General features: G+C 58.2%; 43 protein-coding genes (1 of these 43 only partly in view). 22 read left to right on the top strand and 21 right to left on the bottom strand.

What is annotated here, in order from left to right; all coding sequences use genetic code 11:
- Nucleotides 1-116: 116 nt before the first annotated feature.
- Complete coding sequence (locus tag HFP51_RS10145; RefSeq protein WP_176875617.1) at nucleotides 117-395, top strand: hypothetical protein; 279 nt, start codon at nucleotides 117-119, stop codon at nucleotides 393-395.
- Between the two features lie 61 nt (nucleotides 396-456).
- Here HFP51_RS10145 and HFP51_RS10140 read toward each other — a convergent pair whose 3' ends face one another.
- Genes HFP51_RS10140 through HFP51_RS10130 form a run of 3 tightly spaced genes read right to left on the bottom strand, consistent with a single transcriptional unit; the run spans nucleotide 457 to nucleotide 3,488 of the window.
- Entirely contained in the window at nucleotides 457-801 is a 345-nt protein-coding gene (locus HFP51_RS10140; protein WP_176875616.1) for a hypothetical protein, read from the bottom strand.
- The gene (locus HFP51_RS10135) at nucleotides 791-2,641 is read right to left on the bottom strand and encodes a carbamoyltransferase N-terminal domain-containing protein (protein WP_176875615.1); all 1,851 of its coding nucleotides are present in this window, start codon (nucleotides 2,639-2,641) and stop codon (nucleotides 791-793) included. Before HFP51_RS10135 ends, HFP51_RS10140 begins: the two co-directional genes overlap by 11 nt.
- On the bottom strand, nucleotides 2,634-3,488 hold the full coding sequence (locus HFP51_RS10130; RefSeq protein WP_176875614.1) for a hypothetical protein: 855 nt from the start codon (nucleotides 3,486-3,488) through the stop codon (nucleotides 2,634-2,636). Before HFP51_RS10130 ends, HFP51_RS10135 begins: the two co-directional genes overlap by 8 nt.
- A 186-nt stretch (nucleotides 3,489-3,674) precedes the next feature.
- Here HFP51_RS10130 and HFP51_RS10125 point away from each other — a divergent pair, with 186 nt between their 5' ends.
- Nucleotides 3,675-4,535: a sulfotransferase gene (locus HFP51_RS10125; protein ID WP_176875613.1), complete on the top strand. Its 861-nt coding sequence runs from the start codon at nucleotides 3,675-3,677 to the stop codon at nucleotides 4,533-4,535.
- Nucleotides 4,536-4,724: 189 nt separating this feature from the next.
- Nucleotides 4,725-5,648: a hypothetical protein gene (locus HFP51_RS10120; protein ID WP_176875612.1), complete on the top strand. Its 924-nt coding sequence runs from the start codon at nucleotides 4,725-4,727 to the stop codon at nucleotides 5,646-5,648.
- A 498-nt stretch (nucleotides 5,649-6,146) separates the two neighbouring features.
- Here HFP51_RS10120 and HFP51_RS10115 read toward each other — a convergent pair whose 3' ends face one another.
- The 6 genes from HFP51_RS10115 to HFP51_RS10090 are packed head-to-tail and all read right to left on the bottom strand — an operon-like array spanning nucleotide 6,147 to nucleotide 16,407.
- Complete coding sequence (locus HFP51_RS10115) at nucleotides 6,147-6,959, bottom strand: peptidylprolyl isomerase (RefSeq protein WP_176875611.1); 813 nt, start codon at nucleotides 6,957-6,959, stop codon at nucleotides 6,147-6,149.
- A complete protein-coding gene (gene narI, locus HFP51_RS10110; protein WP_218135296.1) occupies nucleotides 6,956-7,654 on the bottom strand; it encodes a respiratory nitrate reductase subunit gamma in 699 nt (232 codons plus the stop codon). Before narI ends, HFP51_RS10115 begins: the two co-directional genes overlap by 4 nt.
- Nucleotides 7,651-8,370, bottom strand: coding sequence for a nitrate reductase molybdenum cofactor assembly chaperone (narJ, locus tag HFP51_RS10105; RefSeq protein WP_176875610.1), 720 nt, complete (start codon nucleotides 8,368-8,370; stop codon nucleotides 7,651-7,653). Before narJ ends, narI begins: the two co-directional genes overlap by 4 nt.
- The gene (gene narH, locus HFP51_RS10100) at nucleotides 8,370-9,896 is read right to left on the bottom strand and encodes a nitrate reductase subunit beta (RefSeq protein ID WP_176875609.1); all 1,527 of its coding nucleotides are present in this window, start codon (nucleotides 9,894-9,896) and stop codon (nucleotides 8,370-8,372) included. The genes narJ and narH overlap by 1 nt, the downstream gene beginning before the upstream one ends.
- Nucleotides 9,893-13,639 carry a nitrate reductase subunit alpha gene (locus HFP51_RS10095; protein ID WP_176875608.1) on the bottom strand — a complete coding sequence of 1,249 codons (3,747 nt, stop codon included), beginning with the start codon at nucleotides 13,637-13,639 and terminating at the stop codon, nucleotides 9,893-9,895. Before HFP51_RS10095 ends, narH begins: the two co-directional genes overlap by 4 nt.
- Nucleotides 13,640-13,653: 14 nt before the next feature.
- The gene (locus tag HFP51_RS10090; protein WP_176875607.1) at nucleotides 13,654-16,407 is read right to left on the bottom strand and encodes an MFS transporter; all 2,754 of its coding nucleotides are present in this window, start codon (nucleotides 16,405-16,407) and stop codon (nucleotides 13,654-13,656) included.
- A 244-nt stretch (nucleotides 16,408-16,651) separates the two neighbouring features.
- Here HFP51_RS10090 and HFP51_RS10085 point away from each other — a divergent pair, with 244 nt between their 5' ends.
- On the top strand, nucleotides 16,652-17,386 hold the full coding sequence (locus HFP51_RS10085; protein ID WP_176875606.1) for a cyclic nucleotide-binding domain-containing protein: 735 nt from the start codon (nucleotides 16,652-16,654) through the stop codon (nucleotides 17,384-17,386).
- Between the two features lie 51 nt (nucleotides 17,387-17,437).
- Here HFP51_RS10085 and HFP51_RS10080 read toward each other — a convergent pair whose 3' ends face one another.
- Entirely contained in the window at nucleotides 17,438-18,661 is a 1,224-nt protein-coding gene (locus HFP51_RS10080; protein ID WP_176875605.1) for an alginate export family protein, read from the bottom strand.
- A 169-nt stretch (nucleotides 18,662-18,830) separates the two neighbouring features.
- Here HFP51_RS10080 and HFP51_RS10075 point away from each other — a divergent pair, with 169 nt between their 5' ends.
- The 6 genes from HFP51_RS10075 (at nucleotide 18,831) to HFP51_RS10050 (ending at nucleotide 24,248) form a co-directional block, all read left to right on the top strand.
- Nucleotides 18,831-19,436, top strand: a complete 606-nt coding sequence (locus tag HFP51_RS10075; RefSeq protein WP_176875604.1) for a molybdenum cofactor guanylyltransferase — start codon at nucleotides 18,831-18,833, stop codon at nucleotides 19,434-19,436.
- 340 nt (nucleotides 19,437-19,776) lie between these two features.
- The gene (locus HFP51_RS10070) at nucleotides 19,777-21,207 is read left to right on the top strand and encodes a glutamate-cysteine ligase family protein (protein WP_176875603.1); all 1,431 of its coding nucleotides are present in this window, start codon (nucleotides 19,777-19,779) and stop codon (nucleotides 21,205-21,207) included.
- On the top strand, nucleotides 21,195-22,214 hold the full coding sequence (locus HFP51_RS10065; protein ID WP_176875602.1) for a M14 family metallopeptidase: 1,020 nt from the start codon (nucleotides 21,195-21,197) through the stop codon (nucleotides 22,212-22,214). The genes HFP51_RS10070 and HFP51_RS10065 overlap by 13 nt, the downstream gene beginning before the upstream one ends.
- Before the next feature lie 118 nt (nucleotides 22,215-22,332).
- On the top strand, nucleotides 22,333-22,572 hold the full coding sequence (locus HFP51_RS10060) for a YdcH family protein (protein WP_176875601.1): 240 nt from the start codon (nucleotides 22,333-22,335) through the stop codon (nucleotides 22,570-22,572).
- A 73-nt stretch (nucleotides 22,573-22,645) separates the two neighbouring features.
- Complete coding sequence (locus HFP51_RS10055) at nucleotides 22,646-23,596, top strand: rhodanese-related sulfurtransferase (RefSeq protein WP_176875600.1); 951 nt, start codon at nucleotides 22,646-22,648, stop codon at nucleotides 23,594-23,596.
- A complete protein-coding gene (locus HFP51_RS10050) occupies nucleotides 23,589-24,248 on the top strand; it encodes a glutathione S-transferase (RefSeq protein WP_176876639.1) in 660 nt (219 codons plus the stop codon). The genes HFP51_RS10055 and HFP51_RS10050 overlap by 8 nt, the downstream gene beginning before the upstream one ends.
- A gap of 5 nt (nucleotides 24,249-24,253) precedes the next feature.
- On the opposite strand, the gene HFP51_RS10045 is transcribed toward HFP51_RS10050, so the two are convergent.
- A complete protein-coding gene (locus tag HFP51_RS10045; protein ID WP_176875599.1) occupies nucleotides 24,254-24,811 on the bottom strand; it encodes a PilZ domain-containing protein in 558 nt (185 codons plus the stop codon).
- Nucleotides 24,812-25,176: 365 nt separating this feature from the next.
- On the opposite strand from HFP51_RS10045, the gene HFP51_RS10040 reads away from it, so the two are divergent.
- From HFP51_RS10040 to HFP51_RS10010, 7 genes are all read left to right on the top strand, one after another.
- Nucleotides 25,177-26,358: a CaiB/BaiF CoA-transferase family protein gene (locus tag HFP51_RS10040; RefSeq protein WP_176875598.1), complete on the top strand. Its 1,182-nt coding sequence runs from the start codon at nucleotides 25,177-25,179 to the stop codon at nucleotides 26,356-26,358.
- Entirely contained in the window at nucleotides 26,355-26,981 is a 627-nt protein-coding gene (gene maiA / locus HFP51_RS10035; RefSeq protein ID WP_176875597.1) for a maleylacetoacetate isomerase, read from the top strand. The genes HFP51_RS10040 and maiA overlap by 4 nt, the downstream gene beginning before the upstream one ends.
- 34 nt (nucleotides 26,982-27,015) lie before the next feature.
- Nucleotides 27,016-29,070, top strand: a complete 2,055-nt coding sequence (locus HFP51_RS10030; RefSeq protein ID WP_176875596.1) for a TonB-dependent receptor — start codon at nucleotides 27,016-27,018, stop codon at nucleotides 29,068-29,070.
- An 84-nt stretch (nucleotides 29,071-29,154) separates the two neighbouring features.
- Complete coding sequence (locus tag HFP51_RS10025) at nucleotides 29,155-30,693, top strand: acyl-CoA synthetase (protein WP_176875595.1); 1,539 nt, start codon at nucleotides 29,155-29,157, stop codon at nucleotides 30,691-30,693.
- Nucleotides 30,693-31,259: a GNAT family N-acetyltransferase gene (locus HFP51_RS10020; RefSeq protein WP_176875594.1), complete on the top strand. Its 567-nt coding sequence runs from the start codon at nucleotides 30,693-30,695 to the stop codon at nucleotides 31,257-31,259. The genes HFP51_RS10025 and HFP51_RS10020 overlap by 1 nt, the downstream gene beginning before the upstream one ends.
- A gap of 11 nt (nucleotides 31,260-31,270) precedes the next feature.
- A complete protein-coding gene (locus tag HFP51_RS10015; RefSeq protein ID WP_176875593.1) occupies nucleotides 31,271-32,578 on the top strand; it encodes a cytochrome P450 in 1,308 nt (435 codons plus the stop codon).
- The gene (locus HFP51_RS10010; protein ID WP_176875592.1) at nucleotides 32,579-34,276 is read left to right on the top strand and encodes an AMP-binding protein; all 1,698 of its coding nucleotides are present in this window, start codon (nucleotides 32,579-32,581) and stop codon (nucleotides 34,274-34,276) included.
- A gap of 91 nt (nucleotides 34,277-34,367) precedes the next feature.
- Here the strand turns inward: HFP51_RS10010 and HFP51_RS10005 are convergent, their stop codons facing one another.
- Both HFP51_RS10005 and HFP51_RS10000 read right to left on the bottom strand, forming a co-directional pair.
- Nucleotides 34,368-35,153, bottom strand: a complete 786-nt coding sequence (locus tag HFP51_RS10005; protein ID WP_176875591.1) for an SDR family NAD(P)-dependent oxidoreductase — start codon at nucleotides 35,151-35,153, stop codon at nucleotides 34,368-34,370.
- Between the two features lie 135 nt (nucleotides 35,154-35,288).
- On the bottom strand, nucleotides 35,289-36,461 hold the full coding sequence (locus tag HFP51_RS10000; protein WP_176875590.1) for an acetyl-CoA C-acetyltransferase: 1,173 nt from the start codon (nucleotides 36,459-36,461) through the stop codon (nucleotides 35,289-35,291).
- Nucleotides 36,462-36,624: 163 nt separating this feature from the next.
- Between HFP51_RS10000 and HFP51_RS09995 the strand changes: the two genes are divergently transcribed.
- From HFP51_RS09995 to HFP51_RS09980, 4 genes are all read left to right on the top strand, one after another.
- Nucleotides 36,625-37,767, top strand: a complete 1,143-nt coding sequence (locus tag HFP51_RS09995) for an acyl-CoA dehydrogenase family protein (protein WP_176875589.1) — start codon at nucleotides 36,625-36,627, stop codon at nucleotides 37,765-37,767.
- Nucleotide 37,768: 1 nt separating this feature from the next.
- Nucleotides 37,769-39,379 carry a choline dehydrogenase gene (locus tag HFP51_RS09990; RefSeq protein ID WP_176875588.1) on the top strand — a complete coding sequence of 537 codons (1,611 nt, stop codon included), beginning with the start codon at nucleotides 37,769-37,771 and terminating at the stop codon, nucleotides 39,377-39,379.
- Between the two features lie 301 nt (nucleotides 39,380-39,680).
- On the top strand, nucleotides 39,681-42,674 hold the full coding sequence (locus HFP51_RS09985; protein ID WP_255454632.1) for a TonB-dependent receptor: 2,994 nt from the start codon (nucleotides 39,681-39,683) through the stop codon (nucleotides 42,672-42,674).
- 136 nt (nucleotides 42,675-42,810) lie between these two features.
- A complete protein-coding gene (locus tag HFP51_RS09980; protein ID WP_176875587.1) occupies nucleotides 42,811-43,983 on the top strand; it encodes a trans-acting enoyl reductase family protein in 1,173 nt (390 codons plus the stop codon).
- Between the two features lie 7 nt (nucleotides 43,984-43,990).
- On the opposite strand, the gene HFP51_RS09975 is transcribed toward HFP51_RS09980, so the two are convergent.
- Both HFP51_RS09975 and HFP51_RS09970 read right to left on the bottom strand, forming a co-directional pair.
- Nucleotides 43,991-45,079: a CaiB/BaiF CoA-transferase family protein gene (locus tag HFP51_RS09975; protein ID WP_176875586.1), complete on the bottom strand. Its 1,089-nt coding sequence runs from the start codon at nucleotides 45,077-45,079 to the stop codon at nucleotides 43,991-43,993.
- Between the two features lie 33 nt (nucleotides 45,080-45,112).
- A complete protein-coding gene (locus HFP51_RS09970) occupies nucleotides 45,113-46,342 on the bottom strand; it encodes an NAD(P)/FAD-dependent oxidoreductase (RefSeq protein WP_176875585.1) in 1,230 nt (409 codons plus the stop codon).
- A gap of 130 nt (nucleotides 46,343-46,472) precedes the next feature.
- Here HFP51_RS09970 and HFP51_RS09965 point away from each other — a divergent pair, with 130 nt between their 5' ends.
- Entirely contained in the window at nucleotides 46,473-47,618 is a 1,146-nt protein-coding gene (locus HFP51_RS09965; RefSeq protein WP_255454631.1) for a nitronate monooxygenase family protein, read from the top strand.
- Here the strand turns inward: HFP51_RS09965 and HFP51_RS09960 are convergent.
- From HFP51_RS09960 to HFP51_RS09935, 6 genes are all read right to left on the bottom strand, one after another.
- A complete protein-coding gene (locus HFP51_RS09960; protein WP_176875584.1) occupies nucleotides 47,615-49,270 on the bottom strand; it encodes a sulfatase in 1,656 nt (551 codons plus the stop codon). The genes HFP51_RS09965 and HFP51_RS09960 overlap by 4 nt on opposite strands.
- A 55-nt stretch (nucleotides 49,271-49,325) precedes the next feature.
- On the bottom strand, nucleotides 49,326-52,550 hold the full coding sequence (locus tag HFP51_RS09955; protein ID WP_176875583.1) for an efflux RND transporter permease subunit: 3,225 nt from the start codon (nucleotides 52,548-52,550) through the stop codon (nucleotides 49,326-49,328).
- On the bottom strand, nucleotides 52,547-53,905 hold the full coding sequence (locus HFP51_RS09950; protein WP_176875582.1) for an efflux RND transporter periplasmic adaptor subunit: 1,359 nt from the start codon (nucleotides 53,903-53,905) through the stop codon (nucleotides 52,547-52,549). The genes HFP51_RS09955 and HFP51_RS09950 overlap by 4 nt, the downstream gene beginning before the upstream one ends.
- Before the next feature lie 15 nt (nucleotides 53,906-53,920).
- A complete protein-coding gene (locus tag HFP51_RS09945; protein ID WP_176875581.1) occupies nucleotides 53,921-55,384 on the bottom strand; it encodes an efflux transporter outer membrane subunit in 1,464 nt (487 codons plus the stop codon).
- 146 nt (nucleotides 55,385-55,530) lie between these two features.
- Entirely contained in the window at nucleotides 55,531-57,417 is a 1,887-nt protein-coding gene (locus HFP51_RS09940) for a hydantoinase B/oxoprolinase family protein (protein WP_176875580.1), read from the bottom strand.
- A gap of 10 nt (nucleotides 57,418-57,427) precedes the next feature.
- Nucleotides 57,428-57,671: the 3' end of a hydantoinase/oxoprolinase family protein gene (locus HFP51_RS09935; RefSeq protein WP_176875579.1), read on the bottom strand. The gene runs 1,799 nt beyond the window's last position; only the last 244 of its 2,043 coding nucleotides appear in the window; its start codon lies off the right edge, out of view; the stop codon is at nucleotides 57,428-57,430.

The following is a 57,671-nucleotide window of genomic DNA, read 5'->3' as shown; positions in this document are numbered from 1 at the left end:
GCATAGAGCGTTGGGCCGACTATGAGCGGAAGTATGTTTTGCGCCAAGCGCCGAATCATACAACCTTTGAAGCGTCTAGTTTTTGGTTGTTCTTTGTCAGTGCTAGTTGGCACGCGATGGCACTTTACGACAAGGGCAGTTTCTGGATCGCGCAGGATGGTGGCTCGCGCATCCTTAGGTATGAGCTTCGCAGTTGGTATGTGTTTGTATCGTGCTTGGCGATTTCATCGATCATACTGAGCTTCGGGATAGGTGACCTGGTGCACGGGCAGTTCGAGGGCTTAAGCATTTTGGGCGCTGCCCTATTGTTCTTCGGGTTTATGTACGGCCTGAATGTCGCGTTTGCCAAAGTGAGGGTAGCTGCTGGAATCAAGCGAGCAGTGACCGAAGAATAGTCCGCTAACCACCCATAGCGGACGTCATATTTGTCGAGTCAGCATGCCTCAAGCCATGTCCCTAGACGACCGGATAGACAAAATCTGATAGCCGTTCTTTGCGCCCGCCCCCGGGCCGCAAGTCCGTTGCCGGATCTGAGAGCAGAGAGTTGATCTTATCAATCAAATTTGCCTGGTCTTGATCGCCATCAGCTCTTAGGCGCGCTGCGAGAGCCAACAAAATGCTGGCTTCCCCGCCCAGCAGTTGGTCAAGCGACATAGGCTCTTTGAAGAGTATTCCCGACGGCTGTTGGAAACAACTCTCAGATCCGGATATCGACGGCATTTGAGAAGATGTCTCTTTGCCTGCGAAATCTGCAGACAGATCTGCAAGCATTTCCATCAAATCTACAATATCAGTCGGCATGGAATCGTCTCCGCCGGAGTTGGCTTGTCAGTTGGGTATGTTGGTCAGAACGTCGAACTAGATAAGATCCAATAATCAGCATATCGATCTCTGTATCGAGAAAGCAGCTTACCGCATCGTCTGGCGAACATACGATCGGTTCACCGCGCACATTGAACGACGTGTTGAGCAGCATCGGACACTCAGTTAGCTCGTGAAACGCTTTGAGAATGCCGAAGGCCCGCGTACCGCTGTTTTCCGAAACAGTCTGCAAACGAGCACTGTGGTCGACATGAGTGACCGCGGTGAAGTCAGTTGAAACCGCTTCCTGCAACGCCGGCAAATCCCGTTCTCCGGAGGCCAACGTCTGGGCGAGGTCCGGTCCGGAAATAAACGGGTCGCGCAGCTTGGCTGTCAGCAACATATATGGGCTGTCGTTCGATTGTTCGAAATATTGCGATGCACAGTCGGCGAGCACCATCGGTGCAAATGGTCGCCAACCCTCGCGAAACTTGATCCGTTGGTTGATTTTGCTCAGCGTACCACCAGGCCGGGGATCGGCTAGTATGGATCGGTTGCCCAGTGCGCGGGGGCCAAATTCCATACGTCCGTCGAAATGACCGATAATGAAGCCTTCCGCAAGAGCCGCGGCAACGGTGCGGAAGAGGCCATCTTCGTCCGGATATTTTTGATAGATAAGCTCCTTGCGATCCAGTGCATCGACTATCTCCTGGTCATCATAGCATGGCCCGAGAAATGCGTTCTTCATTCGATCCTGAGCAACAACAGTGCGGACACCAGAGGTTTGATCATCGAGCATCCGCGCGACATCGAGTGCGCCGCCGAGCGCGCCTCCGGCATCGCCAGACGCCGGTTGAATCCACAAAGCGTCTAGATTGGCGACGTGGGATAGAATTTTGGCATTGGCTACGCAATTCAGAGCCACACCCCCGGCAAGGCACAATTGCCTCATGCGGGTCAGGGCCAGCGCAGTTTGCGCGAGTGTGGTCATGATGTCGTTGATCACGGACTGGATTGAAGCGGCTATGTCTCGGAAATGTTGAGTTACGGGCTCATCTGGGTGGCGCATTGGTTGGCCAAACAGGTTCTCAAACAGCGGATTGATGGCAGTGATACCGTTGTGAAAAGCAAAATATTCAAGGGCCAGTGCGAACGAACCGTCGGCTCTTATCTCAATTAGTTGATCGCGGATGCGATCTGCAAATATCGGATTTCCGAATGGCGCCAGACCCATCAGCTTATACTCGCCGGAATTTACCTTGAACCCGCAATACTGCGTGAATGCGCTATACAGCATGCCAAGCGAGTGCGGGAATTTCAGTTCGCGCACGGGCGTTATCTTGCCTTCCTTGCCCAACCATATGCTCGTGGTCGACCATTCTCCAACACCGTCGGCAACAAGAATGGCCGCCTCTGAAAATGGACTGGGAAGGAAGGCAGATGCTGCATGAGCACGATGGTGTGTGAGGAAGTGGATCTTCTCCGGGTCCTTGAGAATCCGTTGCAAACGTGCCGGAAGCGCCTCGTTAAGCGTCTCTAATGTGCGCAGGGCTTGAGGCCATACCAGCGCGCCGCGCGGCGCATTGTCGATGGTATTGTTGACTATACGCTGCATCTTAAGTTGCGGGTTCTCATAATATGCGACCGCATCAAGAGTTACCGGCTTCGGCCACTCCGCAAGGCAGTGTGCAATCGCCTTGTTCGGAAATCGCCAATCGTTCTTCCGACGGGAAAATCGCTCTTCCTGAACGGCGGCAACGATATCGTCGCCGCACACCAGCGCAGCGGCTGCATCATGGAAAAGCGCAGAAATGCCGAGGACCAAAGGGCGCTCAGACACTGGTGAGCCGTCCCGCAATCATCTGTCCAACGTGTGGTATCAAACGCTCAGCAAAAATTTGGTTCGATAGCGCGTTGGGGTGCGCGTCAAATGGTCGAAAACTATGATCTGCATCGTTCGGTGTCGACACATCCTTGCAGTTTGTGAATGCTGATAGAAGCTGATCATTAAACTCGGGATCAGTCTGGTCGAGAAGCGCGAACAGCGTGTGGACCCCAGCTCTATTGCCCACTTCTACAATTTCGGACAACACTGCTACTGTTGCCATGTCGATCATATGGGCGTTTGGCAAAAATGCATCAAAATCAGAGCGCGACAACGCTGGTTGCCAAATCGGTAGATAGTCTATCTCGAGCTCACTGGATCGGTTTTGACGGGCAATTGGCACATGTTCAATCCCTAGTTCCTGCCACTCGAGTGATTGCAGCATTCGCATCCTGGCCGGGTGCGGAATGTTACGGTAGCGATGATTGCTGATAATTCCAAAAATCGCCGCAGAGACGCGACCAGCCTCTAAATCGCGCCTGAACTGCAATAGGTTTTGAACCGAGGAATGTCCGCCGATCCCGCGGTTCATAACAGTAATCTCGGGGAACTCCGCCTGGACCAGTGATGCTAGCGTTTCGCTATCGCGCAAACCGGTACCATAGATAAAAGAACAGCCATAAAGGCCCAAAATTATTCCTGATGATTCAGATTGTCCGGATACAATGCGCCACCCATCATCTCCAATATGCTGAACCACATTATCGCGATAGGAAACTTCGACAGTTTCCCCCGGGGTCAAACTCCAGCCCAAAACTGGGTTTGGCCTAAATATCTGCCGAGGTTTGCGCGCAGACTTCATTTGCTGTCCCTTATTAAGAGGCTGTGTTCGCCGCGGACAATGGCGCTTTGGATGATGATCGCATAACTGGGTTAGGCGTCAACATGCAGAGTAGAAATTTTGATCGCCGCAACCAATGGTCCAATGGCACTTTCTGAGTGTACTAAGTATATCGAGCCTGTTGACGAACACTTGGAGAATTTGTCCATGATTGATCTCGAACGCTGCGCACCTGTCATAATTGGCGGCGTAGGCGGAAGCGGCACTCGACTTGTCGCGAGTCTCGTCGAGGGCTTGGGCGTTTTCCTTGGCGGAGATCTAAACGTCCAACGCGATAATCAGCTGTTTACCTACCTATTTGTCCGACCAGAAATCGTTGAAGCAGATAAAGCCGAATTTCGCGCGCGAGCTCGTATCCTGGCTCAGGCGATTGTCGGGCCACCCCTAGCTGATATGGATGATCGGAAGCTCATGTCGAGGCTGTCGCGTGAAACGTCGCCGCACGGTCCGATGGCCCAGAAAAAATGGATTCGTGCCCGGTATCAGGCATGGTTGGAAAATCTGTCCTCGGGCCGTGAGAAGATCGGCGGCCCTTGGGGTTGGAAGGAACCAAATAGCCATATCGTATTGACGGAACTGATCGATGCCATGCCGAATATGCGCTACATCCACGTCGCTAGAAACGGTTTGGACATGGCGTTCAGCAGCAACCACCAGCAGGTCCAAACTTGGGGAGAATATTTGCTGGATCGGCGTCCCGTCCTCGTTGATACGCGCGATACTCTCAAATACTGGTGCCGTGTCCACAAACGTACGCTCCTGAAGGCGACTGTTCTTAACGAGAGATTCTTGTTGCTCGACTATGATCGACTTTGCGGTTCGCCTCATCGTGAAATTTCGCGCTTGGGCGATTTCTTGAACGTCAAATGCACGTCAAACGAGATTGACGAACTGGCGGCCAATATTACTGCGCCAAAATCCATTGGCCGGTTCCGGCAGTTTGGCCTCGCCGATTTCGATGAGCAGGATGTGGCCTACGTCGCTAGCCAGGGGTTTGAAACTGCATGAAGCCTTAGCCGAGCCAACTGCTCCTAACTAATCGCTAGCTCCGGCTCATATGGCAGGGGATCGACTTCTGCGAGGGACAGTCGGCATTGCAGCTGATTACTACAATATTTGGGCCGCAATCCTGTGCGCTCTAGCGCCTCAATGTCGATACCAGCAAATCAATTTGCGTATCGAACAAATTTATCCTTAATGGGAAAAATGCGCCATCTCTTGCTTCATGTAGGCCACGGTAAGACTGGCTCAAGCTATCTCCAGTCGTCGCTTGCTTTGTCACAGGAAGGACTGGACGAAATTGGTCTCTGCTATCCGTTTCATCGCAGTTTTGATGCCGCTCGACGGGGATTTGTTACGAGCGGGAATCGAGAAATATTGTGGTCCGCAATCGAGACTAGCGATCCTGAAGCGCTATTCGGCCCCCATGACACTGCGCTGATCAGCGGCGAACAATTACATCGCGAGCTGTTACCCCGAAAGGATGCGTTTTTTGCGTTTGTGAACAACGCTCAGATCACCAAAGTCTCACTCCTTCTCTTCATTCGAGATCCTGTGGAAGACGCCTGTTCCGGCTATCAACAGGCCGTAAAACGCGGTGGCTACACAGGCACGATTGAGGACTTTTTTTCCCAGTATGAGCGGCCAAAGACTGTATCAGATTTCTTGGAAGCCTTTACGGATAAGCCAGCGACCGCAACGACGGTTCGGAATTATTCCCGATCGTCTGATGTTCTTGGCGACCTGGAAACGTTTCTCGGAAATGTGGCACTGACAATGCCTCCAATAGATCGAATCAATCGGCGTCTGACACCAGCGGAACTTGCGATTCAATCATCTTTCAACAAGCATTTAGGGCCGTCTGGCAATCTGGTTGCGGACAAGCTCTGCACGGAGTTGCCGGATGTCTGCGCGGAGGTCACTGCGCCAAGTGAAGATGTTCAACGGGCAATGCTGGATCGCAATCGGGACGTCATCATGGCCGTCAATCGCCGGATCGATGCCGATCAACACTACTCTTTCGATACCATCGAACCAGCATCCGATGAATCGCTATCTCTGACGTTGGAACAAATTCAAGTCATCGCCAAATCACTGGCTCCGAAGATCAGGATGCGCTGATTAGTCCGCGTATCGGTTGCCGGTTTGAACGTCCGCGTTCGGCCAACAGCGGACCATCGCGATTTTCATTTTGAATACAGATTTCGCCGAAGAGAGACTGGGCCCCAAATTCGGTCGATAGAATGCGACAAAATCGTCTCTGGTTTCCGGTCTCAATTTCGCGGCCGCCGAAACCCGCGGAATTCCGGGCCTCACAGGCCTGGTCGATACCAATTATGTTATTGATATAAAAGGGGAAAGATCGTGGTGCAGAACGCAGTCTAGAGCGAACAAGTCTCTGTCGGTATTTCCCTGATATGCGGGAATATACAGGGAAAATCCGCTTTCTGAGGAAATTTGACGGTAATTCTCGGCGTAGAATCCCACTTTTCAGACGCTTTAGCGAGTGAGTTCCCTAATCCATGTAACAGGGAATTTTAGAACGGTAACAGGGGACCTGCACCAGGGAACACGGAATGTCCGCATTGCGCCCATTGCGGACACGCCGCCGTTTCAGCGTCATTGCAGTAGCGGACTATCGGCTGCGGCCAATGCGACCCCATCGATCTCCGCCTTGCCGGCGAGGATGGCCACATATTGCGCCACGGCCCGGCGCCAGCTCGCTTCTTCGAGATAGTCCGCAATCTTCGTCCGCACTGCCTCGAACGGTAGAGTCTGCCCTGAGATTATGCGGCCAACCTTGAGAACATGCGCGCCGTATCGCGTCTTCACAGGCACCGGGCACAGCTGCCCTTCGTCCAGATTAAAAAGAAACGTATCGAACTCATCGACTGTCTGCCCATGGCTGAGTTGACCGAGATTGCCGCCCTGTTTAGCCGATGGGCATGCGGATCGGACTTCAGCAATAGCGGCAAATCGTTCGGGATGGTCCTGCAGTTCGGCAATACTGTTCTCGGCGGCGGACACGGCCTTCGCATAGCTCTTTTCATCGTCGGGACGCGCAGCGAACAAGATGTGCGATGCTTCAACAAGGTCCGGGCTTGTAAAACGTTGCTTGTGTTGCGCGTAATATCGACGGCACGTGGACCGGTCGGCCTCGGGTGTTTTGACCTCTTGCTCGAGCAGTGCCTCTATGCGCGCATCATCAGGCGCGAGGACACTGCCATTGTCATCGCTAAGCTCGCTAGCCGCGATGCCGAGCCGGTCTGCTTCGGCCAGCAGCAACGTCTTTATCGCCAGCGCCTCAGCTGCCGAATTCCATGCCTCGCCAGGATTTGATGCAGGATGGTTTTGTGCTTCGGCGGCAATCGCTTCCGCGGAAATGGCGACACCGTTGATGACTGGCGTCTGCGGTTGTTCTGCCGCGCTCATACCGTGGACCTCTTGCTGCGGACGATCTGATAACCGGGCCGCCAGATATAGCGGATCGGCGCCGACAACATGTGGACCAGCCGGGTGAACGGAAAGACCAGCAATATGGTGAGCCCGAGGAAGAGATGCGCTTTGAAGATCGGGTGCACGTCCATGACATAGGCCGCAGCGCCGGCTTCGAAGGTGAATATCCCTTGCGCCCAGGACATGAACTTCACCATCTCATGGCCGTCGAGATGGTCGAGCGAGATGAAGATGGTCGCCAGGCCAAGCACGAGTTGCAGCCATAAGAGGAACAGGATCGCGATGTCGCTGAAGCTGGAATTGCGGCGAATGCGTGGGTCAAACAGGCGGCGATGCAAGAGCATGGACGCGCCGATAAAGGCGAACACACCAGCCACTCCCCCGGCGATGATCGCGAGCAATTGTTTTGCGCCATGGCTAATGCCCATCGCGTCGAAAATCTGGATCGGCGTGAGAAGGCCGACAAAATGCCCGGCAAAGATGAGCAGCACGCCCAGGTGAAACAGAACCGAGCCGATCATCAGCTGGCGTCGGCGAAGGAGCTGGCTTGATCCAGACCGCCAACTATAAGGCTCGCGATCGTAACGGACGACCGATCCAATCGCGAGAACAGACAAGGCGATATAGGGGTAGATGCCAAAGACGAGACTGTTGAGAAATTGGGCCATCATGCTCGCTCCTCTGACGTGCCTGCGTCGGCAGGTGGGGCATCCATTTCAGCGGCGAGCCGATCGAGCATGCCGTCCACCTTGGGGCAGCCCTCATCCGGTGATCCGGGGCCAAAGGTCACGTTTTCCGCTTCCCACACCGCGTCCAGCGCCTCGAGATCATTGGGGTCGTCGTCAGGCTCCTCAAGCAACGCCTCGGTGGATTTCGGATCGGCCTCAACTATTGCGGCCAGCGCCATCAGCACTGCGGCATAATTGCTTTCACGGCGGGCAAGGCGTTCGCCAAGGGCCGCGATGACATGAGCTGGCTGGCTCAACAGATCGAGAGCTTCGTCCTGCGGCAGGGTCGACAGAAATTCGAGGAATAGCGGGATAAAGTCCGGCAGCTCCGTGCTGCCGATGGCGAGCCCGCGCTCTTCATACATAGCTTGCAGATCGACCATCGCCTGGCCGCGGTCACGGCTCTCGCCATGCACATGTTCGAATAGATGGAGCGACAGGGTTCGCGTACGATCGAACAGCAACACATAGCGTTCCTGAAGGTCGAGCAATTCGCCAGTGCGATACTCTTCGATCAAAGCGCGAAGCGGCGGCAAATGATCGTCGGGCACCAGGCCTTCGCCGGACAGGATGTCACTGAACTCACAGGATGCCGCCTGTATTTCCACCGTCGGATAGGCGAGCAGCAGTGAGAGGATTTTGAAGCTCTTTACTGTCATCAGAACATCTCCGACGGGGTTTGGATCCGCTTCTTCTTCGGCGTGCCGAACAGGTTGGGTTCGGAGGATCCGCCCGAACATCCGTTGCCAAATGAGAAACCGCAGGCGCCGCGTTCATCATAGGCGTCTTCAACCTCTTCCCGGTGCGTACTCGGGATGACGAAACGATCCTCATAATTGGCGATCGCCATGACATGGTACATGTCTTCGATCTGTTGTGCGGTCATGCCGACCTTGTCGGCGACCTCGGTGGCGATGATCCCGTCGACCGTCTTGGCCCGCATATAACTGCGCATGGCGAGCATCCGCTCCAGGCACTGCGCCACCGGCTCTTCCTTCCCGGCCGTCAGCAAGTTAGCGAGATATTTGAGCGGGATACGCAAGGAACGCACATCCGGCATGTCATCATTTATCGCAATCTGCCCAGCATTTGCCGCAGCGCTGATCGGCGACAAAGGCGGCACATACCAGACCATTGGCAGCGTCCGATATTCCGGGTGCAATGGGAAGGCGACCTTCCAGTCCATCGCCATTTTCCAAACCGGCGAGTTCTGCGCAGCCTCGAGCCACGCCTCCGGGACACCATCTTTGCGGGCCTGGGCGATCACTTCGGGGTCATTGGGATCGAGGAAGATATCGAGCTGTGCCTGATACAGGTCTTGCTCATCTTCTGCGGAAGCGGCTTCTTCAATCCGGTCCGCATCATAGAGCATCACACCGAGATAACGGATCCGCCCAACACAGGTTTCCGAGCACACGGTTGGTTGGCCAGCTTCGATCCGCGGATAGCAGAAAATGCATTTTTCGGATTTGCCGGTATTCCAGTTGTAATAGATCTTCTTGTACGGGCAGCCCGAAACGCACATCCGCCAGCCGCGGCACTTTTCCTGATCGATCAGGACAATGCCATCTTCTTCACGTTTGTAGATCGCGCCAGATGGGCACGCTGCGACACAGGTCGGGTTCAGGCAATGCTCGCACAGCCGCGGCAGGTACATCATGAAGGTATTTTCGAACTCGCCGTAAATTTCCTTTTGCACGCCCTCAAAATTGGAATCTTCCGAGCGTTTGGAAAACTCACCGCCGAGGATTTCTTCCCAGTTCGGGCCCCATTCGATCTTTTCCATCCGTCCCCCGGAGATAAGGGATCGCGGCCGCGCGGTCGGCATGGCCTTCATCTCCGGCGCATTTTGAAGATGCTCATAGTCAAAGGTGAAGGGCTCGTAATAATCGTCGATCTCTGGGAGATCGGGATTGGCGAAAATCTTGGCGAGCACCCGCCATTTACCACCCATGCGAGGCCGGAGGCGTCCCTTGCGCAGCCGTTCCCAGCCGCCATTCCAGCGTTTCTGGTTCTCCCAGTCCTTTGGATATCCAATGCCGGGTTTCGTCTCGACATTATTGAACCACGCATATTCCATGCCCTCGCGACTGGTCCAAACATTCTTACAGGTTACCGAACAGGTGTGGCAGCCGATGCATTTGTCGAGGTTGAGCACCTTGCCGATTTGCGCGCGGACTTTCATTCTGCTGCCTCCATATCCGGGGACAGCCTGTTTTCAGGTCCGTCGAGCCAATCGACATCCGTCATTTTGCGGACGATCACGAATTCATCGCGATTTGATCCGACCGTGCCGTAATAGTTGAAGCCCCAGCTTTGCTGGGCATAGCCGCCGATCATATGGGTGGGCTTGAGCACCGCGCGGGTCACGCTGTTATGGATGCCGCCGCGATTGCCGGTGATCTTCGACCCGGGCACATTCACGATCTTTTCCTGCGCGTGATACATGAAGAGCGTACCGTCCTTCATGCGCTGCGAAACGACCGCACGTGCGACCAGGGCGCCATTAGAGTTAAACGCCTCGACCCAGTCATTGTCGACGATACCGGCCTTGGCAGCATCGGTTTCAGACAGCCAGACAATCGGCCCGCCGCGTGACAGGGTCAGCATTAGGAGATTGTCGGTATAGGTGGAGTGGATGCCCCATTTCTGGTGCGGCGTGATGAAGTTCAACACCACATGATCCTGCCCCTCAGCCCGGTCGAGCATGGGTTTCACCGCCTTGGTGTCGATTGGCGGGCGATAGACGCAAAAGCCTTCGCCAAAGGCCCGCATCCATTTGTGATCTTGATAGAGTTGCTGCCGTCCCGATAAAGTCCGCCAGGGGATCAGCTCATGCACATTCGTATAGCCCGCATTGTAGCAGACCTTCTCGCTCTCCAGGCCTGACCAGGTTGGCGACGAGATGATCTTGCGGGGCTGCGCGACAACATCGCGGAAGCGAATCTTCTCATCTTCCTTGGGCAGCGCCAGATGCGCATGCTCGCGCCCGGTAAATTCCGAGAGAGCATTCCATGCTTTCACTGCGACTTCGCCATTGGTTTCCGGCGCCAGCATCAAGATCACTTCGGTCGCATCGATATCGCTTTCGATCCGCGCCATGCCCTTGGTTGGGCCGTCCTCGCTCACGGTGCCGTTCAATGCCTTGAGGTGGTCGACCTCTTCTCCGGTCTTCCAGGCTATGCCCTTCCCGCCATTGCCGATCTTTTCCATCAACGGACCAAGCGCTGTGAAGCGTTTATAAAGATTAGGATAATCCCGTTTGACGACCGCCACCTGTGGCATTGTCTTGCCGGGTATTGGCTCGATATCGCCTTTGCCCCAATCTGCTACATCCATCGGCTGGGCGATCTCGCCCGGCGTATCGTGCAGGATCGGCGTCAGCACCACATCCTCTTCTTCGCCCAGCACTTCGGGCGCGATTTCGGAGAATTTCTTGGCGATCTCCTTGTAGATTTCCCAATCCGATTTCGATTCCCAGACAGGATCGATCGCCGCAGACAGCGGATGGATGAAAGGATGCATGTCCGACGTGTTGAGGTCGTTCTTCTCATACCAAGTCGCGGTTGGCAGAACGATGTCCGAGTAGACACAGGTCGTCGACATACGGAAATCGAGTGTCACCAGCAGATCGAGTTTCCCCTCGGGGGCCTCTTCATGCCAGGCGACGTCTTCGGGCTTGGCATGACCCATTTCGCCCAGATCCTTGCCCTGCACGCCATGGCTCGTACCGAGCAGATGCTTGAGCAGATATTCATGCCCTTTGCCCGACGAACCAAGCAGGTTGGAGCGCCAGACAAACATGTTGCGCGGCCAGTTGGCCGGATCGTCCGGATCGTTGCAGCTAAGCTCCAGCTCTCCCGACTTTAAGCTGTCCGTGACATAGTCTTTGGGTTCCTTGCCTGCCTCACGCGCGGCCTTGGCTATGTCCAGCGGATTGGTCTTGAGCTGCGGCGCAGACGGCAGCCAACCCATGCGCTCTGCCCGGGCGTTATAATCGATCAGCGATCCGCTCCAATCGCCATCCGGTGCAGTCGGCGAGAGGATCTCATCAACGCCCAGCGTCTCATAACGCCATTGATCGGAATGGGCGTAGAAGAAGCTGGTTGAGTTCATCTGGCGCGGTGGACGGCTCCAATCGAGGCCAAATGCGAGCGGTTGCCAGCCGGTCTGTGGCCGTAGTTTTTCCTGGCCAACATAATGCGACCAGCCGCCGCCGGATTGGCCAATACAGCCACACATGATCAGGAGGTTGATGATCCCCCTGTAATTCATGTCCATATGATACCAGTGGTTGAGCCCGGCCCCGAGGATCACCATCGACTTGCCGTGCGTCTTTTCCGCATTGTCGGCAAACTCGCGCGCGACGGTGATGATGTGATCGGCGGGGACGCCGGTGATCTGCTCGGCCCATGCCGGCGTATACGGCTCATTCTCGTCGTAGCTCTTGGCGAGATTGTCACCGCCGAGCCCGCGGTCCAGGCCGTAATTCGCCATGAACAGATCGTAGACGGTGGCGACATAAGAATCGCCCTCTTCCAGCTGCAGCTTCATCACCGGGATCCGCCGCATCAGCGTATCGGGATGGTCAGTACCTTTGAAATAATCATGTTCGCGATTGCCGAAATAGGGAAAGGCGACGTCGAGCACATCGTCATAATCGCCATCCAGGATATTGGTCAGGCGAAGCTTGGTCTCTGCGCCGCCGCTCTCCCGTTCTTCAAGATTCCATTTGCCCTTTTCGCCCCAGCGGAAGCCGACCGACCCGTTGGGTGCAACCACATCGCCCGTCTTCTCGTCGATGGCGACGGTTTTCCATTCGGCATTTTCGGTCTCGCCAAGATCATCGCCGAACTCGCTGGCGCGCAACAAGCGTTCGGGGACGAACTGGCCGTCCTTTTTCACCAGGCGGACCAGCAAGGGCATGTCGGTATATTGCCGGGCATAGTGCTCGAAATATTCGGCCTGCCGGTCGAGATGATATTCGCGCAGGATCACATGGCCCATCGCCATGGCGAGCGCGGCGTCCGTACCCTGTTTGGGATGGAGCCAGATATCGGAGAATTTTGCGGCTTCGGAATAGTCCGGCGACACGACGACCGACTTGGTGCCCTTGTAGCGCGCTTCGGTGTAGAAATGGGCGTCCGGCGTGCGTGTTTGCGGGACGTTCGATCCCCACAGCATCAGGAAACCAGAATTATACCAGTCGGCGCTTTCCGGAACGTCGGTCTGTTCACCCCAGGTCATCGGGGATGCGGGCGGCAGATCGCAATACCAGTCGTAAAACGACATGCAGGTTCCGCCGAGCAGCGAGAGATAGCGCGATCCTGCCGCGTAGGAGACCATCGACATTGCCGGGATCGGTGAGAAACCGATCACCCGGTCCGGGCCATGTTCCTTTGCCGTATAGGCGTTGGCAGCGGCGACAATTTCGGTCACTTCGTCCCAGTCTGCCCGGACGAAACCGCCATGTCCGCGTATCTTGGTATAGGAATCCCGCTTCGCCTTGTCCTGGACGATCGATGCCCAGGCCGCGACAGGCTCCATCGTCTTGCGCGCTTCGCGCCACAATTTCACGAGGCGCGAGCGGACAAGTGGGTATTTGAGCCGATTTCCCGAATAGATGTACCAGCTATAGCTGGCACCGCGCGAACAACCGCGCGGTTCATGGTTGGGCAGATCGGGCCGTGTGCGCGGGTAATCGGTCTGCTGCGTTTCCCAGGTGACGATGCCGCCCTTGACGTAAACCTTCCAGGAACAGGATCCTGTGCAATTCACGCCGTGGGTCGAGCGCACGATCTTGTCGTGCTGCCAACGTTTCCGATAGCCGTCCTCCCAACGGCGATCCTCCCGGGTGGTGACCCCATGGCCATCCGAGAAGCGAGATTTGTCGCTAAAGAAGTTCAGGCGATCGAGTAGATGGCTCATGGCTGTTACTCCTCTTAAGCGGGTTGGGTTGTGGCTTCGGGCTCCGGTTGAACCGGTGTTTCCCGACCGCGTTCAATGTCGTGCAGCATCCCACCGCGGCGCGAATAGACGAACCAGGTGACCGCTGCGCAGGCGGCGTAGAAGATGAGGAAGCCCCAAAGCGCAGCTTCCGGTCCGCCGGTCGCTGCGATCGAGCTGCCATAGGATTTCGGGATGAAGAAGGCGCCATAGGCAGCGATCGCCGACGTAAAGCCGATGATCGCCGCGGACTCCTTCTCCGCATTGCGCAGCTGATCATTGGCGGGAAGGTTCGGCATCAAGCGACCGATTTCCTTGCGCATGATGATCGGGATCATCTGGAAGGTCGATGCATTGCCAACGCCGGTGGCGAAGAACAACAACATGAACATGGCGAAGAAGCCCCAGAACGCACCCGGCTGATCCTTGTTGCCGAGGAAATACAGGACCCCGCCGACCGCAATGATCATCACGAGGAACACCCAGAAAGTGACCCGTGCACCGCCCCATTTGTCAGACACCCAACCGGTGGCCGCACGCGATACAGCGCCGACCAATGGCCCGAGAAAGACATATTGTAGCGAGTTTGCTTCCGGGAAGGCGATGTTCGACAGCAGCGGGAAGCCAGCCGAATAGCCGATGAAGCTGCCAAAGGTTCCCGTGTACAGGAAGCACATGATCCAGTTGTGCCGGCGTTGAAAGATCACCGCCTGATCGGAGAAACTGGCTTTGGAGGACGCGATATCGTTCATGCCGAACCAGGCGAGCGCGGTGCTGATCAGGATGAACGGGATCCAGATGAAGCCCGCATTTTGAATCCACAACGGATCGCCGCCTGCCACAGGCTGCGGATCGCCCCCAACGGCACCAAACACGCTCATCGTAATGACGATTGGCACAACGAACTGCATTACCGAGACCCCGGCATTGCCGAGCCCAGCATTGAGCGCGAGCGCGTTGCCCTTCTGCCGTTTCGGGAAGAAGAAGCTGATATTGGCCATGGACGATGCGAAATTGCCGCCGCCAAGGCCGCAGAGCAGCGCGAGTGCCAAGAAGATGAAGTAAGGCGTTTCGGGGTTTTGCACCGCATAACCGATGCCGAACGCCGGGATGGTCAGCGACAAGGTCGAGAGCGTCGTCCACAGCCGGCCACCAAAGATCGGCACCATGAAGCTGTAGAAAATGCGCAAGGTCGCGCCGGACAGCCCCGGTAGCGCCGCCAACCAGAAGAGTTCGTCGGTGGAATAGTCGAAACCGATTGCCGGTAATTTTGCGACTACAACAGACCAGACCATCCAGACGGAGAAGGCAAGCAACAGGCAAGGGATTGAGATCCACAGATTGCGTTGCGCAATCTTCGCGCCTTTATCTTCCCAGAACTCGTCATCCTCGGGTCGCCAGTCAGATAGCGTTGCCGATTTCTGTTCGGGATGCGCCTTGGGCTCGTGAATGTCCTGCATTTCAGGGAATTCCGGCAGTTCGGACAATCGCTTGCCCATGGCCTTGCGTTCCATCTGGCGCACCGCGAAGTGCATCCAGAGCATGGCGATGGCGACCAACGCGAACAGCAGCATGAAGCAGCTCGTCCAGATACCGGTAAGGTCATTCATCGCACCAAAGGCAATCGGCAGCAGGAAGCCACCCAGACCGCCAATCATTCCGACAAGTCCGCCAACGGCGCCGACATGCTCGGGATAATAAACCGGGATATGTTTGTAGACTGCGGCCTTACCCAGCGACATGAAGAAGCCGAGCACGAAAATCGCGATGACGAACGGCACCAGCTCCATCGACGTCGAAAATTCGATCGGGCCTTCGATTCCGTGGATCACATAATCCGTCTCCGGATAGGAGAGCATGAACAGGCAGAGCAGTGATACGCCAAAGGTCGCGTACATGACTTTGCGGGCGCCGAATTTGTCGGACAGATGTCCGCCATAGGCGCGGAACAAGCTGGCCGGGATCGAATAGGCCGCGGCCAGCAGACCCGCGGTTTTGATATCAAGACCGTATACGTCAATCAGATAGTGCGGCAGCCACAGGGCGAGCGCCACAAACGCACCGAACACAAAGAAATAATAGAGCGCAAAACGCCACACCTGCTGGTTCTTGAGCGGTTCCAGCTGCATCAGCATTGAGCGCGGTTTTTCACCTGTCTGGCGGCGCGCCTTGCGCTCGGGATCGTCCTCGGTCGTGATCCAGAAGATGATCGCGGTTATGGCCAAGACACCGGCCCAGACCTGGGCAACCATGGTCCAACCAAATGCAACCAGGACCATCGGTGCAAGCAATTTGGTAACCGCTGCACCGACATTACCCGCGCCGAAGATTCCGAGCGCTGTGCCCTGTTTTTCGGTCGGGTAGAATTTCGAGACATAGGCAATGCCGACCGCGAAGCTGCCGCCGGCCAGTCCGACACCGAGCGCAGCCAGCAGCATCACGGGATAGCTGGTGGCATAGGAAAGGAGGAAAGTGGCCGCGGCAGCCGCCAGCATAGTGAGGGTGTAAACCAGGCGTCCGCCATATTGGTCGGTCCAGATGCCAAGGAAGATCCGCGACAGAGAGCCGGTCAGGATCGGCGTGCCCACAAGCAAACCGAATTCCGCTTCGCTGAGCCCCAGATCCTCTTTGATCTGGATGCCGATGATCGAGAAGATCGTCCAGACGGCAAAACAGATGGTAAAGGCACCCGTGCTCATGCCGAGCGCTCTATATTGCTGGCCCGGTCTCATTTCAGCGACGTCGTGCATGATCCACTCCCCTTGACCGCATGTGAGTCGCGGCGCGTCTCAATCGATGAGATGGGTTTGTTAGGGACCGGGCAAGCAGGTATTGATTTATATCAAATTCGGGTAATCTTGATTGCCATTCAGACATTTATGGGCAGTGTTTTTGACAATATTGCCGATCACGATGGACGATTTGCAATTCATCTATTGATAATTGTCAAATGATGATGGAGTCCGGACGGACACAAACAGAAGAAGCACATCGATGCGTCCAGAAGATATTCCCGTTGTCCGCAATCTCCCGTTGTTCGCCGGCATGGATGATCGGCGCTTTGACGCTCTGGTCGAAGCAGCATTGCTGCAGACCTTTCCACCCCAGGTCGATCTGATCCGCGAAGGCGATCCGGCCGATTTCCTCTATGTCCTGGTTGAAGGGGCGGTGGAGCTCTATGCGGGACATAATGGGCGCGAGACGACGATGGCGGTGATCGAGCCGACCTCGGCCTTCATCCTGGCCGCGGTCCTGAATGATGCAGTGTGCCTGATGTCAGCGCGCACCTTCCTGCCGTCGCGGCTGATGATGATTCCCAATCAGCATATCCAGCGATGCTTCGCCGAGGACCGTGCTTTTGCTGCTGCGACTGCAGCCGAACTCTCCAAAGCCTATCGCCAGCTGGTCAAGCAGCATAAGGAAATCAAGCTGCGCCTCGCTGCGGAACGGCTGGCCAACTACCTGCTCCGCCAGTCCCAGGCACGCGGCGACCCTACCCATTTCAAACTGCCGGCCGGCAAGGGAACGATAGCGGCCCTGCTCGGCATGACGCCCGAAAATCTCTCCCGCGCTTTTGGCTCACTCTCTGCCCATGGTGTCCGGGTGCGCGGGAGCAACATCCATATCGATGATGGCAAAAAGCTTGCCGACTATGCCAAGCCAACCCCGCTCATCGATGCTGTGGAAGAGGTTTACGACCGTCGCGGCGTAAAGAGCATCGGGCAATAGAGATTCGATGCCGGGCACGACGTTGGACGGTCGCACGGCATAGCATGCTGATCAGAAGCGTATTTGGGTCGTCAGCCAAAATTTGCGGGTATCGGTTGCGAAACTATCTGCGTCATAGTCAGCATATTTAAGCCCCACGGACCAGCCCGGCCGCAACGGAAATGCAAACAAGGCGTTCCACTCACTGCCATAATGCAAATCGCCGCGCGTCGATCGATAATCATGATAGGCGATGCGGAAGGTCGCATTGGTGAGAAAGCCAGATTGAAAGGGTCGGATAGTCGCATCCGCGTAAAGATCGCGTAGGCCATTCGGCGGCGTCCGCAAAAACTTGTCCGCCCAGCCATTGAATGCATGTAGCGTCGCGAGCGGGGTCTGCAGCGCGTCCACCCCGTTACTACCAAGCCGCTCATAGCCGAAGCGCAGCGCCACCGGACCGACCGTAAGACCAGGCTGTACGAGAAGATAAGACAGCGAGAAATCACGCGGATGGCCGGCATAGTCACTTTGCCGTGCATATTCAGCGGCATAGGTGAAGGATATGGCTTCGTTCGCTTGGCGCTGCCCGGTCAATCGCACTCCCCAGCTTTGCGAGGAATTGACGGGCGCGTCGGGAATATCGAGCAGATAGCCATAGGCGCTGAGCGTACCGAGCTCCGGCACGTCCACCGATCCACGGATCAGGTGGATGTCATTATCGCGCCAGATGCCCATCGGTGAATCCGGCCCGAATATCCGGTTGACCCGCCAGGCATAACCATAGGTGATACTGGTTGCAGCCGATGGTGTGACGGTGGCTGTTACCGCATCGAGGGTTTGATCATTCTGTCGCCATCCTACCGAGCCGATCCATCTCTGGTTATCGAGATTGACGACCTGTCGCCCGACCCGCGCATCGACGCGATCGGGACGGTGCCAGCGGACATAGGCCTGGTTGAGCAGCAAATCCTCCGGATCGGCAACAACGGGAAAGGCTAGCTGGCCGTTGACCGTGTCGTTGAAATCATCGGGCCCGAGATGGGCAATAGCCTCAGCTTCAATGAACGCGCTCAGCCCTTGCCATTCGCGGGTCCGCGCCCCGGCGCGGATGCGTAGTGTCGAGGCGGTCGCATCATCGGCGAATCCGTCCTGGTCGACCAGTTCGAGACGGTAGCGAATATCGACATAGGGATCGACGATCGGTTCGGCCTGCGCCGGCAGCGAGACAAAGGTGAAGCCGAACGCAAGGAGGGCAAACATCAAATGCGGAGAGTTGCGAAGGAGCGTGTCGAACATCTAAGGCCAGCCTTTCTGTCGCGATTGCTCTTGGATGACCCGGCCTTCGATTGTCTTGATATATATCAAATACGCAGTGCCTTGTGCCAACGATAAGATGCGGGTTACGGCACAGAATGATGGAGGTGGCGATGAGTTGGGCCAGCGATGAACTGTCCGGCGGGTAAAAATGCGCAGCAGTGACCGATCAATTCCGATCGTCATTCTCGCTGGGGGAGAAGGCCGCCGTATCGGCGGATGCAAGCCGCACCAAATGCTCGGCGGTCAGAGCTTGCTCGACAGGGCACTCGATTATGCGCGATCACTTTCGGACAGGGTCGTGGTGTCCGTTCGGGACGCCGAGAAGATCAGCGGTGTCGAAACAATTGCCGATCCGCCCGGCGTGGCGGGGCCGCTGGCCGGCTTGGTGGCAGGCCTGACCATGGTCCGCGACAGCGGTCTGCCAAGGCTCGCGACATTACCCTGTGACACACCCTTCCTGCCCGACGATCTCTTGGTCCGCCTGTTGTCGATCGGCGAGGACGCGCCGGTCGTAATCGCCGAAAGCTCTGGCAGGTTGCACCCGGTGTGTGGCATCTGGCGCTGCAACGTGCTCGATGCCCTTCCCTCCTATCTAGAAACCGGTCGCCTTTCGCTCGAGGGCTTCGCTCGGCATGTCGGATTTCGGACATACGCATGGGATGCCGACCCCGATCCCTTCTTCAATGTCAACGATGCCGAAGGTCTGATTGAAGCGAGGCGTCGCTTGGATAGCGGCGCGAATTGTACCGACTGACCGGGACCAGTTGCGACATCACCCGCTAGTCGATCCCGAAGTCACGATTGATGAATTGCTTCTTGATACCAAGCCTGGACGATTAGAGGTGATGGAATAACACGTGGATTGGACATTGCGCACGCTGCGTTGCGCTAACATGAGTTGCAAGAATTTCAGTGCGACAAGTATCAAAGGCACACTGTTCAGCAACGTCATGTTTACAGCCACGCCTAATGTCCGCTTTCGGCCAATAGCAGACCTCCCACTCCCCTTTGACAGCGATCAAATCGCGGGGGCTTTTCAATGCTATTCCTGTTGGGGCAAGATAACGCAGGTCTTGCGGGGATGGAGGGCATAGATGGGCGAGGATATCGGGCAGACCGCCTTTACGCCTGACGACTATGCCGCTTTTCGCGATCGCCTGCGCCGCGAGACAAACACGCTGAAACGCTGGTTCGACGAGCGCCGCTTTGATCATGATCCCGGCCATATGATCGGGCTCGAGATTGAGGCCTGGCTGGTTGATCGCGATTGCCTGCCATCGCCCCAGGCCGAGGAATTTATCGCCACCGCCAATGATGAGCGGATCGTGCCGGAGCTTTCCAAATTCAATTTCGAGATGAATGCCGATCCGCGCACTTTGGACGGCGATTGTCTTGATGGCCTCCAACAGGATATCGACCGGCTCTGGGATCGCTGCGCCCGGGCTGGCGCGACGCTCAATCTCAAACCGCTGACCACCGGCATGTTGCCCACGGTGCGCGACGAGATGCTCCAGCCCGCCTGGATGGCCGATGCCAATCGCTACAAGGCGCTTAATGCGGCGCTGCTCGCGGCGCGGGAATCTGAACCGCTGCACATTAAGATCAGCGGCCATGACACGCTCGATTATCGCTGCGACCATATCATGCTCGAAGCCTCCTGCACGTCGCTCCAGGCGCATCTCAAGGTCAATCAGGATGAAGCGGTGCGCATGTATAATGCCTCGGTCATTGCTTCGGCGCCTCTGGTTGCGGCCAGCGCCAACTCGCCCTTCCTCTATGGCAATTCGCTTTGGGCGGAGACGCGGATCCCGGCCTTTGAACAATCAACCAAGGTGCACAGCTTCCCTGATCGCGCTGGCCGCGATGTGCTGCGCGTAACCTTGGGCACCGGCTATCTGCGCCACTCCCTGCTCGAGCTGTTCCTCGAAAATCTGAGCTATCCCGTGCTGCTCCCAATGCTGCGCGAGGATGATGGGGAGCTTCCTCATGTCCGCCTCCAGAATGGCACGATATGGCGCTGGAACCGGCCGATCATCGGTTTCGACGGCGATCAGAACCCGCATCTGCGCGTCGAACAACGCGTGATGCCATCGGGGCCGACGGTCACTGACATGATCGCCAATCTCGCGCTCTATTATGGCCTCGCGCTCGCGCTCGGCCAGCGGGCCGACGCGCCGGAAAAGACGATTCCCTTCGAAGATGCCCGGGCCAATTTCTATGCTTGCGCCAAACATGGTCTCGACGCGACGGTCCGCTGGGAAGGGCATTCGTTCGATATCCGCACGCTTTTGCTGGAGGAATTATTGCCCGCCGCCAAAGCAGCGCTCGCCGGTTCAGGGCTCAATGCCGACAGCCTCGATCACTATTTCGACTCCATCCTGCGCGAGCGGATATCGACCGGCCAGACCGGGGCCGATTGGCAGCGCAGCTATTACAGCAATAACGGCCGAAATTTTCAGGCACTCACCGAACGCTATGTCGAATTGCAGGCGAGCGGCGATCCGGTTCATCAATGGCCGATATGAGCGCTGATCGCGGCCCAATCCCGCTTGACCGTATCGACCATTTCCCGGACGCGCTGATCGGCGCGGAGCCGGGCGATATCCTCACCATCTTTCCCAATCCGACGCTGATTACGATCAAAGGCGAAGCGGAGCGCCCGCTCTGGGTGACGACCCTGCTGCACGGCAATGAAACGACGAGCTTCTATGTGCTGCGGGCGCTGGCTGAGCGTTATCGCGTCACGCCACCGCCGCGCAGCCTGACACTCTTTGTCGGCAATGTGCAGGCAATGGCCGCCGGGGTGCGCCATTTGCCTGAGCAGCCCGATTTCAACCGCATCTGGGCCGAAGGCAGCGGGCCCTATCATGATCTTGTCCACCAGGTCTGTGAAACCGCGCGCCTGCAAATCCCCTTTGCGAGTATCGATATTCACAACAATAGCGGGTCCAATCCACATTATGGCTGCGTCAATGCGCTGCGCCCGGCCGATCTCCAGCTTGCCGCCATGTTTGCCGATCTCGGGGTCTTTTACCGCAATCCGCCGACCACCCAGTCGATCGCTTTTTCCAATTTCTGCCCGGCGGTCACGGTCGAATGCGGGCGAAGCGGCGATCAGTTGGGTATCGACCGGGCAATCGGGCTGGTGGAAGATGTGCTGCGCCTCGAGAGTTTCCCAGCCGCGCCGCCAGCGCCTGGCGCCGTGACGCTCTATCATACGCTGGCCTCGGTCGTGATCGATCCGAAATGCACATTCGGTTTCGACGATGAGACGGCCGGTCTCAATCTCCGCGCGGATCTGGAAGATTTCAATTTCTCGGATCTGCCGGCGGATACAGTTTGGGCGACAACGCAATGCCCGCAAGATGCGCTGCGCGTGATCGACGAGCATGGCCATGACCTGACGGATGAATTTTTTCGCTGTGACGGCGATGAAATCAAATCCCGGCGGGCAATCACACCGGCGATGATCACCCATGATGCAGATGTGATCCGCCAGGATTGCCTCTGCTATCTGATGGAGCCGATCTGAGCGTGCCGCGACTTTGCGGCGATTTGCGCAAGATCAAAATCCCGCTCGATTCCCTGCATTAGGTTCGAATCATCGAACGGGCAGCCGCCCAGTAAAACCAAGCAGGAGAGCCTTATCCATGTCGCACACACCCCATGAACTGGCCGATGAATTTCCCGAACATGTCGAGCGGCTGCACGATCTGAAGGTATCGAACGCGCATTTTGCCCGGCTGGCGGAAGAATATCACAAGGTGAACCGCGAGATTCACCGGATCGAGACCGAAGTCGAGCCAGCCACGGATGAGCGAACCACCGAATTGCGCAAGCGCCGGCTGGAGCTGAAGGACGAAGTCAACGCGATGCTGGTGACGGCCTAGCGGCAGATTATGTGCGCCGCTGGTGCGCGAAAAAAACCTTGCGTCAGGCGCGCAATCCCGCTGTGAGGGCGGGATGACGAGTGATGACCACCCGATACTGGTTGCTGCACTCTATCGCTTTACGCCGATGGAGGAGCGCGCGGCGATCCGCGAGGATCTTCTGGCCTGCTGCAATGCGGCCGGGGTCAAGGGCACGATCCTGCTCGCCGCTGAGGGCATTAACGGCACGATTGCCGGGATGCCGGGCGAGGTTGAGGCGGTGCTTGATCATATCCGCGCGCTGCCTGGCTGTGCCGAGATCGAGGTCAAATTTTCCAATGCGGCCGAAATGCCCTTCTATCGGATGAAGGTCCGGCTGAAGCGGGAGATTGTGACGATGGGCGAGCCGGATATCGATCCGGTGGCCAATGTCGGCGACTATGTCGCGCCGGAGGACTGGAATGATCTGATCGCCGATCCGGACACGATCCTGATCGACACGCGCAACGATTATGAGGTTGCGGCGGGGACGTTCGAGAACGCGATCGATCCGCACACGGCAAGCTTCCGGGATTTTCCGAGCTGGTTTCGCGATAATCGCGAGGCGCTGCTGGCGGGCAAGGCCAATCCGAAGATCGCGATGTTCTGCACCGGCGGGATACGCTGCGAGAAAGCGACCGCCTTGTTGCGGTCTGAGGGCCTGGACAATGTCCATCACCTCAAAGGCGGGATCCTCAAATATCTCGAGACGATCGAGCCGGAAGACAGTCGCTGGACGGGCGAATGTTTCGTGTTCGATGAGCGGGTGACGGTGACGCATGGGCTTGAGCAGGGCAGTCATCAGCTGTGCCGGGCCTGTCGGATGCCGGTGAGCGAGGCCGATCGTGCGCACCCGCATTATGTCGAAGGGATCAGCTGTCCGGCCTGTTATGCGAGCCGCACCGAAGAGCAGCGGCAGGGCTATGCCGAGCGGCAAAAGCAGATGAAACTCGCGAAAAAGCGCGGGGAAGCGCATGTCGGGGCGGATCGGACCGGCGATGGGTGAGCGGCCGATCCTCTACAGCTTCCGCCGCTGCCCCTATGCAATGCGCGGCCGCATGGCGCTGATTGTGAGCGGTCAGCAATGCGCGGTGCGCGAAGTGCTGCTGCGCGACAAGCCGGCCGAAATGTTGGAGGTCTCGGCCAAGGGCACGGTGCCGGTGCTGGTGCTGCCCGACGGGACGGTGATCGACGAAAGCCTCGATGTGATGCGCTGGGCGCTCGCTCGCCATGATCCAGAGAATTGGCTGGCCTCCGAAGATCCGGAGGTCGGTAGTTTTATCGAGAGGATTGACGGCCCGTTCAAACATCATCTCGATCGCTATAAATATTCAACCCGTCATGACAGCGATCCGATCGCCCACCGCGAGGCAGCGTCGGCGATACTGGCCGAGTTTGAAGACCGCCTCGAGGGACGAGACAATCTCGCAGGCGACAGGCGGTCCTTGGTCGATATCGCAAGCTTCCCGTTCATCCGGCAATTCGCGATGACGGACCGGAGCTGGTTTGATGACGAACCCTGGAGCAATCTGCGAGCCTGGCTCGATCGCCACTTGAAATCCGATCTGTTCGCCGCGGCGATGGTCAAGCTTCCGCTATGGAAGGTTGGCGATCAGGGTGGCGAGCTGCCGGTCTATTCGACCCGGGCTACAGGCTAGCGATTTTAGCCCCCGGCTTCGTCGCCATCTTCTTCACCCTGACGTGCGGCCCAAAAGGCAACCTGCTCAAGCGGCATGACCCGATTAAAGGATATGCCGGCCTGACCATCGCGTATCCAGCGGACGACGCTGGCGCGCACTGGCAGTCCTTCAATTTCGACGACAATATCTTCGCCGACCTCGAGTTCGGGGTGCTCGGCGACCTTCATTCCGCCTTGCGAAATATCGGCGACCTGAACGTGAACATGCTCGTCCCCAAGCATGATTTTTGCCGTACCATCGATGCTGAGGCGCGGCGCACGCGGTGTCATCCGAGCAGTGTTCGGTGCGAGCAAGGCATGGATATCGATATCGTCTTCAAATTCGATGCCGGCTCGGCCATCTTCGATCCAGCGGACGATGCCGTTTACGCGCACACCGGCCTTGAATTCGATCTGCAGCGAAGTGCCCTCTTTGATGGGCGCAAAAATATCCGCCATCACTCCGCGCGATGACAGATTCCGGATCAGGCACAGCTCCTGGATCGTATCGGTTATGATCTTGCCGGCCTGAAGGAGGCTCATATAGCGCTCCCCAGATCGTCTTTCCGACGACTCCGGTGTCGAGTTAGACAATGATATAGTTGTAAACTCGGTCAGACCTTCTTCAGCGAACATACCCCACCCCTAATTACGTCATCTCCGCTGCAGTCAGTGTTAGGAGCGATGAACCTAAATAAAAGCAAAATATACCAAAACCCCGGTTTCAGAGTTAACCAAAAGCTAAATTCGCTTTGGCCATTAACATCTGATCAAGTTAAGTTTCTTGGCACTTAACAAAAGCAGGATTCCGAATCACTTGTGCGCCGACAGGATGATGGCGATGATTCCATATTTGCCGATGGTAGATTCTACCCGGCTTCGATATGCACAGGCCAAAGGAGCCGAATATGAATGACCCGAAGCTGCTCGAACGAATCCGCGTGGTTGATATGACCAGCGTGATTTTCGGGCCCTATGCGACCCAGACGCTGGCAGATTGCGGCGCCGATGTAATCAAGGTCGAAGCACCGACTGGGGATCAGTTTCGAAATGCCGGCAAGCCTGCAAACACAAGGGGGATGGGCGCCTGCCATATGACGCTCAATCGCGGCAAACGATCGATCGCGCTTGACCTCAAGACCGAGGACGATCGAGAGGTGATGCGCGAACTGCTGAAGACCGCGGATGTCTTCATCCATAATGTGCGTGCCAAGCCAATCGAGAAGCTCGGTTTCAGCTATGAAGCGGTCCGCGCAATCGCGCCGGACATCGCCTATATTCACTGCACTGGTTTTGGGTCGGACGGTCCCTATGCGCCGCTGCAGGCCTATGACGATGTGATCCAGGCGGCCAGCGGCATGACGTCATTGCCGCCGCGGGCCGATCTCAATCCCGCACCGCGTTTTGTTCCAGCGGCGATCGCCGACAAGGTTTCCGGGCTTCACGCGGCCTATGCCACCCTCGCCGCGGTGATCCACAAACTGCGCACCGGCGAGGGCCAATTTGTCGAAGTGCCGATGTTTGAAAGCTTCACCCATTTCACATTGGAGGAGCATCTCTACGGCGCGACCTTTGATCCGCCAGCTGAAACCATAGTCTATAAGCGCCAGGCAGAGCCGACGCGCCAGCCATTTCCGACAGCAGATGGCTATGTGGCGATCGTTCCGTACACCGATGCAGATTGGGGTAACCTTCTCACCGCACTTGGCGATCCTGAATTTGTCGAGAGGGAACCGTATGACACGCCGATGGGCCGGTTCCGCAACCAACCCGATATCTTTCGCCGCATTGCCGAGCTGACCCCGTCCAAGACGAATGCGGAATGGACCGAGCTGCTCAACGAGGTGCGGATCCCGTGCATGCCATGCCGCGATGTGGCGGACATTTTCAATGACCCGCATCTTAAGGCAACGGGCTTTTTCAAGCGCCGCGAACATCCGAGCGAAGGGGGCTTTTTCGAGATGCAGCCGCCAGTGCGCTTCAGCGCGCGCCCGAATCCCGAGCTCGGATATGCACCGCAGCTCGATGAACATGGCACGGAGATTCGCGACGAGCTGGCACGCACAGAAACCTTGCGGCGTGCATCATGATCCGTCTGTTCGACTATTATCGTTCATCGGCCAGCTATCGGGTGCGGATCGCGCTCAATCTCAAGGGCCTCGACTATGAGCGGGTTCCAGTCAATCTTTTGAATAACGACCAGAAAAGCGACGAGTATCGTGCCAGCAACCCTCAGGGGCTGGTACCAATGTTGGAGATTGATGGCGCGCAGCTCACCCAGTCGCTCAGCATCGTCAACTATCTGAACGGCGTCTATCCCGATCCGCCGCTTGCCCCATCCGATCCGGTGGCCGCTGCCCATGTTCGTTCCATGGCGCAAGTGGTCGCCAGCGATATCCACCCGCTCAACAATCTACGCGTGCTTGGCTATGTCAGCGATGTGCTTGGTCACGACAAAGATACCCGCGCGCGCTGGTATGCGCATTGGGTGCATGAAGGTTTCGAAGCGCTCGAGCAGCTCGCGATCCGCCATGGCGGCGCGTATCTGTCCGGCGATCTGCCGGGCCTCGCAGATCTCTGCCTGGTTCCGCAGATGTTCAACGCGCGGCGCTTTGATATTCCGTTGGATGACTATCCGACACTTGTCGCCTATGATGCCAAGGCCAATGCGCTTGATGCTTTTCAGGCGGCTCATCCAGACCGTTTCGACTAGCGTAATCGCCTTTTTCAGTGTTTGAGTATTTTCCATGCGAACCCTAGCCGCCATTCTCCTCGCCACGAGCGCTGTACCCGCCCTCGCGCAGACCGATCCGATAATCGTCACAGCCAGAGGGCTTGAGGATCCGGTGGGCGAGGTCGCATACAATGTTGTCACGATTGACGCAGAACAGCTCGCCCGTGAACCAAGCGGTCGGTTGGAGACGATTCTGACCAGCGTTGCTGGCTTCCAGCTGTTTCGAGCATCGGATTCTCGGTCGGCCAACCCGACAAGCCAAGGCGCAACGCTCCGGGGCTTGGGCGGGAATGCGTCCAGCCGAGCTTTGCTCATCCTCGATGGTATTCCGCAAAGCGATCCGTTTGGCGGCTGGATCAGCTGGCCGACCTATGATGTCGCTAATCTTGGCCGGGTCCGGGTCACGCGCGGCGGTGGCAGCGGTGTGTTCGGTCCCGGCGCATTGGCCGGAACAATTGAACTCGAAAGCCTGTCGACGGCGAACTTTCAACCGGCACGCGCGAACCTTAGCTATGGCAGCCGAGATGCGATGGAGATGGGTTTTGGTATCATGCTGCCGCCCAGTGAAAATTCGCTGATCGACATATCCGGCCATTATGCCCAAGGCGATGGCTTCATCCCGGTCATTGCCAGCCAGCGCGGTCCGATCGACGAACCGGCAGCCTATGAACAATATGGTGGCTCTATTCGCTATGCCGCGCCGATTGGCTCGACCGAGATCCAGGTCGGCGCGCGCTTCTTCCAGGACGAACGCAATCGCGGTTTTCCATCCAGTGGCAATCGGACACGGGGGATCGACGGAAGCGTTCGTCTGCTCGGACGTGGGCCATGGCAGTGGGAAGCACTCTTCTACTATCAAGACCGTTCGTTCCGCAGCAGTTTTGCGCGGGTCGATGCTGCGCGAACGACCGCTGACCAGGTCCTCGATCAGTTCAGCGTGCCTTCGACCGGCTATGGCGGCCGGGTAGAGATCCGGCCGGCGCTGCCCGGCGATGCAGTCGAATTGCGTTTGGGCGCCGACTATCGGGAAACCGAAGGACGGACGCGCGAACGCTTCTTCTTTGTCGGCGGCGTGCCAACTCGGGAACGCGAAGCGGGCGGTGTGACGCGCACCGTTGGGGGATTCGCCGAAGTCACGGCGCGTGCCGCACCTGGCCTTACGCTCACCGGCAGCGGTCGAGTTGACCGGTGGTGGATTCAGAGCGGGTTTTTCCGTCAGGGCAATCTTGGCGGACCTTTGAATGATCAAACGCTCTATCCCGATCGGAGCGATTGGCGAGCAACCGGTCGATTGGGTGTCGCCTGGCAACCGGATAATCCGATCACAATCCGGGCGGCCGGTTACACCGGCTGGCGATTGCCCACGCTGAACGAACTGTTCCGACCGTTCCGGGTTGGCAGCGATGTGACCGGAGCAAATGCATTGCTACGCCCCGAAAGCCTGGATGGCATTGAGATTGGTGCCGATTATAGCCCGGCCTCAATCCTGCAACTCAGCGGGACACTGTTCTACAATCGCCTCGAAGATGGGATCGCCAATGTGACCGTCGGACAGGGCCCCGGTTTCTTCCCGGGTATCGGCTTTGTCCCGGGCGGAGGCTTGGCACGCCAGCGCCAAAACCTCGATGCGATCGAGGCAGCCGGGATCGAGCTTGATGCGCGTGCCCAGTTCGCCGACTGGGCGGTATCGCTCTCCTATGCCTTTACCGATGCCGAGGTGGATTCCTCGGGCGCCGCCGCAGCGCTGAACGGGCTTCGGCCGGTGCAGGTGGCTCGACATAATGGCGCGGCAACGCTGAGCTATGTCCGGCCGATGGGCGGCGAGGCAGCCGTCACCGTGCGCTATATTGGCGGTCGGTTCGAGGACGATCTTAACCAGCGCCGGCTTGATGATGCGATCACTGTAGGCGCGCGCGCCCTGGTTCCACTTTACGGCCCGTTGAAAATTGAACTGCGCGCCGAGAATGTCTTCAATGCCCGAATTGAGGCTAGTGTCTCGGGTGTGGGCTTAGTGGAACGGGCCACGCCGCGGACATTCTGGGCCGGACTGCGCTTCGCCTTCTTCTAGATGATGATCTCCGGCGCAACGCCTCTCGATTTCCGCTTTCCGTTAGCGTAACTCTTGGAAAAATAAGAATCGGAGAGGCTCCCAATGCACCCCTATATTCACGCGCAGAATAATCCGGATAAGCCGGCGATCATAATGGCCGCGACTGGAGAGACGGTCACCTATGCCGAGCTCGACAAACGCTCCAACCAGATTGCACATCTCTTCCGTAAGCTCGGGCTGGGGCATGGCGATCCCGTCGCAATTTGCCTCGATAACCGTGCGCGCTTCTTCGACATTGCCTGGGCGGCCCTTCGCGCGGGCCATATCTTTGTGCCGATATCCTGCCGGTTAACCGCGCCGGAAATCGCCTATATTTTGGAGGATAGTGGCGCCAAGGCGCTGATCGCTTCGGACTATCTCGGCGACCATCTGAACGAGCTTGCTGATTTCGGCCCGCCGCTCGAGCGTTTCACACTGGACGCAGCGCGCCCCGGCTATGCCAATCTCGATGAGGCTGTTGCAGACCTGCCGGAAACACCGGTCGATGATCAGCGCGCTGGCGTTGACATGCTCTACAGCTCAGGCACCACCGGTCGGCCTAAGGGCATTCGTCTTCCGCTGCCGGAAGATCCAGCGATCGACCAGGGCAATGCGCTGATCATGCTGGCCACCGGGGCGTTCGGATTTGCGCCGGACAGCGTCTATCTCTCACCCGCGCCGCTCTATCATGCTGCGCCGCTTCGCTGGTGCCTGACCGTGCACAAGCTCGGTGGAACAGTGGTGGTGATGGAAAAATTCGATCCGGAAAATGCGCTGGCCCTGATTGAGAAGTACAAGGTCGATGTCAGCCAATGGGTCCCGACCCATTTCGTCCGCATGCTCAAACTGCCTGCAGAAGCGCGCGAGAAATATGACGTCTCATCGCTCAAAACTGCCGTCCACGCGGCCGCGCCATGCCCGATTCCGATCAAGGAAAAGATGATTGATTGGTGGGGTCCGGTCCTGCGCGAATATTATGCGGGCAGCGAAGGCAATGGCTTTACCTTTATCGATTCCGAAAATTGGCTCACCCACAAGGGCTCGGTCGGCACGGCTTTGCTTGGTACGATCCGGATCTGCGACGAAGAGGGCGATGAAGTGCCAGCCCGCACCGAAGGTACGGTGTTCTTCGAAGGCGGCTCGGCATTCGAATATCACAACGACAAAGAGAAGACGGACGATGCAACCAACAAGCATGGCTGGACGACACTGGGCGATGTCGGCTGGGTCGACGAGGACGGCTTTTTATACCTCACCGATCGTAAAAGCTTCATGATCATTTCGGGCGGCGTGAACATCTATCCGCAGGAAATTGAAAACCTGCTCGTGACCCATGACAAGATTGCCGATGCCGCCGTTATTGGCGCGCCGGATGAAGATATGGGCGAGCGTGTCGTGGCGGTGGTCCAGCCGCTCGACATGGCCGATGCCAATGCGGAGTTCGGGGAAGACCTGATCTCCTGGATGCGGCACCACCTGTCCGGGGTGAAGGTTCCCCGCCAGGTCGATTTTCGCGAAGAACTGCCCCGTCATCCGACCGGCAAACTCTATAAGCGCTTGTTGCGGGATGAATATTGGGCTGAGGAGAAAAAGCCAGCGTGATGGCCGATGGTCTCCAATCGCGGGGTAAGCCGACGCAGGCGAATTTTGCCGTGCGGCCGGAACGCGTGGAAGACCATGCAGCCATTCACGATCTCACCCGCCGGGCCTTTGCGCCCATGCCATTTTCCGATGGGGACGAGCAGTATCTGATTGACGCGTTGCGCGAAGCGGGCGCGCTCTCGCTGTCATTGGTCGCAGAACAAGATCAATCCATTGTCGGCCATGTTGCATTTTCACCCGCCTTTCCGGTCGACGGATCGCACGGCTGGCATACGCTTGGCCCGGTTTCTGCGGAGCCCGGACTGCAAAGGACTGGCATTGGTAGTCGCCTCATCGAGACAGGCCTTGATCAGCTGCGCGCAGACGGTGCCGCCGGGTGCATTTTGCTGGGTAATCCAGCCTACTACAGTCGATTTGGTTTTACGGTCCGATCGAAGCTGTCACCGGATGCGGACCATGCAGAATTTTTTCAGATACTGCCCTTCGGTACCGCAGATGCAGACTGCGTGATCGAATTCCATCCCTTGTTCAACCAAAAGCATGCGCCGGAGACGGTAAAAGCGTAAGGAGAGCCACGATGGCTAGTGCGGCTGAAAACCAACCTCCTACATTATCTGAAGAGATGGCGCGTGCTGTCATCGCGCCAGAATCCTATGCCGAATGGAATGGTCTGCTCGATACATTCGATTGGCTGCGGGAGAATATGCCGGTTGGTCGTATTGTCGCCGAGGATGGCAGCTTCGATCCCTTCTGGCTGATCACACGCTATGAAGATGTGATGCGGATCAGCAAGGACAACGCCACGTTCCTCAACAATCCGCGCCCCGTCGTGCTCAGCACCAAGGAAGCCATCGAGTTTTCGATGCAGGTGACGGGCAGCAAGATGCTGGTCGATTCGCTGGTCGTCTTTGACGCGCCGATCCACCCCAAATATCGCCGGCTGACCCAGGATTGGTTCATGCCGAAGAACCTGAAGAACATGGAAGCGGAGATCCGCACCATCGCAAAGCGAACGGTGGATCGGCTGCTCGATGCGGCTGGCGAGGGCGATTTCGTGCCGCTCGTTTCCGCACCCTATCCGCTCCATGTCGTCATGCAGATATTGGGCGTCCCCGAAGAGGATGAGCCCAAGATGCTGTTCCTCACGCAGCAGATGTTTGGCGGGCAGGATGAGGATCTTTCCGGCAGCGGCATGAAGGATATGACGCCCGAACAGATCACCGCGATCGTTGCTGGCGCCGTGCAGGAATTTGAGGGCTATTTTGCCAAGCTTGCCGCCGATCGCCGGGCCAATCCGACGGACGATGTTGCCAGTGTGATCGCCAATGCGACGGTTGATGGCGAACCCCTCAATGATCGCGATATGGCCGGATATTACATCATCGTTGCCAGCGCCGGACATGATACGACCTCCGCTTCAACCGCGGGTGCGATGCATGCATTGGCCGAAGATCCCGAACAATTCGCCAGGCTCAAGGCCGATCGCGATCTGCTGCCCGGCATTGTCGAGGAAGCCATTCGCTGGACGACGCCGGTCCAGCATTTCATGCGCACCGCAGCCGAAGATACCGAGATTGGCGGACAGAAAATCGCGAAGGATGATTGGCTGATGATCAACTATGTCGCCGCCAATCATGATCCTGCCCAGTTCGATGATCCACGTCGCTTTGATGCGAGCCGCTCACCCAATCGCCACATGGCGTTCGGCGCAGGCGCGCATCAATGCCTGGGCCTGCATCTGGCGCGGCTGGAAATGCGCATTCTGTTCAACGAACTGCTCGATCGGATCGACAGCGTCGAACTGGCGGGTGAGCCGAAACGTTCCAAATCCAGCTTTGTCGGCGGGCTAAAGACCCTCCCACTGCGTTTCAAGGCGGCTGATTAGATGGCTACAAGCAAGCTAGATCTATCGCATGTCGTCGGTGACACATCGCAGCCATTGATCGACAACACGATCGGGCAGATGCTGTCCGATGCCGCCGATAAATGGCCGCATCAGGATGCGGTTGTTTCAGTCCACCAGGACATCAGATGGACCTATTCCGAGCTGATGGCCAAGTCCGAAGCATTGGCCGCGGGGTTGCTATCGCTGGGTGTGGAAAAGGGTGACCGGGTTGGCATCTGGGCACCGAATCTCGCCGAATGGACGCTGACCCAATTTGCGACCGCTCAAATCGGCGCGATTCTGGTCAATGTTAATCCGGCCTATCGGATCTTTGAGCTGGAGTTTGCGCTCAACAAGGTTGGACTGAAGGCCCTCGTCACACCCAAATCGTACAAGACGAGCCTGTATGCGGATATGGTCGAGGAGCTGGCTCCCGAGATCAGGAATCTTGGCGCCGGGGCCGAACTACAGTCCGAAAAGCTGCCAAACCTGCGCCATGTCATATTGATTGATGGCGGCATGCGGGCCGGTTGGCATTGTTTCGATGATCTACTGTCCGACGATCCGGAGGCGTTATCGCAGGTCCGTGAGATTGCCGGTTCGCTCGATCCCGATGATGCCATCAATATCCAGTTCACCAGCGGCACGACTGGCCTGCCAAAGGGCGCAACACTGTCGCACCGCAACATCCTCAACAATGGATATTGGGTGGGCGAGAATATCGGGCTGACGCAAGGGGATCGACTGTGCATCCCCGTACCGCTCTATCACTGCTTTGGCATGGTGATGGGCAATCTTGGCTGTCTGACGCATGGAGCGGCGATGGTATATCCGGCCGAGACATTTGATCCTGGCGCGACGCTCTCAGCCATTGAAGCCGAACGATGCACCGGATTGTACGGCGTCCCGACCATGTTCATTGCCGAGCTCGGGCTCGACAATTTTTCGTCTTTCGATCTGTCGTCGCTGAGAACCGGCTGCATGGCGGGCTCGCCGTGTCCGGTAGAAGTCATGAAACAAGTCGTGAGCGACATGAACATGGTCGACGTCACCATCGCCTATGGCATGACCGAAACCTCGCCCGTCAGCTTCCAGAGTACTGGCGATGATCCCATCGACCGGCGGGTTTCAACTATCGGCCGCGTGCTTCCGCATATCGAGTGCAAGGTCATCGACGAGCAAGGCGACACCGTCCCGCCCGGCACGCCCGGTGAATTATGCACCAGGGGCTATTCGGTGATGATCGGCTATTGGGGCGATGAAGAGAAAACCGCAGAGGTTCTGGTCGATGGCTGGATGCATACCGGTGACCAGGCGACGATCGATGCGGCCGGATATGGCAATATTGTCGGTCGGATAAAGGATATGATCATTCGCGGCGGGGAGAATATCTACCCGCGTGAGATCGAGGAGTTTTTCTTCACCCATGATGCGGTTGAGGACGCGACCGTGCTCGGCGTGCCGGATGAAAAATATGGCGAAGAAGTATGCGCCTGGATCCGCCTCAAACCGGGTGAACAAGCCAGTCCCGACGATCTGCGCGAATTCTGCAAGGGCAAGATCGCCCATTATAAAGTCCCGCGCTACATAGAAATCGTCGACGAATTCCCGATGACGGTCACCGGCAAGATCCGCAAGATCGATATCCGGGACACCATGGTGGAGCGCCTCGGCCTCAGCCAATCGGAGACGGCATAGCGTTTCGAATGATTGGCCAGAAACAGGCAGAACGCACAAAAAAGGCGGGCCGCGAAGCCCGCCTTTTCTCTAACAGCAAAGGCTGAAAGGCTTATCTCGGGGCCATACGGATGGCGCCGTCGAGGCGGACATCTTCGCCATTGAAATAGCCATTCTCGATCATCGTCAGCGCGAGATGCGCGTACTCGTCAGGCATGCCGAGGCGCTTGGGAAATGGCACCGATGCCGACAGGGCATCGCGCACGGGCTGCGGCGCACCGGCGAGCAGCGGTGTATCGAAGATACCTGGCAGAATCGTGTTGACGCGGATGTTTTCGCGCATCAGGTCCCGTGCAATCGGCAGGGTCATGCCGACAACACCGCCTTTTGAGGCGGAGTATGCGGCCTGGCCGATCTGGCCGTCTTCAGCAGCAACCGACGCCGTGTTGACGATGGCGCCGCGATCGCCGCCCTCGGTCAGCGGATCGAGGGTCAGCATGCCGGCCGCCGATTTGGCAATGCAACGGAAGGTGCCGACCAGGTTGATCTGGATCAGCCAGTCAAATGCTTCGAGTGGGAAATGCTTGATCGAGCCATCTTCCTTGGAGCGGCTGGCCGTCTTGATCGCGTTGCCAGTGCCTGCGCAATTGACGAGGATACGTTCCTGGCCAAGCGCCTCGCGGGATTTGGCGAATGCCGCATCCACCGATTCATCGCTGGTGACATTGGTCTCGCAAAAGATACCGCCGATTTCTTCGGCGACCGCGTTGCCCTTCTCGGCCTGCAGGTCGAACAGAGCGACTTTCGCACCCTTCGAAGCCAATAGGCGCGCTGTGGCTGCACCGAGGCCCGATGCGCCGCCGGTGACAACGGCTGTGATATTCTCATTAATTTCCATGATGTGATTTCCTCTCAATCAGAACCGTCGGTCCCGAGCTTGTCGAAGGGCTGTCCTTCTCGTTCGACGATCGCGAAGAAAAGGGCAGGGCATCGACAGGCTCAGCCCGAACGGTGAAATATGTGACGCGCTACCTTAGCCCATCCGTTCGATGATCGTGACATTGGCTTGCCCGCCGCCTTCGCACATGGTCTGCAGACCATATTTACCGCCGCGACCTTCCAATGCGTTGAGCAAGGTGGCCATCAGCTTGGTGCCGGAAGCGCCAAGCGGATGGCCGAGCGCGATGGCGCCGCCATTGACGTTGATCTTGTCGGCATCGCCGCCTGTATGCTTGAGCCAAGCGAGCGGCACAGGTGCAAAGGCTTCATTGACTTCATACACGTCGATATCGCCGATCGAGAGGCCGGCGCGTTCGAGCGCACGGTCTGTCGCGAAGAGCGGTTCTTCGAGCATGATGACCGGATCGCCCGCCGTCACCGTCACATTGTGGATGCGCGCGCGCGGCGTGAGGCCATGATCTTTCAGCGCCTGTTCGCTGACAATCAGGACGGCCGATGCACCATCGCAGATCTGGCTGGAGGAAGCAGCGGTGATTACGCCACCTTCCTGAATCAGCTTGACGCCCTGGATGCCTTCCAGCGTGGCATCAAAACGAATGCCTTCATCGACCTTATGGGTTTCGGTGCCTTCCGGTGTTTCGACGTCCATCGTAACGATTTCATTGTCGAACGCGCCAGCTTCGGTGGCGGCCTTGGCCTTCTGGTGTGAGTTCAACGCATATACGTCGAGATCGTCTTTCGACAGGTCATGCTTCTTGGCGACCATTTCGGCGCCCATGAACTGGCTGAACATGATCTTCGGATAGGCCTCTTCGAGGCGCGGGCTCTTATAATTGCCCATGCCTTCCTTCATGTAGAGCGTCGCGGTCGAACCCATCGGTACGCGCGTCATGCTCTCAATGCCGCTGGCGAGCACCATATCCTGGGTACCGCTCATCACGGCCTGAGCCGCAAACTGCATGGCCTGTTGCGATGATCCGCACTGGCGATCAATCGATACAGCGGGGATGGAATCCGGCAGCTTCGAAGCGAGTACGGCGTTGCGGCCGACATCCATCGTCTGTTCGCCGCCCTGCATCACACAGCCGGTGATCACATCGTCGATTGCCGCAGCATCGAAATCGCTGCGTTCGGCGATGGCGTCAAAAACCGCCGCGCCCAGATCCACCGGATGCACTCCGGCAAGCTTGCCACCGCGGCGTCCACCGGCGGTTCTCACTGCATCAACTATATAGGCGGCTGCCATCGTCATTCTCCTTATTTTGCATGAGTCGCGGTGTCCCGCATTTGCTGGCTCTTGTGCATTAAGGTTGACGTGCGCGTCAACCAGCATATCACGGATCGCACCAGCAAATTCCATTTGTGATGGATTCTCACGCCGAGCGGCGCTGAGACGAAAGGATATTTCAATGCTCGAGACAGCCGATCGGTCCGCCTTCGACGAAAGCCACGAAATGTTTCGCGATCAGGTGCGCAAATTCTTCGCCAAGGAACTGGAACCCAATCTCGATCGCTGGGAAGAGGCGGGGATTGTCGACCGTGAATTCTGGAGGGCGTGCGGCGAAGCTGGTCTCCTATGCCCAACCATGCCGGAAGAATATGGCGGGCTTGGCCTTGATTTCGGATTCAACGCTGTCGTCGGTGAGGAGCTGAACTATGCGGGATCATCGGCTGGCCTGACGCTCCAGTCGGACATCACTGCCGACTATTTCCTCGCTTATGGGTCTGAGGAGCAAAAACAGCATTGGATCCCGAAGCTCGTTTCCGGCGAAGCGATTTCGGCGATTGCCATGACGGAGCCCGGCACCGGTTCGGACCTGCAGGGTATTAAGACGACGGCCAAGAAGGATGGCAATCATTATGTCATCAACGGCTCGAAAACCTACATCACCAACGGCCAGAATGCCGATGTCGTCATCGTGGTCGCCAAGACCGATCCCGAGCTTGGCGCCAAGGGTACATCGCTGATCCTCGTTGAAGCCGATCGCGAAGGCTTTGCCCGGGGGCGCAATCTCGACAAGATTGGCCAGCATTCTGCCGATACGTCGGAGCTGTTCTTCGATGATGTCCGCGTACCGATCACCAACTGTCTGGGGACAGAAGGTCGCGGGTTCATCTATCTGATGAGCCAGCTGCCACAAGAGCGGTTGAGCATTGCCGTCGGCGCCCAGGCGGCTGCACAGCGCGCCTTCGATGAGGCCGTGACTTTCACCAAGGATCGCAAGGCCTTTGGCCAGCGCATCTTCGATTTTCAGAACACCCGCTTCACCTTAGCCGATCTTGCTGCCCAGCTTCAGGTTGGCTGGGCGCATGTTGATTGGGCTTTGGCCCGGCATCTGCGCGGCGAACTGACGGCTGATGAGGGCTCGGCCGCCAAATTGTGGCATACCGAGCTGCAATGGCGCTGCTGCGATGCGGCGCTCCAGCTCCATGGGGGTGCCGGCTATATGAATGAATATCCGATCGCGCGTTTGTGGCGGGATGCCCGGGTCCAGCGCATCTATGGCGGGACCAACGAGATCATGAAGGAAGTGATCGGACGGAGTATATAAGATGGCTGTTGAAACCACCGAGTTCGATTATGTGATTGTTGGCGCGGGCAGCGCCGGGTGCGTCATGGCCAACCGCTTGTCGGCGGATCCGTCCGTATCGGTCTGCCTGATCGAGGCGGGTAAGGAAGACAAAAGCCTGCTCGTGAAAATGCCGGCGGGGGTCGGCGGGCTGCTGAAGGAACCGAATCCGCAAAACTGGTTCTTCTGGACCGAGCCGCAAAAGCATCTCAACGATCGCAAGCTCTATTGGCCGCGCGGCAAGGGCTGGGGCGGCTCTTCGAGCATCAATGGCATGATCTATATTCGCGGCCATGCGCGCGATTATGACCAGTGGCGCCAGATGGGACTGACCGGCTGGGGCTATGACGATGTGCTGCCCTATTTCAAGAAAGCCGAAAGCTATTCCGAGGGCGATGATGCCTATCACGGCCGGGATGGGCCGCTGGGCGTAACGAACAGCGGCATGGAAGATTCCATCTACGGCGCCTTTGTGGGTGCAGGCGTGTCGGCCGGCCATCCGACAACCGATGACTTTAACGGTGAGCAGCAGGAAGGGATGGGCCCTTATCAGCGCACGATCGCAGATGGCGAGCGGTTCAGCGCGGCGCGCGCCTATCTCCATCCGGTTGCCGGGAAGCGCGACAATCTGGCGATCCTGTCCACGGGCCTGGTCACCAAGGTGCTGGTCGAGGGCAAGCGCGCGACCGGTGTTGAAGCGGAATCGGGCAAGGGCAAGACAAAGCGGATCATCAAGGCGCGCCGCGAAGTGATCCTGTGTGCGGGCGCTGTCCAGTCTCCGCAATTGCTTCAGCTGTCTGGCATCGGAGATCCCGAAGAGCTCAAAGCTCATGGCATCGAGGTGGCACATGCGTCGCCGCAAGTCGGCAAGAACCTTCAAGACCATCTCGACGTCGTGGTCGTCCATGAAATGACCCAGAAGCTCTCCGCGCATTCGAAGCAGGCGGGACTCAAAAAGCTGTTCGTAGGGCTCGACTTCCTGTTGCGGCGCAAGGGTGCGGGGACCGATAATTTTCTGCAGGCCGGCGCCTTCCTCAAGACCCGTGAAGGCCTGGATCGGCCGGACATCCAGCTCCATCTCGTCAATGCGATCATGATCGAACATGGCTTCCAGGAAGTGAAAAAGGACGGCTTCACGGTCCATGCCTGCCAGCTTCGCCCCGAGAGCCGGGGCGAGATTGGTCTCAATTCGCCGGATCCGCATGAGCAGCCTCGTATCGATCCCAATTATCTCGACAGTGAAGAAGATCGCCGCGTAATGCGCGAATCGGTCAAGATGATGCGCCAGATTTGCGCCCAGGCCGAGCTCGACTTTCTGCGCGGGCCAGAGATGGTGCCGGGCACAGATGTCGTCAGCGATGAGGATATCGACGCCCATATCCGTGACGGTGCCGAAACAATCTACCATCCGGTCGGCACGGTCGCGATGGGCGCTGGCGATGATTCGCCGCTCGATGGATCGCTCAAAATGCGGGGCATGGAAGGGCTGCGCGTAATCGATGCCTCGGTGATGCCTGCATTGATCGGCGGGAACACCAATGCTCCGGTGATCATGATCGCCGAAAAGATCGCTGACGAGATGCGCTCAGCCTAGCATTACGTAGCGGAAATCTCCGGTTCGGGCACTGGCCGGGGTGTTGCAGCGATGCACAAGGGTGCGGATATGCGTTCCCTTTACGTCAATTGCTGTTGACGCAGATTCTGGCGCGGCCTAGCTTCCAAAGAAAAATAATATGTCGGAGAGGTGCCTAGGGAGCAAACAAAGCTGCAACGAGCGGCCTTTTGACTGTCGATACAGTCGGTTTCCCGAGGATTTCCCCTCTCAAAATATAAAGATGGCAAAAGCCATCGCTGATTAGGCCGGAGCACCGGTACGGATACGGGGAGAGAATGCTGTGAAAAAGATTCAGTTTCTGATGGCGACTGCGCTTGGCGCAGGGATGGTCACACCGGCCATTGCACAAGCCGATGGTGATACCGCGCTCGACAGTCTGAGTAGTGGCAACGCGCCAATCATCGTGACGGCCCAGCGCCAATCACAAACCTTGAATGAAGTTCCGATCGCCGTTTCGGCATTCGATGCAGAAGCGCTCGAAAGCCAACAGATTGAAAACGTCGCCGATCTTCAGCTGAGTCTTCCAAATATTACCTTCTCGAAAGGTAACTTCACCGGATCGAGCCTTGCCATTCGCGGCGTGGGTAACCTCTGCGTCGGTTTCTCCTGCGATAGTGCGCTCGGTATCCATATCAACGGCATGCCCGTGCTCGCCACGCGCTTGTTCGAAACCGACTATTTCGATCTCGAACGGATCGAGGTTCTTCGCGGCCCGCAGGGCACTCTCTACGGCCGTAACGCTACCAGCGGTGTTTTGAACACGATCACCGCGCGTCCGAATCTCGGTGAGTTCCAGGCGAGCGCCGAACTCGAATATGGCAATTTCGACGCGCTTCGCGTTGAAGGCATGGTCAATGTGCCGCTCGCCGATTGGGCGGGCCTCCGCGTAGCCGGCACCTATCTGCGGCGGGACGGTTACACGACGAACCTGTTCGACGGTTCGGATATTGACGGTCGTGACCAATATGCCATTCGCGGATCGCTGCGGCTCGAGCCGACACCCGATACGACGATCGATATTATCGGCTATTATTTCGAAGAAGATAGTAACCGTTCGCGTATCCAGAAACAGCTGTGCGATCGCGATCCGACGGGTGTTCTCGGTTGTCTGCCGACCTCGCTCCAGAATGAGCCGGTCAATGGCAACGCCACGCTTGCCTCGATCTTCGCTTCTCAGGAACTTCTGTCGATACAGTCCGGCGGCAGCCCGATCTTCACGGCGCTCGGCCTCACCAGCCTGTACGGCCCAGATCAATATGCCGGCGTAACAGTTCCCGCGGACGTTCGAACGGTGAATATCGATTATGCGCCGACCTATTTCGCGGACGAGTGGTACGTTCAGGCGGTTGTAGAACATAACTTCGGCCCGGTTTCGGTCCAGTTGACCGGTGGCTGGCAAGAATCCTCTATCGATACGCGATCGGATTACAACTTGACCGCAGCGCCGGCATTCGACGCCACCGCGCGCACTGCGTTCGCGACTCTTGCTGGTGTGGCGGCGGATCCGGCGATTGGTCGCTTCTTTGCCCCTGCACTTGCTGCCCTCCTGCCGGGCGGTCCGGGCGGCACAGCCTGTACCTCTGAGGCAAACCTCTCCTATGCAGGTGTGTTCGGTGGCGATGTTGCGGGCTGCGCGAACAACAGTATCGAGTTTGACCGCTCGACCAGTGACGCACGGCAATGGTCAATCGAAGGCATTTTGACATCCGACTTCGACGGTCCGTTTAACTTCCTCCTTGGCGGGATCTATTTCGACCATCGCAACCGTGGTGGCGACTATTTCGTCAACGCCTTCGGACTTGACTATGCTGGTGGAGTGCTCGGCGGGCTTACCAGTGCCAATATTGCCAATTTGACTGCCCAGGCTGTGATAGCGGGCGGCGGTACGCCGGCGCAGGCAGCGGCAGCAGCCGCAGCGGTTCCGGCACAATATCTCGGGCCGACATTCTTCAACAGCGAAACCTCGGGCTTCGAGCTGGAAAGTTACGGGATCTTCGGTGAGGTCTATGTCGACATTACCGATAATCTCTCGCTGACCGTCGGTGCGCGATATTCGAACGACTCTAAGTCGGTATCGGCACGCTCGCCGCTTCTCGCAACGCTGGTTCCGTTCGGAACAACTGATGTTGCGAGCGTCATCGACGCAACGGTCGATGCCGATCCGGTGCTTGCAGGCATTCAGCCCTTCCGCACGGAAACCGCCAGCTTTGACGAGGTCACCGGTCGTATCGTTCTCGATTGGCAATGGTCGCCGGATAATCTGATATATGTGTCATATTCACGTGGCTATAAATCGGGTGGTATCAACCCGCCGGTCAACCCGGTCGAGTTCCCAAGCGTCCAGAGCACCTTCGCTCCGGAGATCATTAACGCCTATGAAATCGGCTCGAAGAACACCCTGGCAGGCGGCGCAGTCCAGTTGAATGGCGCTGCGTTCATATATGATTATGGCGATCTGCAGTTGAGCCGAATTCTTGCCCGGACCTCGATCAATACGAATACGAGTGCAACGGTTTGGGGCGCGGAGCTGGAGGCGATTATTTCCCCGGATCCTGCGTGGCTGTTCAACTTCACGGCCAGCTATCTGAACACCAGCATTGGTAATCTACAGCTGATCGATTCGCGGGATCCTTCGGGTGGCCGCAGCGATGTAGTGATCATCAAGAACCTGGATAACGCATCTAATTGCGCGGTCATTCCGCAGGCTGTTGGAAACGCGGCTGGTGCGAATGGCTTTGTGGCGACTGTCAACGGCCTGATTAGCCCGGTCCTCCAGGCTCCGGTGGTTGTTCCCGGCACGGGTACGACCGGTGCGTTCTCATCCTGTGCTGCCCTAGCCAATGCGCAGGCTGGCGGAATGTTGTCTGCGCTCTTTGGAGACTTCACCATCGCTGAAGGTGCAGCCGTTGATGTTACCGGCAACGAACTGCCCCAGGCTCCGAACTGGAAATTCTCGATCGGCGGCCAATATACGCATGACTTCGACAATGGCATGAACGCTGTGTTCCGGGTCGACTATGCCTTTACCGGTGATCAATGGTCGCGGAGCTTCAACAGCCCGATCGACAATATCCCATCCTATGGCATCACCAATGCGCAGGTGCAGCTCAACGGCAATGATGACCGTTGGTTCCTCCGTGCCTTTGTCCAGAACGTCTTCGATAATGACGCGATCACTGGTCAATATGTGACCGATCCGTCATCGGGTCTGTTCACCAACATCTTCACTTTGGAACCGCGCCGTTACGGCCTCGCCGCCGGCATCCGCTTCTAAATCTGAAGTTTGGCAAGAAAATAGGGCGCTGCGTTTGACGCGGCGCCCTTTTTCGTGCGTTTAATAATCAACCGAATATTGGCGCCGATAATGAGATTCGGCGCGGCTGTCTTGCACCGCATTCCGGAGAGAAATTATGTCCCATGATCGTGAATTCGACGTCATTATGTATGGCTCAACCGGCTATACCGGCCGGCTCGTTGCTGAGTATCTGGCCCAGAATTATACCGGCGATGTGCGCTGGGCGATGGCGGGTCGCAGCGCGGAGAAGCTTGCGGCCGTGCGCGATGAGATCGGTGCGCCTGCCGATACCCCACTGATCGTGGCCGATGCGGATGATCCGGAATCGCTCGCCGATATGGTCGCCCGTGCAAAATGCATCGCGACGACGGTGGGTCCGTACCAGCTCTATGGCGAATCCCTGCTCGCGGCCTGTGCGGCTGGAGGAACCGACTATGTTGATCTGTGCGGCGAGCCGGCCTGGATGCGCCAGATGATCGACAAATATGAAGCGCCGGCCAAGGAAAGCGGCGCGCGGATTGTCTTCTCCTGCGGCTTCGATTCCATCCCGTTCGACCTTGGCGTCTGGTTTGTCCAGCAAGCGGCCGAGGAAGAGCTCGGCGGACCGGCAAGCCGGATCAAGGGCCGGGTGCGCGGCATGCAAGGCACCTTCTCGGGCGGCACCGCGGCCAGCCTCAAGGCCACCATGGCAGCAGCGGCCAAGGATCCGAAAATTATCCAGCTGCTGATGAATCCCTTCTCGCTGACGCCGGGCTTCCAGGGTGCCGATCAGCCGCTCGGGAATAAGGTTGAATTCGAAGCCGATCTCGATAGCTGGGTCGCGCCATTCATCATGGCGGCGATCAACACGCGCAACATTCACCGCAGCAACTTCCTGCTTGGCCATCCCTATGGCGAGGATTTTGTCTATGATGAAATGATGCTGACCGGCCCAGGCGAGAATGGCGAGGCCATGGCGAACGCCGTGGCGGGCGATAACTCGCTCGGCGGTGATGATGGTCCCAAGCCGGGTGAAGGCCCAAGCAAGGAAGAGCGCGAAGCAGGTTTCTACGACGTGCTGTTCGTGGCCGAGGGTGGCGATGGCAAGCGGGTTATGGCTGGCGTTACCGGTGACAAGGATCCCGGCTACGGCTCGACGTCAAAAATGATCGCCGAAAGCGCGCTCTGCCTTGTTCGTGATGTCACAGATGCGCCGGGTGGAATCTATACGCCAGCCGCCGTCATGGCCGCGCCGCTGATCGAACGGCTCGAAGCGAAGGCCGGGCTGACGTTTAAACGCGAAGGCTAAGGCGCGCTCAAGACCAGAGGGCGAGTGCTTCTTCCACGGTAAGATCGCGCGTTTCGCCGATGGCTGCCGGAGTCTCGGAGAAACGAGGTGCCGGCATTGGCTGCATCGCGCCATCATGTTCGGCAAAGGTCTGCCGCGCCGCATTATGGCGATGCGACGGGGCTTCGGCGATCGAGAGGACCGGCGCAACACAGGCGTCGCTGCCCTCGAAATGCTCCGCCCATTCGTCGCGCGTGCGGCTGGCAAAACTCTCGGTGAATCGCTGGACCATATTGGGCCAGTTGCTCCGATCATGCTGCGGAAAGTCGGCCGGATCGATCTCCAGCTTTTCGAGCAGCACCGCATAGAATTGCGGTTCCAGCGCGCCAACCGCCATATATTTGCCGTCCTTGGTCTCATAGCAGCGGTAGAAAGGCGTGCCGCCATCAAGCAGGTTCGCTTCGCGCTCTTCGGTCCACATGCCGATGCCGTGAAATGCGTAGAACATGCTCATCAGCACGGACGCGCCGTCAGTCATCGCTGTGTCGACGACCTGCCCTTGGCCGGTTGATTTGGCAGAAAGGATCGCGGCGAGCACGCCAAGCGCAAGGAACATGGTGCCGCCGCCATAATCGCCGACCAGATTGAGCGGCGGGGAGGGTGGTTCACCCTTGCGGCCCATCGCGCCGAGCGCGCCGGTAATCGCGATATAATCGATGTCATGGCCAGCGCTTTGCGACAGCGGTCCTTCCTGGCCCCAACCGGTCATCCGGCCATAGGCGAGCTTGGGATTGCGGGCGAAACAATCATCGGGCCCCAGACCAAGTCGCTCCATCACGCCGGGACGTGTCCCCTCAAGTAGCGCATCGGCATTGGCGATCAGGTCGAGTGCCTGATCGCGCTGGGCCGGGTCTTTGAGGTCGAGCGCGATGCGATGGCGCCCGCGCTGCAAGATCTTGTCACCGGGGCCGTATTTGCCCTCGGTACCGGGACGGCCGATGCGGATCACATCAGCGCCGAGGTCGGCAAGGATCATGCCGGCCAGCGGCACCGGGCCAATCGCATCAAATTCGACAATCTTGCATCCGGCCAATGGACCGGTCTTGGGCGTGCTCAATTCCTTGCTCCCTTAGATCATTAAGTGGCCGGCTTAGTCGACCAGCTCTTTCAACAGGATAGTAGTATCGGCCAGTTTCTCCGGGTCTGGCGAACATTGGCCGATAATCAGCTTGCGACCCTGGACATAATCCTTGGTCGCATTGACGCAGTCGAGTGCGATGACCCGCCCGGCCTTGAGATAGATGACCGAAAAACTGCGGTCGGCCGGATTGCCGCGCACTATGGTTTCGTCATGGCCGATCGACAGCCCGACGGTCTGGAGTTTCAGATCATATTGGTTGGACCAGAACCAGGGCACCGCGTCATAGGAGACGTCCTGGCCAAGGATCGTCTTTGCCGCCACGGTCGCTTGATCATTGGCATTCTGCACCGATTCCAGGCGGATAGTGTCGCCGTCCGCAAAAGGGTTGGGGTGAACGGCACAATCCCCGATCGCGTATATGTCCGCCAGCGTCGTGCGGCACTGTGCATCGACCAGCACGCCGCCTTCGCCTTCGGCCCCGGCCGTGATCAACGGCGCCACCGCCGGCTCGATCCCGATCCCGACAATTACCATATCCGCGGCAATATTTTCCCCGGTGTCGAGCACGACACCGCTAGCTTTACCGTCCGCGCCACTAATGGCCGTAACCACAGCACCCGTCCTAAGGTCCACGCCATGGGCGCGATGTTCGGCTTCGTAAAATTCTGACAGTTCCGCACCAGCCACCCGAGCCAGCACGCGATCCAATGCCTCGAGCAGGACCACCGATTTGCCCAGCTTGGTCAGCACGGCGGCCGCTTCAAGCCCGATATAGCCGCCACCGATAATCGCCACCCGCTCGATCCCATCAAGCTTCGCCATCATCGCATCGGTATCGGCCCGGGTCCGAACGGCATGGATGCCCTCAAGCTCATGGCCAGGGCAGTTCAGCATCCGCGGCGTGCCGCCACCGGCCCAGATCAACGATCCATAACCAAGCGTCTCGCCATCGGAAAAGCGCAGCTGATGCGCATCCGCATCGATCGCCGACACATGGCGCCCCAGCATCATCTTAACATCGCGCTCGGCCCAGAATTTCTCCGGTCGGATCATGATCCGCTCGAACGGCTTGTCGCCAGCGAAATATTCCTTGGACAAGGGCGGGCGCTCATAGGGAAATTCGGGCTCATCGCCGATCAGTGCGATCGTTCCTTCGAATTTCTGCTGACGCAACATGATCGCGACCTGGGCTCCGCCATGCCCGGCTCCGACAATTGCAATATCAACCGCATTGATCATCAGATCAGCCTAGCCGAACCGGCTTCGGTTTCAACCGAGATAGGCTATCCAGCGACAGAAATTTCACCGCCAATCGCGGTTTGCGCCTCGGCTCGCCTTCGATATGGTGCGCGAAACAGGAGAGAATGCCATGATGAACTCGCCAATCTGCAAGATGCTCGACATCGAGTTTCCATTGCTCGCCTTTTCGCATTGTCGGGACGTCGTAGCCGCGGTTTCACAGGCTGGCGGAATGGGCGTTTTTGGCGCTGTCGGACTGGGCCCGGATCGATTGCGCGAAGAGCTGGACTGGATCGATGGCCATGCCGGGGGAAAGCCCTACGGCCTCGATCTGATCGTTCCCAACAAGTTCGCAGGCAAGGGCGAAAAGGTTGATCCCGGCAAGATCGCAGCATCGATTCCCGACACCCATACAGACTTCGTCAATGACCTGCTCGCCGATCACGATATCGACAGCGCAGGTGTTGTTGAATCGCGCGGAATTTCAAGCAATTTCGCCCGTAACCTTACCGAGGCGGGCGCCGGCACAAGCCTTGAGGCCGGCTTTGAATATCCGATCAAACTGGTCGCCAATGCGCTGGGCGTTCCGCCGCAGGTGATGCTTGATATGGGCAAGCAACGTGATGTGCCGGTGGCGGCGCTGGTCGGGGCCAAGGAACATGCCGTGGCGCAGGTGGAAGCTGGCGTCGATATTCTCGTTGTCGCCGGCGGCGAAGCAGGCGGCCATTGCGGCGATGTATCAACCATGGTGTTGATTCCAGAGGTCGCCCGCGCGGTGCGCGAAATGGGTGCCGATACGCCGATCCTGGCTGCTGGCGGGATCACCACCGGTGAGCAGATGGCCGCCGCCATGGCAATGGGCGCGGCTGGCGCCTGGTGTGGTTCGGTATGGCTGACCACGGCAGAAGCCGAAACCAATCCGGTGGTGAAGGACAAGATGCTCGCGGCCAGCTCGCGCGATACGGTGCGTTCGCGCTCGCGGACCGGCAAACCATCGCGTCAGTTGCGTTCGCCCTGGACGGATGCCTGGGAATCCGAAGAAGCGCCGGCGCCGCTCCCAATGCCGATGCAATCCATGGTGTCGGAACCCGCGCTCAAGAAGATCGATAAGCTCAGCCAAGGCGGTCATGAAGGCGCCAAGGATCTGGCGACTTATTGGGTCGGGCAGGGCGTCGGGCTGATGAACCAGCCGATGACGTCAGGCCAGGTGGTACAGCAGTTCAAGGAAGAATTTGTCGAGGCCTATGAACGGCTGTCCGGCAGCTTTGGCGACTAGTTCGGCCAGTAGATCACCTCGTCCCCGTCAACGACCATTTCCGCGCGGGTGCGATCCACGGCAACCGCCGCTTCAAATTGATGCGGGTATAGGGGCGGTCGGCTGTCTTCCTGGTGCGTGTCGAGCAATGATCGCATTGCCGCGACACGGTCCGGATAGCGATCGGCAAGATTGCTTTGCTCGGTCGGATCCTCTGCAAGATTGAAAAGCCAGGCCCGATCGGGTCGCGCGCTCACCTGTAGCTTCCAATCGCCTTGGCGGACCACCCGATAATGGGCGCTTGTCCAGTAGATCGCGTTGTCAGGCCGCGATATCTCCTCTCCATCAGCGATTGCCAGCATATTGCGGCCATCGATCACGCGATCACTGGGCAGCTCGGCTCCCGCTGCCGCTGCCAGGGTCGGCAGCAAGTCAATATGGGCGACCGGCGTCTCGCTCATTGTGCCGGGTTCGATCCGGGCCGGCCAGCTGATGAACATCGGCACCCGGATCCCGCCTTCGAAGAATGTCAGCTTCCAGCCGCGATAGGGCGCATTCACTTCGGGCAGGCCGATATAGCCAGCGCCACCGTTATCGCTTGAAAAGACGATGATCGTGTTTTCAGCCAGTCCCTGTGCTTCCAGCTCATCCATGATCCGGCCAACACTGCGATCGAGCGAGCGGACCATGGCGGCATAGGTGCGCAAGCGATGCGGCTCGATATCACCAACTGCTTCATAATCTTCGCGCGTCGCCTGCAGTGGCGTGTGGACACCCCAATGGGCGAGATAGAGGAAGAAAGGCCGGTTGCGATTGGCGCGGATCACTTCCACTGCCTCATCCGTCCACCAATCGGTCAGATAGCCGCCGGGCGTGAACCATTCGCCATTGTTGAACGAGGCGGCAAATTGCATCCGCGCCCAGAGAAACTGGTCGATCGGATCGAAATCGAGCTGCGCATTCACGACATTGGGATCATCTTCAGGTAGGAACAATCCGCTGGCCATCAACAGGCTCTCGTCAAACCCCTGAGCATTGGGTTCGAATTCGGCAGCGCGGCCGAGATGCCATTTGCCAATATGCACAGTGTGATAGTCAATATCCTGGAGCAGTTCGGCGATCGTCACCTCAGAACCCGGCAAACCCTGTTCTTCATAGGGTAAGCTGTCTTCAGGGGCGTCATCATTCACGTGCGGATCGGGTAGCCCGCTATCCATCGTGCTCGATATCAGCCCGATTGCCGATGTCATGCCGTCAGGGGTTGGCGTGAACTCGAATCCCGTTCGCGACGGGTAGCGGCCTGTCATCAGCATGGCGCGGCTCGGCGCACAGGTTGCCGTACCCGAATAGGCTTGATTGAAGATCATGCCCTGCGCGGCGAGGCGATCGATATTGGGCGTTGGGACCCGACCGCCAGCGACGCCGCCGCCAAAGGTCGAGATGTCATTGATGCCAAGATCGTCAGCCAGGATGAAAACGATATTGGGGGGGCGTTCATTGGGCGCCAGCGCGGCTTCGTCGGGGCCAGTCTGCCATTCGATGGGACGATTTTCCGCCACCTCCCGATGGGTGAAATTGGCCACATAGAATAGCGCGATGTTCGCACGATTGACCCACGCAATGCCGCCGAGGACAGCGATCACCACGAGTGCGACGATTATCTTCTTAAGCATCTGCCCCTCATCCCCTTTTCCCTGGTCTGATTATGGCACGGACAGTGCGTAGCGCCTAGCCTGTGGCAGGTTGCGGCTCCTCTGAGCGGCCAAGCATTCGCCGGATTCGTGCGCTGGCACGATATTGCAGCATCGCCAGGGCCGGGATCAGCAACATCAGCAGCACCGTTCCGAACAGAACACCGAAGCCGAGGCTTGCCGACATCGGGATCAGGAATTGGGCTTGCAGGCTCGTTTCGAACGTTATCGGCGCAACGCCCAAAAAGGTTGTGACGGAGGTAAGGGCAATCGGGCGGAAACGTGCCTTGGCCGCCGTTATGATCGCGGTCTTGATCTCGTCCCCTTCGTCGAGCCTTTCGTTGATAAAGTCGATCAGGATCAGCGATCCGTTCACGATCACGCCAGAGAGTCCGATTATTCCGAACATGCTCAAAATACCGAGCGACAGGCCGAGAACCAAATGGCCGATTATCGCACCGATTATTCCAAAGGGGATCGCGGCAATGATGATCAGCGGCTGGACATAGGATTTGAACGGCACAGCAAGCAGGATGTAGATCATCAACACGGCGATCAGGAAAGCCATGCCGAGATCGCCGAAACTGTCAGCCTGCTCTGCCTGCTCTCCACCGAAATCATAGAGGAGCTGCGGATGATCGCGCCGCAGGTTCGGCAATGTTTCCCGTTCAAGCTGCTGGCTGATTTCCTGACCCGTAACGACAGATGTGTCTACATTGGCGCTCACGGTGACGACACGGCGTCCATCGAGGCGCGAGATGACCGAGGGCGATTCCCCGAAGGTTACATCGGCAATTTCGCTGAGCGCCACTTCTCCGCCGGGCACCCGGACCCGGAAGCGCTCGACATCGACGATCGAGTTTCGTTCCTCTTCGGGGAGGCGGATATAGACGCGTACATCTTCCCGCCCGCGCTGCACGCGCACCGCTTCATCGCCGAAAAATGCGGCACGGACCTGACCGGCGACATCTTGAAGCGTTACGCCCAATGTCCTGGCGGCCGGTTTCAGCCGCAGCTGGATTTCCTGGAGCCCGGCATCCTGATCGGTCTCAATATCAAACACGCCCTGGAAGCGACTCAGCTCACGCATCAGATCTTCCGATATGCGCGTTAATGTGATCGCATCGGGGTGAGAAAGTTCGACGCTGACGGGCGCTCCGGCAGAAAACAGGTCGGAGGCAAAAACCAGTGATCGCGCTTCGGGTATTGGGCCGACCGCATCGCGCCACATCTCTTCGAACGTTGCAGCTGATACATTGCGTTCATCGCCCGGAAGCAAAGAAAACTGCACACCTGCGCGATTTGCGCCGCTGTTGGTGGAGCCACCTTCCGGGCCGCCGCGAGTCGAAGTCTGCCCGATTGTCCGATAGATTCCTTGAGTGAGCTGCGGTGAATCTTCGGGCTGGGACCCTTGCAGTTCGGCCATCGCCTCCCGCCCGCGATCTTCGATGAACAGCGCGATTTCGGCCGTGCGCTCAGCGGGCGTCCCGGCGGGCATTTCCAATGTTGCCCGGACAATATCGCCCTCAACATCAGGAAAAAACTGCACCTTCAATATGCCGGCTGGCACGAGCGCCATGAACAGGATGATCAGCGCGATGCCGCCAGCAAGAATGATGCTCGGTGCATTGACGGCGAAATTGAGCGCCTTGTCGAGCGGTCCATCCACAAACTGCTGGAAACGCACATCAACGCCCTTTTGCAGCCGATCGAAGAACAGCGTGACGCGCGATTTCGACACATGATCGGGCGGCGGCAAATGGCTGAGATGATTGGGCAGAACGAGTAAACACTCGACCAACGACAGGGCGAGGACGGTCACGATAACCAGTGGCACATCGAACAGGATTTTGCCGAATACGCCGCCGATCGCGAAGAGCGGCGAGAAGGCGGCGATGGTTGTCAAAACTGCGAAGATCACCGGCACCGTTACGCGGCGCGCTCCGAGTATTGAAGCAGACAGGCCCCGCCGTCCGCGCTCGCGCTCGGCATAGATATTCTCCCCCACCACAATGGCGTCATCGACCACCAGCCCGAGCGCGAGGATGAAGCCGAACAGCGAGAACATGTTGATGCTGGAGCCAACGAGATCGAGGACAGCTATCGCGCCGACAAAGGTAACGCTGATGCCAAAGGCGACCCACATGGCGAGACGAATATTGAGGAACAAGGTTAGCGCGGCAAGGACCAGTACGAGGCCAATCCCGGCATTTTTAAGGAGCAAGCTCAGCCGATCCTCAAAGATCTCGGAATCATCGTCCCAGATCGCATAGGAGATGTTTTCCGGGAGGGTGGGCGCGAACTCTTCCGCCAGATAGGTTTCGACTTGGCGGGCAATATCGAGAACACGCTCGTCGCTGGTCCGGAATACTTCGACAAAGGCGACCGGGGTGCCGTTGTAAAAGGCGCTCAGATCATTGTCTTCAAAAGCGTCGACCACGCGCGCTACATCGCCGAGCCGGATGGTCGTCCCGTCGGACCGGCTGATGAGGACAATCTCTTCAAAGTCGGACTGGCCATAATTCTGGCCGATGGTCCGGATTCGGACTTCTTCGGAGGCCGTATCGATTGAGCCCGCCGGGCTGTCGAGGCTGCTGGCGGCGACGGTACGCGATATGTCCGTCAGTGACAGGCCATAGGCGCGCAGGCTTTCCTGCGGGACTTCGATCGAGACCTCATAGTCGCGCACGCTGCTCGTTTCGACATAGGATACTTCGCTGAGCGCCGCGATCTGGTCTTCGAGCTGATAGGCCAGACGTTTCAGCGCATTTTCGCTGACATCGCCATAGAGCGCGATCTGCATCACGCTTTGCCGGGTTGTCAGTTCGCGGACATCGGGTTCTTCCGCATCCGCCGGGAAGGTCTGGATCTGGTCGACCTCGCTCTTGATGTCATCGAGCGCGCGGGCGACGTTTGTCCCAAGCTCAAGCTCGACCCGTACCGTGCCGACACCTTCGGCCGCGGTTGAGGAGACTTCCTTGACGCCTTCGACGCTCTCGACCGCTTCTTCGATCTTCTGGACGATCGATTCTTCGACTTCTTCCGGCGTTGCGCCGGGATAGATGACGCTCACCGAGACGGTGTCGAGGCTGCTTTCGGGGAAGACTTCCTGGACGATCGACCCATAGGCCATCACGCCGGCGATCAAGAGGAATATGGCCAACAGGTTCGCAGCCACGCCATTGCGCGCCATATAGCCGACCGCGCCGCCGCCTTGCGTGTTATCGACATGGGTCGATCCGGGAGGCGCGTAGCGGCTCATTCGGCGGCTGCGGCCTCGCTGTCTTCTTCGTCCGCAGTGACGTCGTCAGCGGTCCGGATGCTCATCCCGTCGGTCGCTACACCGATGTCACCCACAACGATTTGCGGGTCCGAGCCAAGCGGTTCAGCACGCACAAACACTTGCGTATCGGTTCGCTGGATCACATCAACCGACACGATGCGCAGCCGCCCCTCCCGCGCCAGCCACACCTGGTTTCCGGCGCGCAGCGCGGCGATCGGGATTGCAGCGTATCGGGACAGCGCCAGGCCATCGATATCGACCTGGACAAAGCTGCCGACGAGCAAGGGCGGTCCGGTTGCCGCGCCTGCATCTGATACGCCATCTTCTCCATCGCGCTGTTCGGCGGCAAGCCGACCGCGCTGCATGGGGTTCGGAACCCGCAGGAAGACATCGATCGTCCGGGTTTCCGGATTGAGCACAGGATCCGCGCGATCGACATAGGCCTGCCAGCGATAGCGTTGGCCGCCATATTCGGAATAGACGGATGCCTCGATCCGCTCACCACCCGATTGCCAGAGATTGGGGATCAGCGCCGCTTCTCTCTGGGTCAGCGGAACGACGACATCGAATGTGCCGGACGCGACTATCTCCGCAAGCGATTGGCCGGGCGAGACATAGCTGCCCTGCGCGGCATTCTCCGATCGGACAAGGCCCGAGAAAGGCGCCCGGACCACGGTTCTGCCAAGCGCCAGCTGCGCGTCACCGAGCTGCGCCTGGGCGCGCTGCAAAGCTGCCTGGGCGGCTTGAAGCTGGGGCAGGCGCAAGGTCAGGCTGGCCGGTTCTTCATCGGCATCCGGGGCGGCTGCGGGTGGCGCGCCTTCCGCGCGCAACTGGCTGGGCGGTACAAATTGTGCGGCAAAATCATCGGCATCGACACCGGCAAAGGGATTGGCAGCCCGCCGCGCTTCGCGTTCGCGGAACCGATCATATTCGCGCCGAGCGAGATCGGCTTCCTCTTCGGCTTCGAGCACGGCGACACCCTGTTGGGCCACATCGGCGCGAGCCGTCGCCACTTGGTTGCGAAAATCTGTAGGATCGATCCGGAAGAGCACCTCACCGCGCCGCACCGCGCGGCCTTCAATGAGGTTCGGACTGACATAGACAAGCTTGCCGGGGACCTCGGCCGCCAACACCAGCTCTTCGCGCGCCCGAACCGTACCCGATCCAGCCACATTCAACCGGCCGGAGCGGATCTCTGCGGCGACAGTCTGCACCAGTGGTGCGCTTTGGTCAGGCGGGCGTTCGTCTGGCGAGCTGCGCAGGACGATCAGCAGGGCGGCCAGGGCCAGTGCCCCGCCAATGATTGCCAGTGCGATCAGGCGATTCCGGGTCACGTATTTGCCTCCGCTTTAATCATCATTGCCCCCATCGGATTGCGTTTCGACCAGCGGAACCTCGGGACTATAGTCGCTTTCGGTCCAGCCACCGCCAATGCCGCGATAGACGGCGAGCCGCGCCAGGGCGACGTCGCGTCCTGCGGCCGATAGCGAGGAGCGCACCTGGTACACCGTGCGCAATGCATCGAGATAGTCGGTAAAGGCCGAGACGCCGGCCGAATAGCGCTCCGATTGGAGGTTCGCCGATGCTTCAGCCTCTTCGAGCTGTGAGAAGAAGAGCGCATAGCGCTGGCGTTGCTCCTCATAATCCTCGATCGCCGCAATGACCTCGCGATAGGCGTTCAATACCGTGCGTGCATAGGCGGCGGTTTGCTGGGCATAACGCGCTTCGGCCACATCGATATTGGCGCGGATCCTGCCGCCCTGAAACAGCGGCGCTGTCAGGCTGGCGCCGAGATTGAGCACCCAATTGTCGAGAATGTCGAATGCGCCCGATACATTGCCGCCTTGGGTGCCCAGGGTTCCTGACAGTGACAGCGAGGGGAACATGTCCGCGCGGCGCGCGCCGATGCGAAAGCGCGCGGCTTCAAATCGCTGTCCGGCCGCGGCCACATCCGGACGCTGTGCGAGAAGCTCCGCCGGGAGGCCCGTCGGGACCGGTTCGAATACCAGTTGCGGGGTGAGCTGACCGCCCATTTCTTCGCGCACCGTGCCGGCATGGCGGCCGAGCAAAACCGACAAACGGCCCTCGGCATTGGTCAGCTGGCTCTCGCGCTGGGGAAGCGAAGCCTGTGTATTCCGATAATCCTGGCGCAGCTGATACAGTTCGAACGAAGAGGCAAGGCCGCGATCATAGCGGCGCTCAGTATTGTCCACACGGTCTTGCAGGATATCGATGGTCGCAACCGTGAGCGCGATCTGGGCGCGCAGATCGACGACTTCGAAATAGGTCGAAATGGTTTCGGCAAGGGCCCCGAGCCGCGCGGACCGCAAATCGGCCTCGGCGGCATAGAGATCAGCGCGAGCGGCGCGCGCATCATTCAGCGCCCGACCCCAGAAATCGAGCTCATAGGCAAAATTCAATCCCGTATTGTAAGTTTCATTGGTCAGCCGGCTCGCGCCGCCTCCGAATGCCCCGAAACTGGTACCGGCAAGCGGCGAATCGGAGTAGGTGCCGCCGGCCGTTGCGTTGAGCGTGGGGAGCCTGTCGGCCCCTGCGATCCGGGCCTGGGCCCGCGCTTCTTCAACCCGTGCAGCGGCTTCCGCGATATCGAGATTGGCAATCAGCGCCTGGTCGACGAGCCGGTTGAGTGTCGGGTCATTGAAACCATGCCACCATTGCAGTGACTGGCGCTCGGCGGCGTCTGTGTTGCCATCATAATCGGCTGGCAGCTCTGCAACCGGTGCCGGTAGCGCCTCGGGCGGAGAAAAGTCCGCGCAGGCCGCCAGCCCTAAGGCGAGAGGCAACAGCTTCAAATGATAGAGAATCCGTCTCACAGCATAGCCATCCGAGCGCCTACCGATCAGCGCATCGGGACTCTGTCATGATAGATTTCGAACAGCAACTGAAAATGTACGTTGCCGTTCAATAATATCCGCACTGGACGTCGGGCTGATGGACTCTATTCGGCGGCCTCGGCTGTCAAATGGTGATCCCATACCGGCTGTTTGGGCGGAGGGAGGCCCGTTTCGTCTTCACACCGCTCGCGCAATGTTTCGATATCGGGGCCTGTATTGAACGGGCTTTCGCTGTCACTGCGGGCGGCGCGTATTTCTTCGCGCATCTTCGCCGTTCCGCTGGCATCGATCACGCCCTTTTCGTCGGCGATGACTCCATATTCGCGCGCGCCATTGACCGTCACAAGGCCCTGGCGAATTTCGAGCCCAACCAGTTCGGGGTCGCGTTCCAGCGGATCGCCCCAACCACCGCCGCCCCAGGTGATGAAGTGCAGCAGATCGCCTTCGCAGATTTCGATCCCATCCTGCTTATTGCCGACAATCTCGGTCGTGCCGTCCGCACGCTCAAGAACCTTGCGGGCCCGGCTGCCGGGTTCGCCGCCATTTACGCCCCAGGGATAGGTGAACCAGCGATCGTCATGAATGGCGATGATGCCGGGTTCGAGGAAGCGGTATGTCATATGGATGCCGTTGCCGCCGCGATGCTGGCCGGCACCACCGGTATCGGCGAGCGCTTCATAGCGTTCGATCCGCATCGGGAAATAGCGCTCGAGAAACTCGTTCGGAATATTCGTGAAACCCGGCCAGAGCGAATGGCCGTCCGGTCCATCGCCAAAGGGTTTGCCCGGAATGCCGCCAAATCCAATCTGGAACAGCTGGAACCATTCGCCGCTTTTGTCGAAACCCGAATACATGAGATGCGGGCTGGACGAGAAGCCGGCGGCGCAGAGAAATTCCGGTGCGCGCTGGCCCAGCAATCCGCCGAGGATATCGAAGATACGACCCAGCGCATGGGTTCGCCCGGCAAGCGCCGCTGGATATTGTGGCTTCAACAATGATCCTTCGGGGATGCGGACTTCGACCAGGTCGTAAAAGCCGTCATTGAACAGGATCTGCGGATCGAAGACCATGATCATGTAGATGCCGAAGAACATCTTGAACATATTCTCATTGAGCAGGAAGTTGATCGAGCTCGGTGCCTGCGGATCAGTGCCCTCGAAATCGAGAATGACCTTCTCGCCCTCGCGCCACATGGTGCAGTTGATTTTATAGGGTCCATTGCCGACCCCATCGTCGCACAGATAGTCGGTGAAGCTTACCGGTTCGACGCCGACAGATTGCTCGATCAGGGCTTTCATCGCGCGATGGTTGCGCTCCAACAGGCGATCGGTGGCCGAGGCAAAGACATCTTCGCCAAATCGCGCGCACATTTCATCGACCCGGCGTGCGGCGACGCGGCAGGATGCGATCAATGCGTTCAAATCGGCCGCACACCAATCGGGCTTGCGGCTCTGGTGGAGCACCAGCTTGACGAGATCCTCATTATATTCGCCCTTCCGATAGATTTTCACCGGCGGGATCCGGACGCCTTCCTCAAATACGCTGCGGCTGTCGATCGGGATCGATCCGGCGACCTTGCCGCCAATATCGGACTGGTGACCGAACATCGCCGTCCAGGCGACAAGCCTGCCATTGCGGAAGACCGGCAGCAGGACGAGCCAGTCATTATTATGGCTGACCGCGCCGTCGCAGCTATAGGGATCGGAGAGGAAGATCATGTCTCCATCCTCGATCTCGTCATTATAACCCTTTAGAAATCCATCGATAAAGCTGCCGAACTGGCCAACGACCATCTTGCCGGACCGGTCGGCGATCAGCGGAAAGGCATCGCCCTGTTCGCGGATTCCCGGGGACATGGCGGTGCGCACCAGAGTGGCATCCATTTCGATGCGCGCATTTCGCAGCGCATTCTCGATAATATCGAGGGTCACCGGATCGACATCGACCGCTTCGAACGGCGCGTCATTCGTTTCGATAATCTGTGCTGGCATGGTCGCGCTCCTAAGCCGGGTTGATCAGAAGATTGCCATGGTCATCGACCCGGGCTTCATGATTGAGGTGGATCAGCGTGGTTGAATCCATTTCGATAACAACCGCTGGCCCCGGAATGACGTCGCCGGCCTCCAGCTTCGCCCGGTCGTAGATCACCGCCGGCCGCATTTCGCCATCCATATAAAGCTCGTGATCGCGCAGCTTCGCCTGCGAAGGATCGCCATCGCCGCCGTCAATCGTTTCGGCCGATACA

Source organism: Parasphingopyxis sp. CP4 (assembly GCF_013378055.1).
GTDB lineage: Bacteria > Pseudomonadota > Alphaproteobacteria > Sphingomonadales > Sphingomonadaceae > Parasphingopyxis.
The sequence above is the reverse complement of the archived record's forward strand: the minus strand, read 5'-3'. Positions and strand labels throughout refer to the sequence as shown.

Coding starts and splice junctions, on each gene's coding strand:
- HFP51_RS10145 (WP_176875617.1), top strand. CDS start 117: ATGGCACTTTACGACAAGGGCAGTTTCTGGATCGCGCAGGATGGTGGC.
- HFP51_RS10140 (WP_176875616.1), bottom strand. CDS start 801: ATGCCGACTGATATTGTAGATTTGATGGAAATGCTTGCAGATCTGTCT.
- HFP51_RS10130 (WP_176875614.1), bottom strand. CDS start 3,488: ATGAAGTCTGCGCGCAAACCTCGGCAGATATTTAGGCCAAACCCAGTT.
- HFP51_RS10125 (WP_176875613.1), top strand. CDS start 3,675: ATGATTGATCTCGAACGCTGCGCACCTGTCATAATTGGCGGCGTAGGC.
- HFP51_RS10120 (WP_176875612.1), top strand. CDS start 4,725: ATGGGAAAAATGCGCCATCTCTTGCTTCATGTAGGCCACGGTAAGACT.
- HFP51_RS10115 (WP_176875611.1), bottom strand. CDS start 6,959: ATGAGCGCGGCAGAACAACCGCAGACGCCAGTCATCAACGGTGTCGCC.
- narI (WP_218135296.1), bottom strand. CDS start 7,654: ATGATGGCCCAATTTCTCAACAGTCTCGTCTTTGGCATCTACCCCTAT.
- narJ (WP_176875610.1), bottom strand. CDS start 8,370: ATGACAGTAAAGAGCTTCAAAATCCTCTCACTGCTGCTCGCCTATCCG.
- narH (WP_176875609.1), bottom strand. CDS start 9,896: ATGAAAGTCCGCGCGCAAATCGGCAAGGTGCTCAACCTCGACAAATGC.
- HFP51_RS10095 (WP_176875608.1), bottom strand. CDS start 13,639: ATGAGCCATCTACTCGATCGCCTGAACTTCTTTAGCGACAAATCTCGC.
- HFP51_RS10090 (WP_176875607.1), bottom strand. CDS start 16,407: ATGCACGACGTCGCTGAAATGAGACCGGGCCAGCAATATAGAGCGCTC.
- HFP51_RS10085 (WP_176875606.1), top strand. CDS start 16,652: ATGCGTCCAGAAGATATTCCCGTTGTCCGCAATCTCCCGTTGTTCGCC.
- HFP51_RS10080 (WP_176875605.1), bottom strand. CDS start 18,661: ATGTTCGACACGCTCCTTCGCAACTCTCCGCATTTGATGTTTGCCCTC.
- HFP51_RS10075 (WP_176875604.1), top strand. CDS start 18,831: ATGCGCAGCAGTGACCGATCAATTCCGATCGTCATTCTCGCTGGGGGA.
- HFP51_RS10070 (WP_176875603.1), top strand. CDS start 19,777: ATGGGCGAGGATATCGGGCAGACCGCCTTTACGCCTGACGACTATGCC.
- HFP51_RS10065 (WP_176875602.1), top strand. CDS start 21,195: ATGGCCGATATGAGCGCTGATCGCGGCCCAATCCCGCTTGACCGTATC.
- HFP51_RS10060 (WP_176875601.1), top strand. CDS start 22,333: ATGTCGCACACACCCCATGAACTGGCCGATGAATTTCCCGAACATGTC.
- HFP51_RS10055 (WP_176875600.1), top strand. CDS start 22,646: ATGACGAGTGATGACCACCCGATACTGGTTGCTGCACTCTATCGCTTT.
- HFP51_RS10050 (WP_176876639.1), top strand. CDS start 23,589: ATGGGTGAGCGGCCGATCCTCTACAGCTTCCGCCGCTGCCCCTATGCA.
- HFP51_RS10045 (WP_176875599.1), bottom strand. CDS start 24,811: ATGAGCCTCCTTCAGGCCGGCAAGATCATAACCGATACGATCCAGGAG.
- HFP51_RS10040 (WP_176875598.1), top strand. CDS start 25,177: ATGAATGACCCGAAGCTGCTCGAACGAATCCGCGTGGTTGATATGACC.
- maiA (WP_176875597.1), top strand. CDS start 26,355: ATGATCCGTCTGTTCGACTATTATCGTTCATCGGCCAGCTATCGGGTG.
- HFP51_RS10030 (WP_176875596.1), top strand. CDS start 27,016: ATGCGAACCCTAGCCGCCATTCTCCTCGCCACGAGCGCTGTACCCGCC.
- HFP51_RS10025 (WP_176875595.1), top strand. CDS start 29,155: ATGCACCCCTATATTCACGCGCAGAATAATCCGGATAAGCCGGCGATC.
- HFP51_RS10020 (WP_176875594.1), top strand. CDS start 30,693: ATGGCCGATGGTCTCCAATCGCGGGGTAAGCCGACGCAGGCGAATTTT.
- HFP51_RS10015 (WP_176875593.1), top strand. CDS start 31,271: ATGGCTAGTGCGGCTGAAAACCAACCTCCTACATTATCTGAAGAGATG.
- HFP51_RS10010 (WP_176875592.1), top strand. CDS start 32,579: ATGGCTACAAGCAAGCTAGATCTATCGCATGTCGTCGGTGACACATCG.
- HFP51_RS10005 (WP_176875591.1), bottom strand. CDS start 35,153: ATGGAAATTAATGAGAATATCACAGCCGTTGTCACCGGCGGCGCATCG.
- HFP51_RS10000 (WP_176875590.1), bottom strand. CDS start 36,461: ATGGCAGCCGCCTATATAGTTGATGCAGTGAGAACCGCCGGTGGACGC.
- HFP51_RS09995 (WP_176875589.1), top strand. CDS start 36,625: ATGCTCGAGACAGCCGATCGGTCCGCCTTCGACGAAAGCCACGAAATG.
- HFP51_RS09990 (WP_176875588.1), top strand. CDS start 37,769: ATGGCTGTTGAAACCACCGAGTTCGATTATGTGATTGTTGGCGCGGGC.
- HFP51_RS09980 (WP_176875587.1), top strand. CDS start 42,811: ATGTCCCATGATCGTGAATTCGACGTCATTATGTATGGCTCAACCGGC.
- HFP51_RS09970 (WP_176875585.1), bottom strand. CDS start 46,342: ATGATCAATGCGGTTGATATTGCAATTGTCGGAGCCGGGCATGGCGGA.
- HFP51_RS09965 (WP_255454631.1), top strand. CDS start 46,473: ATGATGAACTCGCCAATCTGCAAGATGCTCGACATCGAGTTTCCATTG.
- HFP51_RS09960 (WP_176875584.1), bottom strand. CDS start 49,270: ATGCTTAAGAAGATAATCGTCGCACTCGTGGTGATCGCTGTCCTCGGC.
- HFP51_RS09955 (WP_176875583.1), bottom strand. CDS start 52,550: ATGAGCCGCTACGCGCCTCCCGGATCGACCCATGTCGATAACACGCAA.
- HFP51_RS09940 (WP_176875580.1), bottom strand. CDS start 57,417: ATGCCAGCACAGATTATCGAAACGAATGACGCGCCGTTCGAAGCGGTC.